The sequence below is a fragment of the Bradyrhizobium sp. DOA9 genome (assembly GCF_000617845.2).
GTDB lineage: Bacteria > Pseudomonadota > Alphaproteobacteria > Rhizobiales > Xanthobacteraceae > Bradyrhizobium.
This window is the reverse complement of sequence record NZ_DF820425.1, coordinates 1763358-1819763: the sequence shown is the minus strand read 5'-3', so window position 1 is coordinate 1819763 and position 56406 is coordinate 1763358. Positions and strand designations below refer to the sequence as shown.

Below are 56406 nucleotides of genomic sequence, written 5' to 3'. Positions count from 1 at the left end.
CTCCTCGCGAATCGCGGCGAGCGTCGCATCGGGCAGCACGAAGCGCCCGGACTGCTTCAAGGACTCCATCAAGCGGCGAACGCCGACGGCATCGCGCCGGCCGGCCTCGAACAGCAGCCGTTCGAAGTTCGAGGAGATCTGGATGTCCATTGACGGCGATGCCGTCGCGTGCACCTCGCGCACCTCGTAGATGCCGGTCTTCAGCGTGCGCGCCAGAATGTCGTTGACGTTGGCGGCGATGCGCAGGGTGCGCACCGGCAGCCCCATGCGCTTGGCGACGTAGCCGGCGAAGATATCGCCGAAATTGCCGGTCGGAACGACGAAATCGACCGCGCGCGCCGGCGCGCCGACCGCGACGGCGGAGGTGAAATAGTAGACCACCTGGGCGACGATGCGCGCCCAGTTGATCGAATTGACGCCGGAGAGCGAGGTCGCATCGCGGAAGCGGTGGTTGTTGAACATCCCCTTCACGAGCGCCTGGCAGTCGTCGAAGGTACCCTCGATGGCGAGCGCATGGACGTTGGCCGCGCCCGTCGTCGTCATCATCCGCCGCTGCACCTCGGAGATGCGGCCATGCGGAAACAGCACGATGAGATCGACGTTCTCGAGCCCCGCAAAAGCTTCGACCGCGGCACCGCCGGTATCGCCTGACGTCGCGACCACGATGGTGGTGCGCTGGCCGCGCTTTTCGAGCACATGGTCCATCAGCCGCGAGATCAGCTGCATCGCCACGTCCTTGAAGGCGAGCGTCGGACCGTGGAACAGCTCCAGCACGAACTGGTGCGGCGACATCTGGCGCAGCGGCACCACCGCAGGATGGCGGAAGGTGGCGTAGGCCTCGTTCGCCATGCGCCCGAGCTCGGCGTCGGAAATCTCGCCGCCGGCGAAGGGACGAATCACGTCGACCGCGACCTCCCAATAGGGGCGGCCGAAGAAGCCGGCGATCGTCTCGCTCGGAAGCTGTGGCCACACCGCCGGCACATACAGGCCGCCGTCGCGGGCGAGCCCGGTCAGCATCACGTCGCAAAAGCCGAGTTCGGGGGCTTCGCCCCGGGTCGAGATATAACGAGTCAAACTGCCCTCCAAAGGCCGGCCGGGCCGAAGCTCGATCCTTAAGCCTTTGATTTTACGTAATTACTTTCCAAGAGCCAGCGGCTTTGCGCCACCATAGAGTGTTTTGCGGCATCGGGAAACCGCTTCCGCCCTTCCCCTCATCCAATGAAAAAGGGCTGCGGCATTGCCGCAGCCCTTCTCTTGGAAGGCCTGTCGTTGTGTGCAGACCGGTTTGCTTCGTCGGGGTCGTCGCCCCTCAAAACTGTTCCGGCAAGCTTTCGTCGCCTGTCACGCAATCGTCAAGGCCAAAACCCGCAGGCCTGGAAAATGTTCCTGTTTTTCCCGGCCCGGCTCCGTCTCGGCCTGTGCGGCCACAGCAGCCTCGGCGATGAATTCCGCTTTTTCCCGATTGAACCGTGGGAACGAATACAGCCTCGGCCCATTGTGTCGGCGGATGGGTGCCAGCCTGTTGTCCATGCATTGCCCGGCCAACGGCGGCGCCGATCCGTCGGCCGAACCGCTGCATCCTGGAGCAGCCGGTTCGGTCGCTGGCGACGGTCAGGTCATCCCGATTTCCACGGCAATCCGGATCAGGTCGGAATGGTTCTTGGCGCCAAGCTTCTGCTTGAGCAGCGACGTGGTGTTGGCGACCGTCTTGTAAGAGATCCCGAGCGCCTCGGCGACCTCGACGATCTTGTCGCCGCGTCCGAGCAAGCGGAGAATCTCGAGCTCCCGGGGCGTCATCTGCGAAGCCGGGTTGGCCTTGATCGCCGCGCCCGAGAAGGTCACGGCTTCCGCAAGCTGCGGTGAGATGAAATTGTCGCCCGCGACCACCTTGCGCACGGCTTTCAGCAGGATCCTGGGGTCGTCGCCCTTGGAAACAAAGCCCTGCGCCCCAAGCTCGACCGCCCGCAGCACGAGGGCCGGGTCGTCGTTCATGCTGAACATGATGATCTTGGCGTCGGGATCGTCCTTGCGGATGCGTCGCATTAGCTCGAAGCCGGAGACGTCGGGCAGGATGATGTCGATGACGGTGACGTCGGGCCGCTTGCTGACAAAGGCACGATGCCCGGATTTGGCGTCGCTGGCCTCGTCAATGCGGATCGATTGGTCGGACGCGAACAGGGTGCGGCAGCCGGACAGCACCACGGGATGGTCGTCGACGATCAGGACCCTTGTCGCCAGCTTGGCGGTATCTTGCATTACGTACTCTCTTGTTTTTCGACCATAGTCCGGCGGGAATAAATGGAAAGAGCAAATTCCGTCCATGCGCGTTAGAATTGCCCCAATGTGGCACCGACTTTCGTTCCGAACGCAATTATTCCTTCCGCTCGGCGCCGGCTTTCTCGCGGCGCTGATCCTGGCTGGCATACTGCTCCAGGTTTTCGCGACGGGCAAATTGACGGAGGAGAACGAACCGCGAAGGCGTTCGATCGAAGCGGTCGCCGCCGCGCTCAACCACGCCTTGGGCGCGTCGGACAATCCACGACGGACCCTCGACGCCTTTGTCCGTTCGTTGGATACCTCCTCGGCCATCCAATTCCGCGCTGTGGAAGCAGGTCCCCCCTCGCCAGCGAAGGACGACCTGCGCAAGCCGCATGGCCTGACCCAAGGGTACATCGACCTTCTCGCCGGTCCCCACATGGACACGGCCTTTCCGGTGACGATCGACGGCAGACATGTCGGCGACATCGTGTTTCCGCAGGGCATGTCGGCCGATCCGTTCGAGAAATGGATTGGCCTTCTCGCGCTCGCCGGCCTGCTCGCCGCGCTCATGATTCTTATCGGCACGAGTGCCCACGCCTTGTCGGGATCTGTGCTGCGCCCCCTGCAGGATCTCGGCGAGGGCCTCGCGCGAATGAGGCGGGGCGACTACACCAGGCCTATACCGGTCAGGGGCCCGCCGGAAATCCGGCAAAGCTGCGAGGAGGCGAATGCGCTGGCTGCAACGCTGGCGCGTTTGAGCCAGGACAATCGCGATCTGATGCACCGCCTGGTGTCGCTCCAGGATGACGAGCGGCGCGATCTCGCCCGCGAACTGCATGACGAGCTCGGCCCGCTGCTGTTCAGTATCCGCGCCGGCACGATCGCGCTGAGCGAGGCCTCCCAGCCCATGGGACATCTCGGCAATTCGGCACAGGACCTGCTGAAATCGGTCGAGGCACTGCAGCAGACCAACCGCCGCATTCTCGATCAGCTGCGACCGCTCTATATCGAGGAAGTCGGCCTTTCGAGCAGCGTGCAGACGCTGCTCCGGAATTTTCGCAAGCAGGCCCCTCATATCGTCCTGACGGACGCGATCGATCCCGATCTCAGCGGGATCGGCGGGCCGCTGGCGCAGACCGTCTATCGGGTGATCCAGGAGGCACTGACCAACGTGCTGCGACATGCCAACGCCGGCAACGCCCATGTGCAGGCGACGGTCGCCGACAAGACGCTCGTCGTCGAGGTCTCCGATGACGGTGGCGGTTTTCCTGCGGACAATGTCTTCGGCCGGGGCCTGACCGGCATGCATGAGCGCGTGCGCGCGCTCAGCGGATCGCTATCGCTGTTGCGTGTGGACGAGCGAACCTACGTGCGCTGCCGCCTTCCGGCGGAGACGACGCGGGACGTTCCATCACCGGGCTAATTCAGCAGGCGCAGCCATCATGCGCATTCTGTAGCGCCGGCTCGCACAGCGTGGTGCGGATCTTGCCATCCGGGCTGAAGCCGAACGAGGCCTGAATGCGCAGCGCGCCGGCGACGGAATATTCGAGGTGGACGCCGTGGGGCGCGGGATGGATCTCTTCCAGCCCGAACCCTGCCAACGAAAAGGCGCTGAGCCGCGGCTGCCAATAGGCCTCGATCTCGCTCCGGCCGCGATAGCGCCGCGCGCCCTCGCACGTGCATTCGAGCTGCGCGTCGTCGGCATAGAGGTCGAGCAGGGCTGCGATGTCACCCTTACGGCAGGCATCCACCCAGTCGACGATAATTCCCATCTGATCGAAATCGCTCACGTCGCAATCCTGTCTGCCGCGGACAATACCGGCCGGCTTAGGACCACACTCGTGAATATCGGCTGAATAATAAACCCCGGGCGATACCGGGTTTCCTCGAGGGACCTCCAAAGCGCGATGCGTTCAGGATGAATCGTGATCGCGCTTTAGACTATTGTCTGAGCATGATCTTCGGAAAACCGCGACACCTTTTCCGGATCATGCCCCTCCGAGCTCAGCGCTGCCACCGGCCTCTTGCCCACACGACGAAGGCGATCAGCACGGCGCCTGCAAGCGTGAACCAGGTGATTGCATACTGCAGATGGTCGTCCTTGAGATTCACCACGAGCGGCCCTGGACGCGGAATGCCGTTCGCCGGCGCGGGCTGCTCGAGATCGACATAGAACGGCGCAACCGCACCCCAATGAAGCGCGCTTGCGATTGCCAGATGATCGCGCACGAACCAGAGCCGCTTGCCGCGATTCTCCGCCGGAGTCAGCCAGCTCGAGCCTTCTGGAAAGCGCAGATAGCCGGTGAACGACACCGGCTCGCCCGTGACCAGCTTCTTCACCGCGCGATCCTCGACGTCGCGGTCCTGCATCGTGTTCTCGACGAAGCCGGCGTCGATCACGAGCATCTCGCCGCCGGGAAGCCGTGCCGGCAGGAACGCCCAGGTGCCCGGGCCGGAGGCGTCCTTGCGAACCGCCGAGCCGGAGGAATAGACCATTGCATCGGGCAGGGCCGCGTAGGTCGCGGTGAAGCGGACGCGGCGGAATTCGTCGCGGGCAGGATTGAGCGCGGCCCATTGCGCAGGAGGCGGCAGCGCGACGGGCGCCGCGGCAAGCCGCTCGGTGAGCGCCGCGATCAGCGCGTGCTTGGCTGTGCGGCGCTGCAGCTGCCAGACACCGAGTGCGACGAACACGGCCGTCAGGAACAGCGTGAACAGCGCGAAGCCGGTCACGCGGGCCTTGCGTGCAGGCACGGTCATTTCGCGCGATCGACCAACCGGCCCGGCGCCGCCTTGTGGTGGAATTGCAGCGCGATTAGCAGCGACTTCATCGAGCGCAGCGGCAACAGCGTGGTGGCGAGGATCAGCGGCAGCCAGAGCACGGCATGCAGCCAATATGGCGGCTGGTACTTGACCTCGACGATGAGTGCGCACGCGACAACGATGCCGCCGGCCAGCATGATGATGAAGATCGCCGGGCCGTCGCCGCTATCGATGAAGGAATAGTCGAGCCCGCAATTGTCGCAGGCGGGCGCGAGCGTCAGAAAGCCCGCGTACAGCTTGCCCCGGCCACAGCGCGGACATCTGCAGGCCAGCCCGCGCAGCGCGCTTTGCAGGACGGTGGTTTCGGATTGGGGCGTGCCGGCACTGTCGTTCATGAGGGCGGACTCTATCACAGTTTCCGACGAAACCTCGGGCGGCCGGAAAACGAAAGGGCGGCCCCGCGGCCGCCCCTCCTGGTCGGTTCGATACGGCTCAGTGCGCGGCGCTGGCCATGGTCTCGGCGCCGCGTCCCCAGACGTAGATGCAGAGGAACAGGAACAGCCAGACCACGTCGACGAAGTGCCAGTACCAGGCGGCGAATTCGAAGCCGAGATGCTGCTTCGGCGTGAAGTGGCCGGCATAGGCGCGGACCAGGCAGACCAGCAGGAAGACGGTGCCGACCAGCACGTGGAAGCCGTGGAAGCCGGTCGCCATGAAGAACGTCGCGCCGTAGACGTTGCCGGCGAAGGAGAACGCCGCGTGGCTGTATTCATAGGCCTGCACGCAGGTGAACAGCGCGCCGAGCACGACAGTGAGGATCAGGCCGTATTTCAGGCCCTGGCGATCGTTCTCGAGCAGCGCATGGTGCGCCCAGGTCACCGTGGTGCCTGACGTCAGCAGGATCAGCGTGTTCAGCAGGGGCAGATGCCAGGGATCGAAGGTCTCGATGCCCTTCGGCGGCCAGGTGCCGGGGACCGCGCAGGCGCCGGCCTGCGTGCCGAGGCCGCAGCCGAACACGGCGTCACGGGTGGCGTGGACGGCATCGGCCGGGAACAGCGCCGCGTTGAAATAGGCCCAGAACCAGGCGACGAAGAACATCACCTCGGAGGCGATGAACAGGATCATGCCGTAGCGGTGATGCAGCTGCACGACGCGGGTATGGTCGCCCTTGTACTGGGCTTCCTTGATCACGTCGCCCCACCAGCTCGCCATGGTGTAGAGCACGCCCACGGTGCCGACGCCGAACACGATCGGCGCCGCGGAGAACATGTGGTGCATCCAGGCGATCGCGCCGACCGCCATGATGAAGGCCGAGAGCGAGCCGACCGCCGGCCAGGGAGAGGGATCGACCAGATGATAGTCGTGATGCTTGGTGTGCGCCGTGGCCATTTCCGTCTCTCTCCTCAATCCCGTGCCTGTCAGGCACTTATCCCCTTGTGTATGGCCGCTTGAGCGTGAGCCCTGCGGTCAAAGATTTCCCTTGCGCTTGTCCGCCTCGCCCGATGCCAGCGGTTTCACCACCGGATCCTTCACCGGATAGAACGTGTAGGACAGCGTGATCGTGTTCAGCCCGTCGTTCTCGCGGTCCTCGGCGATCGACGGATCGACGTAGAACACGACCGGCATCTCGCGCTTCTCACCGGGCGCCATGGTCTGCTCGGTGAAGCAGAAGCAGTTGATCTTCTGGAAATAGGCGCCGACCGTCAGGGGCGCGACGTTGTAGGCTGCCTGCCCCGCAGTGGCGCGCGCCGCCTGGTTGGTGACGGTGTAGAAGACCGTCACGACCTCGCCGATATTGACCTCGATCTCGCTTTGCTCCGGCTCGAACTTCCAGGGCAGGCCGGGCGCGACGTTGGAATCGAAGCGCACCGAGATCTTGCGCGCGATCGGCCCCGTGGCCGGCGCGGAGGTCGCCACTTGCGTCGTGCCGTTGAAGCCGGTGGCACGGCAGAACCAGTTGTAGAACGGCACCGCCGCGTAGGAGGCGCCGACCATCAGCGCGACCACAGCGCCGCAGATCGAGGCAACCACCACATCGCGACCCAGCCCGCGGGCTTTGCCCGGCTCGCGATGGCCCGGCCTGGCGCTGACGTCCTGCGATATGGTCGGCTCGTGGTTCATGTTTGCTACATCGGCCGCACTAGCACTGCCGGCCCTTTGACCAAGGTGACGGCGAAGAACAGCACGACGAGCACGCCGAGCGCCAGGGCGATGGCGACGGAGCGCTGACGACGGCTCTTCCGCTGCGCCTCGGTGAGGACGATTCCTTCTGGCTCGCGTTTGTCGGCCATCGCGGTGATCATGCGCCCCCGACCATCGGAGCAAGCGCCCGATACACGACCTCGGCCAGCAGGGTCGCAAACAGCGCGAACAGATACAGGATCGAGAAGGCGAACAGCTTGCGCGTCGCGCGCAGCGATTGGCTGCGCTCGCGGCGGAGATAGACGTTGATGGCGAGCACCAGCATGCCGGCACCGAGGATCAGCGAGACCACGCCGTAGACGGCATCGAAATAGCCGAGCGCCCAGGGCGCGGCGGCGACAGCGATCAGCACGATGGTGTAGAGCAGGATCTGCAGACGCGTCGCGTCGGGACCGGCGACGTTGGGCAGCATCGGGATGCCGGCGCGCGCATAGTCGTCGGAGCGGAACAGCGCCAGCGCCCAGAAATGCGGCGGAGTCCAGAAGAAGATGATGGCGAACAGCAGCAGCGGCTCGACGTCGACCGTGCCCGTGACGGCGGCCCAGGCCACCACCGGCGGCAGCGCGCCGGCGGCGCCGCCGATCACGATGTTCTGCGCGGTCCAGCGCTTCAGGCCCATCGTGTAGATCACGACGTAGAAGAAGATGGTGAAGGCGAGCAGCGCGCCCGCGACCCAGTTGACGAGGATGCCGAGCGTCATCACCGAGAAGAAGGCGAGCGTCATTCCGAACGCCGTCGCTTCAGGGCGGGTGATGCGGCCGCGCGGGATCGGCCGGTTCGCCGTGCGCGACATCTTGGAATCGATGTCGCCTTCGAGCGCCATGTTGAGCGCCCCGGAGGCGCCGGCGCCGACCGCGATGCAGAGCAGCGAGGTGATCGCCAGCACGGGGTGGAAATGCCCGGGCGCCATCGCCATCCCGACCAGCGCGGTGAAGATCACCAGCGACATGACGCGCGGCTTGAGCAGCGCGAGATAGTCGCCAACCTCCGCTTCGGAGATGCGGGGATTGATGTCGATGGCGTTGTGGTCGAGGACGGACACTTAGATTGACTCGCTTCGTTACAGCGCCGCGGCGCCCGTCACGGGCGCCGCGGAGGATTGCTTACTGCACGCGGGGCAGCACTTCGAACTGGTGGAAGGGCGGCGGCGAGGACAGCGTCCACTCCAGCGTGGTCGCGCCGGCGCCCCACGGATTGTCGCCCGCCGGCACCTTCTTCATGTACGCGTCGAGCACGCAGTACAGGAAGATCAGCACGCCGAAACCGGAGATGTAGGAGCCGAACGACGAGACAAGGTTCCAGCCCGCGAAGGCATCGGGATAGTCGATGTAGCGGCGCGGCATGCCCGACAGGCCGAGGAAGTGCTGCGGGAAGAACACCAGGTTGACGCCGACGAAGGTGACCCAGAAGTGCAGCTTGGCCAGCCACTCATTGTACATGTAGCCCGACATCTTCGGGAACCAGTAGTACCAGCCGGCGAAGATCGCGAACACCGCCCCGAGCGACAGCACGTAGTGGAAGTGCGCGACGACGTAGTAGGTCTCCTGGAGCACGCGATCGACGCCCGCGTTCGCCAGCACGACACCGGTGACGCCGCCGACCGTGAACAGGAAGATGAAGCCCACCGCCCAGATCATCGGGGCGCGGAACTCGATCGAGCCGCCCCACATGGTCGCGATCCACGAGAAGATCTTCACGCCGGTCGGAACCGCGATGACCATCGTCGCGGCGACGAAATAGGCCTGCGTCGCCGACGACATGCCGACCGTGTACATGTGGTGCGCCCACACCACGAAGCCGATGCCGCCGATCGCGACCATCGCGTAGGCCATGCCGAGATAGCCGAACACCGGCTTGCGCGAGAAGGTCGAGACGATCTGGCTGATCATGCCGAAGCCGGGCAGGATCAGGATGTAGACCTCGGGGTGGCCGAAGAACCAGAACAGATGCTGGAACAGCACGGGGTCGCCGCCGCCGTCGGGCGCGAAGAAGGTCGTGCCGAAATTGCGGTCGGTGAGCAGCATGGTGATCGCACCGGCGAGCACAGGCAGCGACAGCAGCAGCAGGAACACCGTCACCAGGATCGACCACACGAACAACGGCATCTTGTGCAGGGTCATGCCGGGCGCGCGCATGTTGAAGATCGTGGTGATGAAGTTGATGGCGCCGAGGATCGACGAGGCGCCCGCCAGATGCAGCGACAGGATCGCGAAGTCGACGGCCGGCCCCGGATGTCCGGAGGTCGACAACGGCGCGTAGATGGTCCAACCCGCACCGACGCCGTTGGAGCCCGGTTCGCCCTCGACGAAGGTCGACATCAAGAGCAGCGCGAAGGAGGCCGGCAGCAACCAGAACGAGATGTTGTTCATGCGCGGGAACGCCATGTCGGGCGCGCCGATCATCAGCGGCACGAACCAGTTGCCGAACCCGCCGATCATCGCGGGCATGACCATGAAGAAGATCATGATCAGGCCGTGCGAGGTCACGAAGACGTTGTAGGTGTGCGCCTCGTGGAAGACCTGCACGCCCGGATACATCAGCTCGGCCCGGATCGCGATCGACATTGCCGCACCGATGATGCCGGCAATGACTGCGAAGACCAGGTACATCGTGCCGATGTCCTTGTGGTTGGTCGAATAGACGTAGCGCCGCCATCCGGTCGGATGGGCGTGCTCGTCATGTCCGTGGGCTTGCGCGTGATCGCCGTGTGCCGCTGCGCTCGTTGCCATTTTCAAATCCTGCCTTGCGTCCCGTTCGGACCTTTGGAGGTCCCGCCCTTTATCGCTTTCAGTTCCTCAGGCCGTCACCCGGCGCTTACTGCGTCGGGCCGGCCGCGGAGGCGTAGGTGCTGGTGCCGCCGCTCGCAAACTTCTTCTTCGCCGTCTCGACCCAGGAGGCGAACTCCTGGTCGCTCACCACGCGAATCGCGATCGGCATGAAGGCGTGGTCCTTGCCGCACAGCTCCGAGCACTGACCGTAGTACATGCCGGTCTTGGTGGCCTTGAACCAGGTCTCGTTCAGGCGGCCGGGAATGGCATCGATCTTGACGCCGAAAGCCGGCAGCGCGAACGCATGGATGACGTCCGCGCCCGTGGTCTGGACGCGAATCACCTTGTTGACCGGCACCACCATTTCGTTGTCGACGCCGAGCAGGCGAGGCTGCTTGTCCTGCGCCATCAGCGAATCGAACTCGAACTTGCCGTTATCCGGATAGGCATAGGACCAGTACCACTGCTTGCCGGTCGCCTTCACGGTGAGGTCCGCCTTCGGAATGTCGAGCTCCAGGAACAGAAGCCGGAACGAGGGCACCGAGATGCCGACCAGGATCAGCACCGGAACGAGCGTCCAAGCCACCTCGATCAGCGTGTTGTGAGTGGTCCGCGACGGCACCGGATTGGCCTTCGCGTTGAATTTGACGACCACGATCACGAGCAGCGCCAGGACGAACAGCGTGATCAGGGTGATCAGCACGAACAGGAAGTTGTGGAACCAGACGATGTTGTCCATCACCGGGGAACCGGACTGCTGGAGCGTCCACTCCCACGGCGCCGGCTGCCCGAGCTCGGCCAATGCCGCACCACCCGTCGCCAGCGTGATCCCAGCCGCCACCAAGGCGATGGTGGCCAATCCCAGCAACTGCCGGCCCACCCGACCCATCGACATCCTCATGTCGTTCGCGCTCCCCATCCGAAATCACCCCAAGTGCATTCCCCTGTTTCCGGGAAACGCTTATTCGATCCGCCAGTCCGACAAACCGCCACGCAAGAATACCTCTAAGAGGATTGGGGCCAGATCGCTAGAACGCGAAATCAAGCCTCTCAAACCATAATTCTTGATCTATCGCAATGCAGTCTTGAGCCCCGTCTGTCAGCGATCACCGGCAAGATATTTCCCAGCAAGATCAGACAAAAATACCGTTTCCCGCACCGCTGCGGCTTGACAGCGGAATTGCCCGCGGTAGGCACTGGCAGACAGCCGCGCAAGAACCTGATTCGTGCGGGCCATGGCGGCGTGGGCGGCGCGGAATTTGCTTGGGAATCGCCTTCAAGACGCCGTCATTTCCGTATCAGTCCGCCAGATCCGTCCGCCAAGCGCGAGCAACCCAGGCGAGCAGAGGGACCGACCCGATGGGGCTTTCGAGATCGATGGCAAGGCCGGCGAACGGCGTTCCGGCGCTCGGCGCCCTCGTGGCTGCGATCGTCCTCATGGCACTTCCGGGGCTCGCCCATGCGCAGGGCGCGGTGCGCTCCGTCCATGGCGACTGGCAGATCCGCTGCGACACCCCGCCCGGCGCCCAGACCGAGCAATGCGCCCTGATCCAGAGCGTGGTGGCGGAAGACCGCTCCAATGCCGGCCTGACCGTGATCGTGCTCAAGACCGCCGACCAGAAGAGCCGCCTGATGCGCGTGGTCGCCCCGCTCGGGGTCCTGTTGCCCTCCGGCCTCGGGCTCAAGCTCGACAACCAGGACGTCGGCCGCGCCGGCTTCGTCCGCTGCCTGCCCAACGGCTGCGTCGCCGAGGTCGTCCTGGAGGACAAGCTGCTCGGCCAGCTCCGCAGCGCCAAGACCGCGACCTTCATCATCTTCGAGACGCCGGAAGAGGGCATCGGCTTCCCGCTCAGCCTGAACGGGCTGGGTGAGGGGTACGACAAGCTGCCGTAGGCGCGGCTAGCGTTGCCAATCCTTTTGTTTCCGTAATGTGAGGCCTCGCGCCCTCGCGGAACCGGCCCGAAACCATTATCTTGCCCCACATCTTCCGCTAATGGACGGACGCATGACCAATCCTGCCACGACCTCCCTGCTCGACCGTGCCAATCTCGACCGCGACCAGGTTCGCAGCGAGGTCGCGCGCGGGCTTTCCGGCGCTGACGACGGCGAACTGTTCCTGGAATACAGCCAGACCGAAGCGCTGATGTTCGACAATGGGCGGCTGAAGCAGGCGACCTACGACACCTCGCAGGGCTTTGGCCTGCGCGCGGTCAAGGACGATGCGGTCGGCTATGCGCATTCCTCCGACGTGTCGCTGCCGGCGCTGATTCGCGCCGCCGATGCCGTGGCCGCCGTGCGCGGCGGCTATTCCGGCAGCTTTGCCGCCCCGCCGCCGCACACCAATGTCCGCCTCTATGGCGACGACAATCCGCTGGATGCGCCGGGCTTCGAGACCAAAGTCAAACTGCTCGCCGAGATCGACGCCTATCTGCGCGACAAGGATCCGCGGGTGCGGCAGGTCAGCGTCAGCCTTGGCGCGACCTGGCAGGTCGTCGAGATCCTGCGGCCCGACGGCGAGAGCTATCGCGACATCCGCCCGCTGGTACGCGTCAACATCTCCGTCGTCGCCGGCCAGGGCGACCGCCAGGAGAGCGGCAGCAAGGGCTATGGCGGCCGCGCCGGCTATGCCGAATTCATCGAAAGCAAGAACTGGCGCGATGCCGCCGACGGCGCGTTGCGCGAGGCGCTGGTCAATCTGGAATCGATCCCCGCCCCCGCCGGCGAAATGGACGTCGTGCTCGGGGCCGGGTGGCCCGGCGTGATGCTGCATGAAGCGGTCGGCCATGGCCTCGAGGGCGACTTCAACCGCAAAAAGACGTCGGCGTTCGCGGGCCTGATGGGCCAGCAGGTCGCGGCCAAGGGCGTCAACGTGGTCGACGACGGCACGATCGCCTCAAGGCGTGGCTCGCTATCGATCGACGACGAGGGCACGCCGACCAACCGCACCGTGCTGATCGAAGACGGCATCCTGGTCGGCTACATGCAGGACCGCCAGAACGCACGGCTGATGAACATGAAGCCGACCGGCAATGGCCGCCGCCAGGGTTATGCCCATGTGCCGATGCCGCGCATGACCAACACCTACATGCTCGCGGGCTACCGCGATCCGGCCGAAATCCTCGCCTCGGTGAAGAACGGCGTGTTCGCCGCGAATTTCGGCGGCGGCCAGGTCGACATCACCTCGGGCAAATACGTGTTCCAGTGCACCGAGGCCTACAAGATCGAGAACGGCAAGATCGGGGCGCCGCTGAAGGGCGCCATGCTGATCGGCAACGGGCCGACCGACCTGCACCGCATCCGCATGATCGGCAACGACCTCGCGCTCGATACCGGTATCGGCACTTGCGGCAAGAACGGCCAGGGCGTGCCTGTCGGCGTCGGCCAGCCGTCGCTGCTGATGGAGCGCATCACGGTGGGTGGAACGGGCGCATGAGCGTGGAAGACAAGATCACCGCCCCCCCCAAGCGCAAAAGCAGCGGCTGGGGTGGCCAGCTCGTGCAGCTCGCCGGCATCGTCGCCGCCGTCTTCATCGCCAAGGGCGCGCTCGCCGAGCCGTTCTACGTGCCGTCGGGATCGATGGAGCCGACGCTATTGATCGGCGATGCGCTGCTCGCCTCGAAGTTCCCCTATGGCTACGGCACCTCGTCGCTGCCGATTCAGATCAGCCTGCCCGAGAGCGGCCGTGTCTTCGCGGAGACGCCGAAGCTCGGCGACGTCGTCGTGTTCCGCTGGCCCGGCGATCGCTCGCAGGCCTGGGTCAAGCGCGTCGTGGGCCTGCCCGGCGACCGCATCCAGATGCGGCAGGGCCAGCTCTTCATCAACGACCGCCCCGCCGAGCTGAAGCCCGATGGCGTCGGCGCCGCCGAGGACGACCATGGCGGCAGCGAGCCCGCCTATCGCTATGTCGAGACGCTGCCGAACGGCGTCTCGCATCTGATCTTCAAGATGCGCGACAGCGGTCCGCTCGACAACACGCCGGAGGTGACGGTGCCGGCCGGGCATCTGTTCGTGCTCGGCGACAACCGCGACAATTCCGCCGACAGCCGCGTGCCGCTGCGCTCCGGCGGCGTCGGCCTGTTGCCGATCGACAATCTGATCGGCCGTGCAGACGCAGTGGTCGGCTCCTGGGATCTCGGCATGCGCAGCCAGCCGGTGTGGACCTGGCTGTCCGGCTTCAGGCTGGCGCGGTTCTTCACCGCCGTGCATTGATTGACCGCAGGGTGAGCAAGGAGGAATTCCTCGCGCTCGCCTTGCGCAATCCCGTCAACGCCGCGATCCTCGACGAGCTGCACCGGCTTGCGCTGCCGGATGCCTGGCTGGTGTCGGGATGCCTGGTGCAGACGGTGTGGAACGTGCTCACGGGACGTCCGATCGACCACGGCATCGCCGACTACGACGTGTTCTATTTCGATCCCGACACATCGTGGGAGGCCGAGGACGCGGTGATCCGGAATGTCTCTGCCCGGCTCGGTCATCTCGGCGTCAAGATCGAGACCCGCAATCAGGCGCGCGTGCATCTGTGGTATCCCGCCAAGCACGGCCTGCCTTATCCGCCCCTGACATGCTCGACCGGCGGCATCGACCGCTTCCTCACGCAGAACACGCAAATCGGCGTGAGATGCGCAAACAATGGCTACGAGGTCTACGCACCGCATGGCTTCGATGATTTCGGAGGGCTGATTGCGCGGCCCAATCCGGGACCGAATTTTTCGACGGCGAGTTATGCGGCAAAGGCGGCACGATGGAAGGCGCTGTGGCCGGAGATCATGGTGATTGCGGCCGAATGAGATGCCGCGTCACCCGCTTCGTCATTGCGAGCGCAGCGAAGCAATCCAGACTGTTTCCGCGGAGGGATTCTGGATTGCTTCGCTGCGCTCGCAATGACGGTGGACAGAGCTGTGCCTACCGCACCACGCCCGACGTGAACCCTGCCTTCCTGCGCGGCGGCTTGATTTCCTTCTTCAGGAAGCAGCGCGCCTCGCGCCCGGTATAGCCGGGGCGGGCATAGGTGAAGGCACGGCATTTGTTGTCGGCGGTGCAGGCGGCCTTGCAGGCCTCGACGCTTTCGCCGTCCTTGAGCTCGAAATTGCGCAAGTCGCCGCCGGGGCGGTCGATCGAGGTCTCGACGCCTTCGACGCGCGGCTCGATCACGCCGGCGCCGCGCACCCCCGAGATACAGCAACTGCCCGGCACGCGCGCCGGCACGGTGTTCTTCAGCCAGCACACCGCCGAGCCGCCTTCGACGTCGGGATAGTTGAAGCTCCAGGAGCGGCAGCGGCGATCGCGCTCGCACAGCAGCGCGCAATCCTCGGGATCGCCCGAGGTGACGGGCGTGCTGAAATAGTCGCCGCCGGGCCGGTCGAAGGCGGTCTGGGCAGCCGCCGGCACGCTCGCACATGCAAGCGAAAGCAGCGTGACACATGCCGCGGTGGCCATGACGGCCCCGGACAGGCGGCCCTTCCCCATCGGAACAGCTTTCGGGTTGTTGACGACGCTCAGTTTTTTTCAGCCGATCATTTGATCGCCGCAAACCTGTATGGGCGATGAACGGCTGAATCCCGGATGCCCGGCTTCAGAGGTCTAGAAAGCGTATTCCGCGTAGGCTGGTTCCACCGAGCCCTTCCAGGGACCGTTGAATTTATCCAGCATTTCCTCGGCCGGCGTCCGGCCGGCATCGATGATGCGATCGAGCGGCTCGAGATGCCGCGTTTCGTCGCGGCCGAGCTGGTCGATCCGGCCGCGCCGGCGCAGGCCGGCATGGGCCAGTACGAGGCATTCCTTGGCGATCTCGAACAAATAGCGGTCCTTGATCCGCGCCTTGAAGCCCATGCGCGGCACGTCGTCGCGCAGGGCCTGACGTTCGTGCGCGCTCCAGTGCTTGACGATCTCCCAGGCAGCATCGAGCGAGGCATCGTCGTAGAGCAGCCCGACCCAGAACGCCGGCAGCGCCGGCAAGCGGCCCCATGGACCGCCGTCGGAGCCGCGCATCTCGAGATAGCGCTTGAGCCGCACTTCCGGGAAGATTGTCGAGAGGTGGTTGGCCCAGTCCGACAAGGTCGGACGCTCGCCGGGAAGGTTGTTGTTGCGGCCGTCGAAGAAGGCGCGGAACGAGGAGCCCGAGACGTCGATATATTCCTCGCCGCGCTTGACGAAATACATGGGCACGTCCAGCGCGTAATCGACATAGCGCTCGAACCCCATGCCGTCCTCGAACGCCCACGGCATCATGCCCGAACGGGCATTGTCGGTATCGCGCCAGATTTCGGAGCGGAAGGAGAGGAAGCCGTTCGGCCGGCCCTCGGTGAACGGCGAATTGGCGAACAGCGCGGTCGCGACCGGCTGAAGCGCGAGCGAGACGCGCAGCTTCTTCACCATGTCGGCTTCGGAGGAGAAGTCGAGATTGGTCTGCACCGTGCAGGTCCGGTACATCATGTCGAGGCCGTATTGGCCGACCTTCGGCATGTAATTGGTCATGATCTTGTAGCGGCCTTTGGGCATCACCGGGATGTCGGCGCGCGACCAGGACGGCGTCATGCCGAGGCCGAGGAAGCCGATGCCGAGCGGCGTTGCGATCTCGCGCACCTGCGCCAGGTGCGCCATCAGCTCGCTCTGGGTCTGGTGCACGTTCTCGACCGGCGCGCCGGACAGCTCGAACTGGCCGCCGGGCTCGAGCGAGATCGCGCCGCCGCCGGTGACGTCGTAGAGGCCGATGATGTTGCCCTGCTCCATGATCGGCTCCCAGCCGAGCAGGAGCTTCATGCCTTCGAGCAGCGCGCCGATGCCGCGCGCGCCCTCGTACGGCACCGGACGATGGCCTTCGAGCGTGAACGGCGTCTTCTCGTGCTCGGTGCCCATGCGGAACTCGGACGGGTCCTTGCAGCCTGCCTCGAACCACGCGACGAGCTCGTCGCGTGATTGCAGCGGCGTCATGTCGATCTGGTCTCGCGCCATATCAAACTCTAATCAAAAGCGCTTCGACCGAACGCGCGCGGGTGACAGGGACGGCCCGCGAACCCACCGGTTGCACGGGCGAGCGGATTTGCCGCGCGATCATCGCGTCGGCATGCTTTCGTTGGCGGCCACGGGCGGCAGTTTCATCTCGCCGCAGGAGCAGCCCAGGCGGTCGAGCAGATTGCTGAGCTTGACGGCGTCGGCGTCCGACAATTTCGAACCGACATATTTCTCGATCGCGGCCGAATAGGCGCCCCACATCCGCTTCTGCAGCTCGCGGCCGGCTTCGGTGATCTCGACGAACTGGCCGCGCTTGTCGATCTTGCATTCGCGCCGCGAGGCGAGGCCCTCGTCGACCAGGCGGTCGATCAGCCGCGAGGTGGAATATTGCGGGATCAGCATCTGCCGCTCGAGCTCGACCGGCCGCAACTCGCCCGAGGGCGCCCGCGACAGTTCAAGCAGCGCGTCATACCAGGCCAGCGGTGGAAAGCCCGCTTTCTTCAAGTCCTGCTCGACGCAATCGAGCACGCGGCTCTGCACCCGCATCAGGCGGATCCAGGCGGCGGTTGCCTCGGTCGATGGTTTGCGTTTCATGATCCCGCTCAAGCTCGTCGCTCGTCTCTTACCCCATTCGATGCACCTGCATCAATCTTGACTATTTCAAGCAGGTGCATGTAGTCGTTCTTTCGGCCGAACCAAGCGTCAAGGGAAGGAAATTCCTCGAAAACCGGACGGTTGCTCGGTGCGCCTCCGAAGCGCGCTCCTGAAGGCGGGGCCCGCCCGTATGGCCTGGTCGAGGTCGGTATCGGCGGCGCCAAGAAGCCCGAAAATGGTGAGGAATATCTGAAGCTGAGCCCAAGGCCCTGCGCTGGGCCTCCACGGCGGCGAGATCGTGACGGAAGCCCCGGAGATTGTCCAGATCATCGCCGCTCAGGCCTTGGCCGAGGCGCCAGCTGCGCAGTCTTGGAACATCAATGGCCATCGAAGCGATGATCCGGCCCCTTGGGGGTTGTGAACCACTTGTTCAGCGCCGACGTCGAAGGAACATCCCCAGGAGACACTACCTCCATGAACATGATCGTCCTCATGACCGCCGCCGGCGCGCCGCTCGCGATGCTCGGGCTCTCGACGCCGGTCGCGCGGGAGCGCAATTGCATCTTCATGATCCATCCGCAGATCACCTCTTCCGTGTTCGAGAGCAAGGAAGGCAAGATCGTCTTTCCGGACCGGCCGACCGAATATCCCTGCCGCTACGCCAAGACAAAAAGCGGCGCGGACATCGCCTTCACCAATCAGAACGGCTGGCGTTTCGAGGTGCGCATCGGCCGCGGCGACGAAGGCAGCTGGAAGGCCAGCCTCGTTGACGAGGCGGTAGCGGGACGCGCCTTCTCGCCGTTCGGCGACCGCAAATAAAAAGGCCGGATCGACGATCCGGCCTTTCGTTTCTGCGAAGTCCCGACGCTTCCGTCAGGCTGCCGCCTTCTTCGGCGCGAAGCGGCCGTAGAAGGTCTCACCCTTCGCCGCCATCTCCTCCAGCAGCTTCGGCGGGGTGAAGCGCGAGCCGTACTTCGCCTCCAGCTTGTGACAGAGCTCGACGAACTTCTTCGTGCCCATGAAGTCGATGTAGGACAGCGTGCCGCCGGTGAACGGTGCGAAGCCGAAGCCGAGGATCGAGCCGACATCGGCCTCGCGCGGATCGGTGATGACGTGGTCCTCGACGGTGCGCGCGGCTTCCACCGCCTGCACCACCAGGAAGCGCTGCTTCAGCTCCTCGATATCGAGCGTGTCGGGATCGAGCTGCTTCGGCTGCAACGCGGAGAGGCCCGGCCACAGGCTCTTCTGGCCCTTACCCTTCTCGGGGTAGTCGTAAAAGCCCTTGCTGTTCTTGCGCCCCAGCCGGCCCTGCTTTTCGACCATCTCCACCATCAGCTTCTTCTGCTCGGGATTGATGGCGTTGGGGCCGAGATCGGCTTCGGTCGCCTTCATGATCTTCAGGCCGAGGTCGAGCGCGACCTCGTCCGACAGTGAGAGCGGGCCGACCGGCATGCCGGCCATCTTGGCGCAGTTCTCGATCATCGCCGGCGGCACGCCCTCCAGGAACATCTCGTTGCCCTCGGCGACGTAGCGGCCGACGCAGCGATTGGCGAAGAAGCCTCTGGAGTCGTTGACCACGATCGGCGTCTTGCCGATCTGGCGGACGTAGTCGAGCGCCGTCGCGAGCGCGACGTCGCCGGTGTTCTTGCCGAGGATGATCTCGACCAGCATCATCTTCTCGACCGGCGAGAAGAAGTGGATGCCGATGAACTTGCCCTGGTCCTTGAAGCTCTCGGCCAGCGAAGTAATCGGCAGCGTCGAGGTGTTGGAGGCGAAGATTACGTCGGGCTTCAGATATTCCTGCGCCTTGGCAAACGTCTCCGCCTTGACCTTGCGGTCCTCGAACACGGCCTCGATGACGAGGTCGACGTCCTTCAGCGCCGCGTAGTCCGCGGTCGGCGTGATGCGCGCGAGCAGCGCTTCGGCGTCGCCGGGCTTGGCGCGGCCCTTCTTGATCTGCTCCTCGATCACCTTCTGCGCATGTGCCTTGCCCTTGTCGGCACTCTCCTGGTCGCGGTCGATCAGGACGACGTCGAGGCCGGCGCGGGCCGAGACGTAGCCGACGCTGGCGCCCATGAAACCGGCGCCGATCACGGCGATCTTCTTCACCTTCGTTGGAGCTACGTCCTTCGGACGGCGCGCACCCTTGTTGAGCTCCTGCATCGACAGGAACAGGCTGCGGATCATTGCCGCCGCCTCCTTCGAGCGCAGCACCGAGGTGAAGTAGCGCGACTCCACGCGGAGCGCGGCATCGATCGGCAGCTGCAGGCCTTCATAGACGCAGCTCATGATCGCGCGCGCGGCCGGGTAATTGTCGTAGGTCTCGCGACGATAGATCGCGTTGCCGGCCGGGAACATCATCATGCCGGCCTTGGAGAACACCGGGCCGCCCGGGAGCTTGAAGCCCTTCTCGTCCCACGGCGCGATCGCCTTGCCGCCGCCCTTGATCCAGTCCTTCGCCGCCTTGATGAGATCGGCGGCGGGCACGATGGCGTGGATCAGGTTCAGCGCCTTGGCCTTGTCGACCGTGACGGGATCGCCCTTGAGCAGGATCGTCATGGCGTCCTGCGGCGGCACCAGGCGCGGCACGCGCTGCGTGCCGCCGGCGCCCGGGAACAGGCCGACCTTCACCTCGGGCAGGCCGAGCCGAGTCTTCGAGTTCTCCGACGCGACGCGGTAGTGGCAGCACAACGTGATCTCGAAGCCGCCGCCGAGCGCGAGACCGTTGATCGCGGCCGCCCACGGCTTGCCTGAGGTCTCGATACCGCGCAGCACCTGCGAGAAGCGGCGGCTCTGGTCGAACAGCATCTGGTTGGCCGCGGTCTCGCCCTGCTCCTTGAAAACCTTGGCATAGGCCTGATTCATGCCTTCGAGCATGGACAGATCGGCGCCGGCGCAGAACGCTTCCTTGGCCGAAGTGATGACGACGCCCTTCACCGCGGCATCAGCCGTGGTCGCCTTGACGATCGCCTCGAGCTCGTTGGTCGAGGTCTCGTCGAGCACGTTCATGGAGCGGCCCGGGATGTCCCAGGTGACGAGCGCGATGCCGTCTGCGTCGGTCTCAACCTTGAAGTTCTTGTACGACATGTTGGTTGCTCCCTACCCTTACACGCGCTCGATGATGGTCGCGGTGCCCATGCCGCCGCCGATGCACAGCGTGACGAGAGCCGTGGACTTGTTGGTGCGCTCGAGCTCGTCGAGCACGGTGCCGAGGATCATCGCGCCGGTCGCCCCGAGCGGGTGGCCGAGCGCGATGGCGCCGCCGTTGACGTTGATCTTGGCATTGTCGATGTCGAAGGCCTGAATGTAGCGCAGCACGACCGAGGCGAAGGCCTCGTTCAGCTCGAACAGGTCGATGTCCGACTTCTTCATGCCCGAGCGCGCAAACAGCTTCTCGGTGACGTCGACCGGCCCGGTCAGCATCATCGCCGGCTCCGAGCCGATGTTGGCGAACGCCCGGATTTTTGCGCGCGGCTTCAGGCCGTATTTCGCGCCCGCCTCCTTGCTGCCAAGCAGCACGGCGCCGGCGCCGTCGACGATGCCCGAGGAATTGCCGGCGTGGTGCACGTAGTTGACGCGCTCGATCTCCGGATGGGACTGGATCGCAACGCCGTCGAAGCCGCCCATCTGCGCCATCATCGTGAACGACGGCTGCAGCTGCGCCAGCGACTGCATCGTCGTCGAAGGGCGCATGTGCTCGTCCTTGGCGAGGATGGTGAGGCCGTTGATGTCCTTGACCGGCACCACGGATTTGTTGAAGCGGCCTTCGTCCCAGGCCTTGGCCGCGCGCTGCTGGCTCTGCACGGCATAGGCGTCGACGTCGTCGCGCGAGAAACCGTACTTTGTCGCGATCAGGTCGGCCGACACGCCCTGCGGCATGAAATAGGCCGGCACCGCCATCGAGGGGTCCATCGGCCAGGCGCCGCCGGAGGCGCCGATGCCGACGCGGCTCATCGATTCGGCGCCGCCGCCGATCACCAATTCGTGCTGGCCACTCATGATCTGCGCGGCGGCGAAGTTCACGGCATCGAGGCCGGAAGCGCAGAAGCGGCTGATCTGCACGCCGGGAACGGCCTCGCCGAGGCCGGCCTTCAGCGCGGCGAAGCGCGCGATGTCGGAGCCGGCTTCGCCGACCGGATCGACCACGCCGAGCACGACGTCGTCAACCGAATCCTCGGGCAGGTTGTTGCGGTCCTTCAGCGCCTTCAGCGGCACGGTCGCGAGCGCGAGCGCGGTGACTTCGTGCAGCGCGCCGTCCGCCTTGCCGCGGCCGCGCGGGGTGCGAACGTGGTCGTAGATGAATGCCTCAGGCATGACGCCCTCCTGATGTGATTTTCCAGACGATTGGGAGCAGGCAGCGGAAACGGGCTCAGAACGCTTCCGCCGGCAATTCCATGATGGTGGCGCAGCCGGCCTGGATGCGCGCGAGGTTGGCGGCGGTCTCCGGCAGCATCCGCTCCATGAAGAAACGGCCGGTGACGAGCTTGGTCGAGAGATAGGGCGTCGCCCCGCTCTCGGCAATCTTGGCATTCGTCACCTTCGCCATCTTCGCCCACATGTAGCCGAGCGCGACGAAGCCGAACAGATGCAGGTAATCGGTCGCTGCGGCACCGGCATTGTCGGGCTTTGCCATCGCGTTCTGCATCAGCCAGGTCGTGGCCTGCTGCAGGTGACCCAGCGAGGTCGACAGCGGGGTGATGAAGGGTTTTAGCGCCTCGTCGCCGCCGTTCTCCTTGGCGAAGGCCATGACCTCGCCGAAGAAGGCCATGATGGCGCGGCCGCCGTCGCGCGGCAGCTTGCGGCCGACGAGGTCGAGCGCCTGGATGCCGTTGGCGCCCTCATAGATCATGGCAATGCGGGCATCGCGCACGAACTGCTCCATGCCCTGCTCGGCGATGTAGCCGTGGCCGCCATACATCTGCTGCGCCTGCACCGCGTTGGCGAAGCCGTAATCGGTGAGGAAGCCCTTCAGCACCGGCGTCATCAGGCCCATGTGGTCGTCGGCGGCCTGGCGGTCCTTCGGGTCCTCGGAGCGGTGGGCGACGTCGCTCTTCAGCGCGGTCCACATCACGAACGCGCGCGCGGCCTCGTTGAAGGCGCGGATCGAGAGCAACGTGCGGCGCACGTCCGGATGCACGATGATCGGGTCGGCCGGCTTGTCCGGCGCCTTGGCACCGGTGAGCGCGCGGCCCTGGATGCGCTCGCGGGCATAGGCCACCGCGTTCTGATAGGCGACCTCGGACTGCGCGAGGCCCTGCACGGCGACGCCGAGCCTGGCTTCGTTCATCATCACGAACATGCCCTGCATGCCCTTGTTCTCTTCGCCGATCAGCCAGCCGGTGGCGTTGTCGTAGTTCATCACGCAGGTCGAATTGCCGTGGATGCCCATCTTGTGCTCGATCGAGCCGCAGACGACGCCGTTGCGCTGCCCCACCGAACCGTCGGCATTGACGAGGAACTTCGGCACCACGAACAACGACACGCCCTTGATGCCGGCCGGCGCGCCCTCGATGCGGGCGAGCACGAGGTGGATGATGTTGGAGGCGAGATCGTGCTCGCCGGCCGAGATGAAGATCTTGGTGCCCGTGATCTTGAAGCTGCCGTCGGCCTGGCGCACCGCCTTGGTGCGGAGCATGCCGAGGTCGGTGCCGCAATGCGGCTCGGTGAGGTTCATGGTGCCGGTCCATTCGCCGGCCACCATCTTCGGCACGTAGGTCTTCTTCTGCTCGGGCGTGCCGTGCACCAGCAGCGCCGCGGTCGCGCCCATGGTGAGGCCGCCATACATCGAGAACGCCATGTTGGCGGAGATCTGGAATTCGTTGACGGCTTGCGAGAGCGTCACCGGCAGGCCCTGGCCGCCATATTCGGTCGGCGCCGACAGGCCGAGCCAACCGCCCTCGACGACCTGCTTGAACGCCTCCTTGAAACCCTTCGGCGTGGTGACGCTGCCGTCATCCGCGCGCTTGCAGCCTTCGAGATCGCCGACGCGATTGAGCGGCTGCAGCACCTCTTCGGCGAGCTTGGCGGCTTCGCCGAGGATGGCTTCGCGCACGTCGCTGGACGCATCGGAAAAGCCGGCGAGGTTGTCGTAGCGGTCGATCTGGAAGACGTCGTTGAGCAGGAAGTTCACGTCTTCGACGGGGGCTTTGTAGATCGGCATGGGGGTCTCCCGGCGCGGCTTGAAGGGATGATGTTGGGCTTATGATTGGGCGGCGGCAAGCTGCTCCGCCATCAGGCGGTGCAGCATGTTGATCGCCTTGAGCGGACGCACCATCACCTTGAAGTGAGTGATGCGTCCCTCGCTATCGAAGCTGATGATGTCGACACCGTTGATCTCGATGCCGTCGATGACATTCTTGAATTCGAGCACGGCACCCTTGTCGCTGCGCCATTCACCGACATAGGTGAAGCCGGGGCCGCCGAGCACCTTTTCGGCGCTGGAAAGGTATTTGAAAGTGATGTCGCGCCCGGCTTGCGGCGTGTGCACGACCGGGCTTTCGAACACGGCGTCGGGGTGCAGGAGGTCCCAGAGCGCGGCGCGGTCGTGAGACTTCATGTAGGCGTACCAGGAATCGAGGCCGGTCATTCTCGGGTGCCTCCCTCAAGGCCAAGGCAAAAAGTTTCGAAAACAACCCCATGCACAGTAGCGAGGAGATTGATTTCACTTGATTATCCAGTCGGGCCTCGGGCCCGCCTGCACGCTGCCTCATATGCACATTGACGCATATGCGCCGATGCGCATAAAGTCAAGCAACTTGGTCAAACCTTACAGGGAGGCCGGTCATGGCACTCGGCGACGCAATCCTCGCATGCCTGACGGAACGCCCGATGACGGGCTACGAGCTCGCCAAGACGTTCGATTCCTCGATCGGCTTCTTCTGGAAGGCCGACCATCAGCAGATCTACCGCGAGCTCTCCAAGCTGCGCGACCGCGGCTACATCCAGGGCCGCGAGGTCGTACAGTCGGGCAAGCCCAATAAATTGATCTATACGCTGACTCCCGAGGGCCGAACAGCGCTGCGGCACTGGGCCGCGCGGCCAAGCACGCCGCCCTCGATCAAGGACGACCTCCTGGTGCGGCTGCACGCGCTCGACAGCATCGACATCGAGCCGATGCGCACCGACCTGATGGCCCGCCTGGAGCACCACCGCGACCGCCACGCCAATTACGAGCGCATCCTGAAGAAGCGCTTTCCCGACGGCACGGCGGAAGGCCGGCTCGATCTCGGCAATCTGCTCCTGCTGCAGCTCGGCGCCCGCCACGAGCAGATGGTGGCCGATTTCTGCGAGGAGGCGCTGGAAGCGCTGTCGGCCATGAGCGGCAAGGCCACGGTCGTGCCGCTGGAGGAGAGCAAGCGGGAGGGGAAGGGGTAGATCGGCATCGGCGGTGTTGCTCACCTCTCCCGCTTGCTTGCGGGAGAGGTCGGCGCGTCCGGGCGATGCGAAGCATCGTCCCGCGCGCCGGGTGAGGGCTTTCTCCTCCAGGGGACTGTCCCATCGCAGAAGCACCCTCTCCCCAACCCTCCCCCGCGCGCGGGGGAGGGAGCGCACCGGTTACTTGGCGACCAAGTTCGCCCTCAGTTCCCGCCGCCCAACTTTAAGACAGCCGCGCCGCATTCCTTAACCCGTTATTTACCGTAACAGGAAAAAGTCGGTTTTCGAGGCAGACGACCCGCGCCAAATTCGATTGTCTTTGCAACCGGCACGCGTGGGGAAGCTGGAGGCGCCGGGTGGGGTGCCGAAGTCGGAACCGGACAGAGTCATGAATTCGCGCGTATCGTGGAGTGTCGACGGCATCGATCCATCCGTCCGGGAGCGGGCCGAGGCTGCTGCGCGTCGTGCCGGCATGTCGCTCAACGATTGGCTGAACTCAACGCTCGGCGAAACTGCCCCGCCCAACTTTCGCGGACCTTACGATCAGAGTCCGCAGCACGTGCCGAGCCAGGAGAGCCGCGAAGTCGCCGACATCCACCAGCGGCTCGACGCGATTACCCAGCAGATCGAGCGGATCTCAAAACCCGCCCCGCGCCAAGACTCCACGAGACAAGACTCCTCGAGACAAGACTCATCGAGACCCGACGTCGCGCGCGAGCAGGGCGTCGCGCGCCAGCTCAACGATGCGATCTCGCGGCTCGATGCCCGCCTGTCGCAGATCTCCCGCCCACAGCGGCAACCGCCGCAGCCGCAGGCCCCTCGCCCCACCCCGACCGAGACGCGCCAGCGCCAGGCCGATGCCGTCGAGCGCGCAGCCGCGCAGGTCTATCGCGCTTCACCACCCCTGAGCCCGGCCTCGTTCGACGTCGCGGTCGCCGAGATCACCGCGCGCCAGAGCGAACTCGACGGCTTTGCGCCGCGGCAGATGCCGCCGCGCGCCGCGCCGCCGCCGGCGCCGCCGGCTCCTTACGCACCGCCAATGGCGCCGCCCGCCCCTGCCTATGCGCCGCCACCGCAGCCGGGACCGGATTTTTCCTCGCTCGAGCGTCATCTGCTCAAGATCACGAGCCAGATCGAATCGCTGCAGCGGCCCGACAATACCGAGCAGGCCATCAACGGCTTCCGCAGCGAGCTGGCGGAAATCCGCGCCGCCATCACCGAGGCGATGCCGCGGCGCGCGATCGAATCGATCGAGAACGAGATCCGCTCGCTGCATCGCCGGATCGACGAGACCCGCTCCAACGGCACCGACGGGCAGGTTCTCGCCGGCATTGAGCGCGCGCTGTCCGACATCAAGCAGGTGCTGCGCACGCTGACGCCGGCCGAGCAGCTCACCGGCTATGACGAGGCGATCCGCAATCTCGGCGCCAAGCTCGACCTGATCCTGCGCGCCAATGACGATCCCTCGACCGTGCAGCAGCTCGAGAGCGCGATCTCCGCGCTGCGCGCCATCGTCTCCAACGTCGCCTCCAACGAGGCGCTGGCACGGCTGTCCGAAGACGTGCAGCTGCTGTCGTCCAAGGTCGACCAGATCACCCGCGCTTCCGGCCAAAGCGACAGCTTTGCGGTGCTCGAGCAGCGCATCGCGGCGCTCACGGCGGCGCTGGAAACCCGCGAACGGCCGCAGCCGTCCGAGAGCACCGAGCATCTCGAAGCTGCGATCCGCGCGCTGTCGGACCGCTTCGACCGCATGCAGGTCGGCAACGATTCCGCCTCGACCTTCGCCCATCTCGAGCAGCGCGTGTCCTATCTCCTGGAGCGGATCGAGGCCGCCGCCGATCCGCGCAACGGCAATTTGAGCCGGGTCGAGGACGGGTTGCACGACATCCTCAGGCACCTGGAACGGCAGCAGGCGACCTATGCCGCGCTGGCCGAGAGCCGCAGCTCCGCAGCCCCGCCGGATTCCGGCATGGTCGACCTCGTCAAGCGCGAGCTCTCCGACATCCGCTTCAGCCAGGCTGAAACCAATCGCAGCACCCAGGACTCGCTCGACGCGGTCCACAGCGCGCTCGGCCATGTCGTCGATCGCCTCTCGATGATCGAGGGCGACCTGCGCGCGGTGCGCACCGCGCCGCCTCCCCCCGCCCCACAGCCGATGCCGATGCCGGCGGCGGCGATGGAGCCTGCGCCGGTGGCGCGCGAGCCGCGGCAGCAAGCCCAAGCACAGCCGCAAGCACAGCCGCAAGCACAGCCGCCGAAATACGATCCGAAGCCCGAGCTGCCCAATCCGGCGGCCGCCCAGGCAGCGCCGCCCGCCTTCGTCGCCGCGCCGCGCGAATTCCACGCCGCCGCTCCCGCCGCGCCGCCGCCCGTGCCGGCGGCTCCGCCGGTTCCCCCGCGCGCGATCAGCGAAATCCTTGAGCCGCACACCGCCCGCACTGCACTCGCGCCGGAACTGCCGCCGGATCACCCGCTCGAGCCGGGCACCCGTCCGGGCGGACGGCTCGCCACGCCGTCGGAGCGCATTGCCGCCTCCGAAAGCGCGATCAGCGGAATTGCCGCCGCGCCGAAGGAGCCGGTGTCGTCGTCGAGCTTCATCGCGGCCGCGCGCCGCGCCGCGCAAGCGGCCGCCGCACAGCCGCCCGAGAAGCCGGCCCGCGGCGCCAAGGCCGCGATCGCCCGCGCCAAGGAGAAGGGCCAGGAAGGCGGCTCGACCATCACCTCGAAGATCCGCTCGCTGCTGGTCGGCGCGAGCGTGGTCGTGATCGTGCTGGGCACCTTCAAGATGGCGATGGACCTGCTCGACGGCGGCAACCCGTCACCGACGCCGCAGGCGATGCAAAACATCCCGAGCGAGCCGGCGCCGCAGCCCGCACCGCCGCCGGTCGAGACCAAGCCGGCCGCGCCGGAACAGATCACCCCGTCGATGACGTCGCCGACACCGATCGGGCGGCAGTCGCAGAACAACGCCGCGCCGGCGCCCATTCCGGGTTCCGGCAGCGCGGCCTCGGTTGAAATCCCGCAAGCGCCTGCCGCTGCGGTGCCGCCGCCCGCCGCCAGCGACGTCACCGGCGCGCTGTCGGGCACCAGCCGCGCCAGGCTCGGCGTGGTCCAGGTGCCGCCGAGCGAGAAGCTGCCTGACGGCATCGGCGGCCCGGCCCTGCGCAATGCCGCGATGAAGGGCGATGCCACCGCGGCCTACGAGATCGGCGTGCGCTTTGCCGAAGGCAAGGGCGTCGCCACCAATTACGACGAAGCGGCGAAGTGGTACGACCGCGCGGCGCAGGCCGGGGTCGTCCCCGCAACCTTCCGTCTCGGCACGCTCTACGAAAAGGGCTTGGGGGTGAAGAAGGACGCCGACATCGCGCGCCGCTACTACACCCAGGCCGCCGAGCGCGGCAACGCCAAGGCGATGCACAATCTGGCGGTGCTCGATGCCGATGGCGGCGGTCGCGGCGCCAATTACAAGAGCGCGGCGCAGTGGTTCCGCAAAGCGGCCGATCGCGGCGTCGCCGACAGCCAGTTCAATCTCGGCATCCTCTATGCCCGCGGCATCGGCGTCGAGCAGAACCTCGCCGAATCCTACAAATGGTTCAGCCTGGCTGCCGCCCAGGGCGACGCGGATGCCGCCGGCAAGCGCGACGACGTCGCCAAGCGCCTCGACCCGCAATCGCTCGCCGCCGCCAAGCTCGCGATCCAGACCTTCAGCGCCGAGCCCCAGCCAGACGATGCCGTCAACGTCGCGGCCCCGAACGGCGGCTGGGACAGCGCACCGCAAGCCAGTGCAAAGCCTGCCCCGAAGCCAGTCGCGGCCAAGCGCTCGGCGTCAGCGGCGCATTGAGCCGCATCACATTCGATCCACCTGCCGGCCGACGCGATGCATCGTCCCGCGCGGCTGGGCTCTCGCATATTGATTTCACGAGGACTGTCTGCGGGCTTGCTTAGCCTCTCCCGCTTGCGAGAGCTTTGCGTAATGAGTTGTGCTGGAGTGAAGTTCGATATGGGGCTTTTTTTGAACGGCCTCGCGTAGCCCCAGAGGGGTGGGGCGTCTGTCTTTCGTGGCCGCGGGGTAGCGGCGGGTGGTGGTCACGCTGCGGCTCCTATCGGGCACAGCACCGCCCATCGCTTGAGGTTCATGGCGAGGCAGATCAGGCGCAGATGTGTCTGATTGCGCGCCAAACCCAGATAGCGAGCGCGCGCCCAGCGATAGCTGCCCTTGAGGCGCGCGAAGACCTGCTCGACCGGTGCGCGGCGCTTTCCCACGGCATCGTTGAAGCGCTTCTGCCGCTCGGTGAGCGGATGATGCTTGTTGGGCCGGAACATCAGCCTCGGCTTGATTCCCCGCGCGGCGAGCCCGCTGCGGCGCTCGTGCTTGTCATAGGCTTGATCGGCATAGACCGCCTTCTCATCACCACAGACCAGTTCGTCGGCGGGCACTGTGTCGTTGACCGCAGCGTCGGTCAGCTTGCTGCGGCGGACGATGGCCGAACTCTGATCCATGCCGATATGGGCTTTGTAGCCGAAGTACCGCTTGCCGCCCTTCTTGGTCCAGCGTGCATCTGGATCGCGCTTGCTGTTGACCAGCTTGCTCGGTTCACGGCCGTCCGGGCCGGGCGGCTGCGGGTCCTCTGGCGGCTTCGGCGGCTTTACTGCTGCCGAGATCAGGCTCGCATCGATCAATGTGCCCCGGCGCAGCACCAGCCCGCGTGCGTCGATCTGATGCAGGATCTCGGCGAACAGCTTCTCGTCCAGACCGGCTCGCTGCAAAGCCTCGCGGAATCGCCAGATCGTCGTGTGGTCAGGCGTCTCGTCGCTCAGCACAAAGCCGCAGAAGGCTCGGAACGAGGCCCGGTCGTCGAGCGCTTCCTCGAGCGCCGGATCGGAAAGCCCATACCATTGCTGCAGCAGCAGCGCCTTGAACAGCACCAGTCGCGGATAGGGCGGAGGGCCACGCTCCGGCTCCGGAAGACCACCCAGCACTCTTTCCACAGCCGCCCAGTCGACCAGTTCGCCAATCCGCTTCAGCACCGCGTTACCCTTCCCTCGCCGCGATACCAGCGCGTCCGCGAAGCTCGGTTGCCCAACCTCTCGATATGCCATCCGAATCCGCCTCCACCACAGGCCCTAGAGAATCGCAAATCCTCCTCTTATGCAAAGCTCTCGCTTGCGGGAGAGGCCGACGCGCTCGCAGAGCGCGGCGGGTGAGGGCTCTCGCCACGCAGGGACATACTCCGCAAATTCTCGACAACCCCAACGTGGAGACACCCTCTCCCCAACCCTCCCCCGCATGCGGGGGAGGGAGCCCAGCGCCGATGCCGCCTCATCCGTGCACACCCTATCAGAATAGCCCTCCCTGGAAGTGGGAGACGGCTGGGGGTATTAGCTCGCAACTTTTGCATTCTGCGGGGAAATCGCTATTTTCCGCGGCCCGGAGGCCCCTGATGTCCGTTATTGATCTCACCGCGAACCCGAGCGAGTTGCGTGCGCTCGCCGAACAATCCAACGCCTGGCCGTTCGAGCAGGCGAAGGCCATTGTCGCGCGGCTGAAGAAAAGCCCGAAGGACGAGGTGCTGTTCGAGACCGGCTATGGTCCATCCGGCCTGCCGCATATCGGCACGTTCGGCGAGGTGGCGCGCACCTCGATGGTGCGCCACGCCTTCCGCGTGCTCACCGAGGACAAGATCAAGACGCGCCTCCTGGCGTTCTCCGACGACATGGACGGGCTGCGCAAGGTGCCGGACAACGTGAAGAACCGGGCACCCCTGGAAGCCAATCTCGGCAAGCCGCTGACGCGCGTACCCGACCCCTTTGGCACGCATGACAGCTTTGGCGCGCACAACAATGCGCGGCTGCGCGCCTTCCTCGATCATTTCGGCTTCGACTACGAGTTCGCGAGTTCGACCGACTATTACACGTCCGGCCGCTTCGACGCGACGCTGCTGAAGATGCTCGCCGCCTACGACAAGATCATGGACATCATCCTGCCGACGCTGGGGCCGGACCGCCGCGCCACCTATTCGCCGTTCCTGCCCATCAGCAAGACCACCGGCGTGGTGCTCCAGGTGCCGATGATCCGTCGCGACGTCGCCGCCGGCACCGTGACCTATGTCGATCCCGACACCAACCAGGAGGTCGAGACATCAGTCACCGGCGGAAATGTAAAATGCCAGTGGAAGGCCGACTGGGCGATGCGCTGGGTCGCGCTCGGCGTCGACTACGAGATGGCCGGCAAGGATTTGATCGATTCCGTGAAGCTGTCCGGCGCGATCGCGAAGGCGCTCGGCGCCACGCCGCCGGAAGGCTTCAACTACGAGCTCTTCCTCGACGAGAAGGGCCAGAAGATCTCGAAGTCGAAGGGCAACGGCCTCACCATCGACGAATGGCTGCGCTACGCCTCGCCGGAATCGCTGTCGCTGTTCATGTATCGCGAGCCGAAGGCGGCCAAGCGGCTGTATTTCGACGTCATCCCGCGCAACGTCGACGACTACCAGCAATTCCTCGACGGCTTTGCCAAGCAGGACGGCAAGCAGCAGCTCGGCAATCCGGTCTGGCACATCCACAACGGCAAGCCGCCGCTGGGCGACATGCCCGTCACCTTCCAGCTGCTGCTGACGCTGGTGTCGTCGTCGAACGCGGAGAACGCCGAAACGTTGTGGGGCTTCATCGGCCGCTATCGGCCCGGCGTGAGCCCGCAGACGCATCCGAAGCTCGACGCGATGGTCGGCTACGCCATCAACTATTATCGCGACTTCGTCGCGCCGACGAAGCAGTTCCGCGTGCCCAGCGACAGCGAACGCGCTGCGCTGCAGGACCTTCGCGATGCGCTGTCGCAGCTCGCGCCGGACGCTTCCGCCGAGGACATCCAGAACGTCGTCTACGAGATCGGCCGCCGCGAGCCGTTCCTCGACCAGGTCAAGAAGGGCAAGGACGGCCGTCCCGGCGTGACACTGGACTGGTTCAACATGCTCTACCAGGTGCTGCTCGGCCAGGAGAAGGGCCCGCGCTTCGGCTCCTTCGTCGCGGTCTACGGCGTGCAGAACGCGGTGAACATGATCGACGGGGCGCTGGCAAGGAGTGCGTGAATGCACTTGCACGGTCATCGCCCGCGAAGGCGGGCGATCCAGTATCCCAGAGCGCTTGTGATTACGCCGAGAGGCCGCGGCGTACTGGATTCCCCGCCTGCGCGGGGAATGACAGCGAGTAACTTAGCGAAGCGGCGGAGTGCCCCCGCTCAAATCGATCGCAGCACGTAGCGCCTGTTGTCCTTCTGCACCGGGCGCGCATTCATCGGGTACAGCTTTGCGAACGCGGCGACATCGCTTGCCGCCACCTGGATCGGGGTGGTCAGCAGCAGCCATTCGACCACTTCCGAGCAGGGCGGCGTCGTCAGCGAGCCGGGATAGCGGTAATAGCTGAGCTTGGGCGGCAGCATGGCGTGGGGATCGATGCTCGCATCCGCCTTCACCGCGGGTCCTTCCGCCGCCGGCATGGTCTTGACGATCTTGCCGAACGCCGCGTTCGGCCTGCCCTCGGTCATGAGCACGCCGACCACGGCGAGCCCGCCGGAATCGTTGCGATGGACGAAATGCGCCTCCATCGGAAAATTCTTGCCGCCGATCTGGTGCTCGCTCGGCCGGTGGAAGTGCACCTGGAGCAGCTTGTACTTGACGTCGCCGAGCATCAGCGTGCTGCCTTCGGCGAAGTTGAGCTGGATGGTGTGCCCGTTGTTGACGATGGTGTCGGCGCTCTTGCCCCAGCTCAGCTTCAGAACCGGCAATTGCGACTTGATCGTCGCCTCGATGTCGATCGGCGATTGCTGCAGGCCGACCGCGCAAACCTTGTTGGCCGCGTCGAGATCGCCCCATTTGGCCGGGCCGCCGGCGCCCTCATAGCTCCAATGCGCGCCTTCGGCGGCGAAGGTGGGCTTGCACAGCGGACAAAGTGCGAGACCCGCCAGGGCCTTCAATGCGTGACGGCGATTCATCGTAGTCCCCCTCGAAATGAACTTGATCGGCAACAGGTGCGCAACCTATGCGAGAGGCGTGGTGAGTCGCAATGGCGATCGCAGCGCGAACGGTGTCATGGTTCGCAATCACTGGCTGGCCCACAGGATCCGCGCAATCCACGCCACATCACCCGCCGCCATCGTGCATTCGGCCCGCGTCGCATCGAGCGGCTGCAGCTCGAGCGCCTTGGCCGTTCGGCGCTTCAGCGTTGCGACCATCATCTCGCCCGCCTTGCTCCGCACCACCACGCGATCGCCTTTGCGAATCGGCGCACCGGGCGAGACCAGGACGATGTCGCCGTCGCGATAGACGGGCGCGAGCGCATCGCCGGACATCTCCAGCGCAAAGGCATGGCTGTCCTCGGTGGCGGGCAGCGCGATCTCGGTCCAGCCCTTGCCGGATGGAAGGCCGGCCTCGTCGAAAGCGCCGCTCGTCGTCGCCTGCGCGAAACCGAGCAGCGGCATCGAGCGGCCATCGCCCATGCCGTCGTCGTCGATCAATTTGGCAAAGCTGTCGATCGAGGCGTCGGCCGCGGCCAGCGCTTTTGCGATCGATTCGGTCGAGGGCCAGCGCTCGCGGCCGTCGGCGGTGACGCGCTTGGACCTGTTGAAGGTGGTGGGATCGAGCCCGGCGCGCTTGGCAAGGCCGGACGGCGATAATCCGGCGCGCGCCGCCAGCCGGTCCAACGCGGCCCAGATCTGGTCGTGAGTCAGCATCCTCTGCGCTTTGGCCTGTCTGACCATGGAAGGTCCAGCCCGTCGCAACTCAGGAAAACTGTCCTCAAATCAACCGGTTTTCCGTTTTTCGCGCAAGAGGCGACGAAGAGCGGCGGATACCCGTTGTGTCGGAAAATGGCCAAAAGAGGAATTTGGAGCCGCTCCGATTTCATCGGCGCGGAAAAGGCTCTAAGTCTTGAGTTCGGAAGGGACGGCCTTTACGGTCGCGCCCGGGTTTCGAGGACCCGCGAAAGACGAAAAAACCCAGAAGACTCAAAGAACAAACAAGGCTGCGGTAGCGGTGGTCAAGATCTACAAAATCTGTCCGGCCTCGGCCTGGCGCGAGGCGGAACGGCAGGGTGTCTACCGGGGCAGCGCAGATGATTCGCGCGACGGGTTCATTCATTTCTCGACCGCTTCCCAGGTTCCCGAGACCCTGCGCAAGCACTATTTCGGGCAGCGCGCGCTGTTCCTGGTCGAGGTCGACGGCGATGCGCTGGGGAGCGAATTGCGCTGGGAACGCTCGCGCAATGACGAGCTCTTCCCCCATCTCTATGGCGAGCTCGATCTCGGCGCCGTGATCGCGGTGACGAACCTCAACACGCGCTCCGACGGCGGTCACGACGTTCCGGAGCTGTTGCCGTGATCCGCGCATTCGACGCCTTTTCGCTGCCGGTGCTGCGCTGGCTCGATCCCGAGGACGCGCATCGTCTTGCGATCCAGGGCCTGCGCTTCCTGCCGCCGGTCAAGCCGCGTGCCGACGATCCCAAGCTCGCGGTGCGCGCCTTCGGGCTGAACTTTCCCAATCCGATCGGCATGGCCGCGGGCTTCGACAAGAGCGCCGAGGTGCCGGACGCGCTGCTGCGGCTCGGCTTCGGCTTCGTCGAGATCGGCTCGGTGACGCCGAAGCCGCAGGCCGGCAATCCGCGGCCGCGGCTGTTCCGGCTGGAGCGCGACGAGGCGATCATCAACCGCATGGGCTTCAACAATGACGGCGCCGAAGTCGCGTTGCGCCGGCTCGCCGCGCGCGCGCAGCACGGCGGCATCGTCGGCGTCAATGTCGGCGCCAACAAGGATTCAGCCGATCGTGTCGGCGACTACGTCAAGCTGATCGAGACCTTCGCGCCGGTGGCGAGCTATTTCACCGTCAACGTCTCATCGCCGAACACGCCGGGCCTGCGCAACCTTCAGGAAGGCGCGCTGCTCGACGATCTCCTCGCGCGCGTGATCGAGGCCCGCGAGCAGGTCAGGCAGAAGGCCGGCGACACGCCGGTGCTGCTCAAGATCGCGCCGGATTTGAGCCTTGCCCAGCTCGACGACGTCGTGCAGGTCGCGCGCTCGCGCCGGGTCGACGGCATGATCGTGTCGAACACCACGATCGCGCGGCCGAGCACGCTGCGCGAAGCGACGCGGGCGAAGGAGCAAGGCGGCCTGTCCGGCCGGCCGCTGTTCCGCCTGTCGACGCGCATGGTCGCGGAAACCTATGTGCGGGTCGAGGGCGCATTCCCGCTGATCGGCGTCGGCGGCGTGGATTCGGGCGGCGCCGCGCTGACCAAGATCCGCGCCGGGGCCAGCCTGATCCAGCTCTATTCGTCGCTGGTCTACAAGGGCCTCGGCCTCGTCGACGAGATCAAGCGCGACCTGACCTCGACGCTGCTGCGAACGGGGCGGGATTCGCTCTCCGAGATCGTCGGCGCCGATGCGGCGACGCTGACGGCGGAAGACTGGCCGGGGATGTAGGCAGGTCTCGTCGCCCGGATGGGAGCGCAGCGCAATCCGGGAAGCTATCCGCATAGGCAAAGCCCCGGATTACGCTGCGCTCCACCCGGGCTACGGTTCTTCTACGGTTTCGCGAACGTCGCCCGATACAGCGCCGGATACCTCGCGCCCTGCAAGCCGCCGCGCGCGACGTAGAACGCGATCAGCGCGCTCCACAGGCCGGCATTGCCGAACGATTGCAGCGCCAGCCAAACGGCGAAGAAGATCGCGAGCGAGAGCAGCATCAGATTGCGCATCTCCCGCGCCCAGGTCGCGCCGACATAGATGCCGTCGAAGCCGAAGGCGAACACGCCGGGGATCGGCGCCAGCACGATGAAGGGCAGGAACTCGCGCGCGGCGCGGCGGACGTCCTCGCTCGCCGTCATGACGTTGATGATGGCAGGGCCGAGCGCTGCGAACAGCACGGCGACGACGATGGCAAAGCCGAGCCCCCACGCCAGCACCAGCCTGGTCGAATCCGCAAACCCCTTGGCGTCGCGCCCGCCAAAGGCGCGGCCGCAGAGCTGCTGCGCCGCGTTGGCGAGGCCGTCGAGGAAGAAGGCGCTGACCAGGAGGAAATTGTTGAGCACGGAGTTCGCCGCCAGCGTGACGTCGCCGGCGCGCGCGCCCTTGGCGGTGAAGAACAGGAACACGGCGATCAGCGCCGCGGTACGGATCAGGATGTCGGTGTTGACCGCCAGGAGCCGCATCAGCTTGGCGCGATCGAACAGCGTTGCGCGAGGCACGGCAAAACCGCCCACCGCATGGCGCCGGCACACGATCACGCCGAGCATGAAGCCGATCGTCTCGGACAGAAGCGCGGCGATCGCCGCGCCGGCGATGCCGGTGTGGTAGACCAGCACCAAGAGGATCGTCGCCACCATGTTGATGAGGTTGATCACGACCTGGAGCCCAAGCGCCGGATTGGCGCGGGCCTGCCCTACCAGCCAGCCGAGGATGACGTAATTGGCGAAGGCGAAGGGCGAGGACCAGATCCGGATCATGAAATAGGTCTTCGCGGCGCGCGTCACGCCCTCGCTGCCGCCCATCAGGTCGAACAGTGCGCCTGCCAGCGGCAGCTGCAGCACGATCAGCGCCGCGCCGATCAGGCCGGCGACGATGAAGCCGCGCACCAGGATCACGGTCTGCTCGCGCGTCTCGCCAGCGCCGAGCGCCTGCGCCGTAAAGGCCAGCGTGCTCATGCGCAGGAAGCCGAACAGCCAGAACAGGCAGTCGAAGATGACGGAGGCCATCGCGACGCCGCCGAGCAGCGCGGCATCGTCGAGCCGCCCGATCGCGGTGGTCGAGACCACGCCGATCAGCGGCGTCGTGAGGTTCGCGACCATCGCGGGACCTGCGATGGCGAAGACCTGCCGGCTACCGACGCGGTGATGAACGGGCGCGTGCATCTTTCAGAACACGAGCACCATGCCGTCTTCGGCGGCAAGGTGCTCGACGTCACCGAGACGCGACAGCATGTCGTCGCTCATATGGGTGAGGACGAGCCGCTTGGCGCCGATGTCGGGCAGATGCTGTTCCAAGGTCTTCAGGCTGAGATGGTTCTTGACCACCTTCTCGTACATATAGGCTTCGACGATGAAAAGGTCCGCGCCATGCGCCAGCGGAATGAGCGTCTCCGTCCATTCGGTATCGGCGCTGTAGGCGAGCGTGCGGCCCTCGGCTGTGACGCGATAGGCGAGGAACGGCCCGCCGGATTCGCCGTGCACCACCGGATAGGGCGTCACCTTCACCGCGCCGAAGCTCCGGCTCTGTTCCGGCGCGAGCTCGACGACGTTGAGCTCGAAGCGCTGTTTTGTCTTCGAGGAATGCTCGAACAGCGCCTCCATCACCTTGCGCAGCCGCCGCTCGATGCCTTGCGGGCCGGCGATCGTCAGCGGCCGCGTTCGCCGCGAGAATTGCGCGTCGAGCAGCAAGAACGGCAGGCCGGCAAAATGGTCGCCGTGGAAATGGGTGATCAGGATCAGGTCGATCTCGCCCCGATCGATCTCGAGCCGCTTCAGGGCCGGCAGCGCCGACGCGCCGCAATCGATCAGGAAATTGGCTTCGCGCCCGGAGACGTGGAAGCAGGTGTTGAGCCTGCCGCCGGAGCCGAAGGCGTCACCGCAGCCGACGAAACGCAGTTGCATCGGCTGCGCACTCCCGCTCAGATCCTTACCGGCCGCGCGGCGCGCCGAACACGCGCGACAGCAGCCAGATCGGGATCACGATGACCGCGCCGAGCAGGAAGTAGCGCCACAGCCAGTTGATGGTGTCGAAGCCGAGATCCCACAGCCGCTGGAACAACAGGCGGATGCTGTGGATGATGTTCCAGGGATCGAAGCCGATCGCCGCCAGCACGACGCCGACCAGGATCGAGAGCAGCACCAGACGGAACGCGACGGTCAGCGGCGAGCCGCCGAGAAAGCGGTGCAGGCCGTCGCTGCGGCCGGCCGGCAAATCTCTGACGTCTTGGACCATCGCAAACTCCTGAAGCGGATTCGCGCCCATTATAGGCACGGCGGGGGAGATGGGGAACCCGGAGCAGGGCGTCAATCGGGTTACGGGAGTTTAATTCGGGCAAACCGGCAGAGGTTTGATTGTGGCGCGCTGCTGGCCGCGGGCTCCTTAACCTCTCCCGCAAGCGAGAGCTTTGCACAAGAGGAGGATTTGCGATTCTCTAGGGCCTGTGGTGGAGGCGGATTCGGATGGCATATCGAGAGGTTGGGCAACTGAGCTTCGCGGATGCGCTGGTATCGCGGCGAGGGAAGGGTAGCCCGGTGCTGAAGCGGATTGGCGAACTGGTCGACTGGGCGGCAGTGGAGAGAGTGCTGAATGGTCTTCCGGAGCCGGAGCGCGGCCCTCCGCCCTATCCGCGACTGGTGCTGTTCAAGGCGCTGCTGCTGCAGCAATGGTATGGGCTTTCCGATCCGGCGCTCGAGGAAGCGCTCGACGACCGGGCCTCGTTCCGCGCCTTCTGCGGCTTTGTGCTGAGCGACGAGACGCCTGATCACACGACGATCTGGCGATTCCGCGAGGCTTTGCAGCGAGCCGGTCTGGACGAGAAGCTGTTCGCCGAGATCCTGCATCAGATCGACGCACGCGGGCTGGTGCTGCGCCGGGGCACATTGATCGATGCGAGCCTGATCTCGGCAGCAGTAAAGCCGCCGAAGCCGCCAAAGGACCCGCAGCCGCCCGGCCCGGACGGCCGTGAACCGAGCAAGCTGGTCAACAGCAAGCGCGATCCAGATGCACGCTGGACCAAGAAGGGCGGCAAGCGGTACTTCGGCTACAAAGCCCATATCGGCATGGATCAGAGTTCGGCCATCGTCCGCCGCAGCAAGCTGACCGACGCTGCGGTCAACGACACGGTGCCCGCCGACGAGTTGGTCTGTGGTGATGAGAAGGCGGTCTATGCCGACCAAGCCTATGACAAGCACGAGCGCCGCAGCGGGCTCGCCGCGCGAGGAATCAAGCCGAGGCTGATGTTCCGGCCGAACAAGCATCATCCGCTCACCGAGCGGCAGAAGCGCTTCAACAATGCCGTGGGAAAGCGCCGCGCACCGGTCGAGCAGGTCTTCGCGCGCCTCAAGGGCAGCTACCGCTGGGCGCGCGCTCGCTATCTGGGTTTGGCGCGCAATCAGACGCATCTGCGCCTGATCTGCCTCGCCATGAACCTCAAACGATGGGCGGTGCTGTGCCCGATAGGAGCCGCAGCGTGACCACCACCCGCCGCTACCCCGCGGCCACGAAAAACAGACGCCCCACCCCTCTGGGGCTACGCGAGGCCGTTCAAAAAAAGCCCCATATCGAACTTCACTCCAGCACAACTCATTACGCAAAGCTCTCGCTTGCGGGAGAGGTCGGCGCGGAGCGCCGGGTGAGGGCTTTCTCCTCTAGGGGATTCTCTTGATAATCCCATTGCGGAGGCAGCCCTCTCCCCGACCCTCTCCCGCAAGCGGGAGAGGGAGCGCACCACCTTCGTGGCAACAGTTCACACCTCGATCTCCGCCGCCTCTTCCTTCAGCATCTTCTCCAGCGTTTCCAGCCTATCCGCCTCGCGCGGCGGCTTGTCCCAGCGCAGGCGGCTGATGCGGGGAAAGCGCATGGCGACGCCGGATTTGTGCCTGGGCGAGCGCTGCAGACCCTCGAAGGCGACCTCCAGCACCAGCCCCTTGTCGGCTTCGTGCACGACATGGCGCACGGGCCCGAATTTTTCCGTGGTGTTGCGGCGGACGAAGCGGTCGATCTGCAAAAGCTCCTCGTCGGTGAAGCCGAAATAGGCTTTTCCGACCGGCACCAGCTCGTCGCCGCCATCGCCTGCCGTCCAGACGCCAAAGGTGTAATCGGAATAATAGGACGAGCGCTTGCCGTGACCGCGCTGCGCATACATCAGCACGGCGTCGATGATGTGCGGGTCGCGCTTCCACTTCCACCACTGGCCCTTCGGCCGCCCCGGCAGATAGGGCGCATCCCGCCGCTTCAGCATGACGCCTTCGACCGCGTCCGCATCCTCGCCGGCGCCGGCGCTCGCGGGATCGGCGCGTGCGGCGGTGAGTGCCTCCCAGCTGCCGAAGGGCACGGTGGGCGAGAGATCGATGCGGGGATCGTCGAGCTTTGCGATGAACCGCTCCAGCCGTTCGCGCCGCTCGGCGAAGGGCAGCTCGCGCAGATCGTTCTCGTCGTCGCCGAGCAGATCGTAGGCGCGCAAGTGAATCGGAAACTCCTTGATCAGCTTCGGCGAGACGACCTTGCGGTTGAGGCGCTGCTGCAGAACGTTGAAGCTCTGGACGCGGCCTTCGCGCAGGATCAAAAGCTCGCCGTCGATCGCGCCCGGCAGGCGCAGCGACGGCACGAGATCGGGAAAGCTTCCCGTGATGTCCTCGCCGGTGCGGGAATAGAGCCGCGCATTGATATGGCCGCGCTCGTCGCGGCCGGCGACCGCCTGCACGCGGATGCCGTCCCATTTCCATTCGGCGATGTAATCGGCGGGATCGAGCGCAGCGAAATCCGCATCCTCGATCGCATGCGCCAGCATCACCGGGCGGAACGGCGCGGGATCGCGGTTGACGGGCTTGTCGCCGCGTCCTTCCAGCCAGGCGAACAGGTCGAGATAGGGCGGGACGAGCCCCGGCCAGATCAGCTCGACCTCGTGCGGGTCCTTGTCGCCGAGCGCTGCGGCGGCAGTCTTGGCAAGGCGCGCGGAGATGCCGATCCGAAGGGCGCCCGTGACGAGCTTCAGCAGCGCCCAGCGGCCGGTCTCGTCCAGCTCGTCGAGCCAGCGCTCGAGCTGCCTGGGCAGCTCGGTCTTGCCGAGCGTGCGCAGCGTGGTGACGACCTCGGTGAGGCTCGGCGGTGGCGGGTTGTTATGGGCGGCGAGCGCGGCCTTCGGCCACATCAGCGCCACCGTCTCGGAGAGATCGCCGACATAGTCGTAGCTCAAGCCGAACAGCACCTCGTCCGTGCGCGACGCGATGAGATCGCGGATCAGCGCGGGCTTGGCGTGCTTGAAGCTGAGTGCGCCGGTCAGCGCCGCCAGCGCATAGCCGCGGTCGGGATCGCCGACCTCGCGGAAATAGCCGGTGATCAGCCGCAGCTTGTTGTTGCGGCCGGGCTCGTAGGCGAGGCGATCGAGCAGCTCGGCGAAGCGGTTCATGCCTCAGTCTCGCCTTGAATGGGCGTCTCGCTCTCCTCCTCGTCGCCATAGCCGACGAGATCGAGCGGCTGCGCCTTCAGGCCCTTGCTCCGGCACCAATGCACCAGCGCATCTTCCTGGCCGTGGGTGACCCAGATCTCGCCGGCGCCGGTCGCCGCGATGGTCGCGGTGAGGCCGTCCCAGTCGGCGTGGTCGGAAATCACCAGCGGCAGCTCGACGCCGCGCTGCCGCGCCCGGGCGCGCACGCGCATCCAGCCCGAGGCGAAGGCGGTGACGGGATCCGGAAAGCGCCGCGTCCAGAGATCAGATGTCGCCGATGGCGGCGCCAAGGTGATGGTGCCGGCCAGCGCCGCCTTCTTCATGCCCTTCACCGGCCTGAGCTCGCCGAGGTCGATGCCGCGGCTCTGGTAGTAATGCGTGATCGTCTCCATCGCGCCATGCAGATAGATCGGCGCGTCATAGCCGGCTTGACGCAGCAGCTTGATCACGCGCTGCGCCTTGCCGAGCGAATAGGCACCGACGAGATGCGCGCGCTCCGGAAACAGCGCGACGGACGCGAGCAGCTTCCTGACCTCGTCGCCGGCATCGCCATGCCGGAACACCGGGAGCCCGAACGTCGCCTCGGTGATGAAGACGTCGCAGGGCACCAGCTCGAACGGCGTGCAGGTCGGGTCCGGCGCGTCCTTGTAGTCGCCGGAAGCGACGATGCACGTGTCCTTGCACGAGACCGCGATTTGCGCCGAGCCCAGCACATGGCCGGCGGGGTGAAACTTGACCTTGACGTCGCCGAGCCGGATCTCCTCGCCATAGCGGATCGCCTGGGTCGAGCCGGCAAAGTCCTCGCCATAGCGCAGCCGCATCATGTCGAGCGTTTCCTGCGTCGCCAGCACCGCGCCATGGCCGGCACGGGCATGGTCGGAATGACCGTGGGTGATCACGGCCCGCTCCACGGGCCTGATAGGGTCGATATGGAAGCCGCCGGGCTTGCAGCACAGGCCGGCAGCATTTGGCAGCAGGATGTCTTGCGGGCGCATGGTGGTGATATAGGAAGTGGGCGCTTCAAATTAAGCTGTCATGCGCGGGCTTGACCCGCGCATCCATCCCCCTAAAGAGTTCTGTTTTTGATGGATTGCCGGGCCTACGCCGCGCCGGAGGGGCTTCGGCCCCGCAGGCGGGTCAAGCCCGGCAATGACGAGTAGTTCCATGCCGCTCCGCCTGTTCCTGACCTCCGGCGATCTCATGGCCGACCGCCGTTTCGAGTTCGCGCGCGACCTCCAGCTCAAGGGCGATCTGCCCGCCGCCGCGGACCTCGTCGAACAGGCGCTCGAGCTCGCGCCTGATTTCACCTCGGCCTGGTTCACGCTCGGCGAGATCCGCCGTCAGCTCGGCGAGCGCGACAAGGCCATCGCCGCGTTCCGGGAAGCGCTGCGGTGCGATCCGCAGGACCAGCACGGCGCCGGCCTGCACCTGACGCGGCTGGGCGATGCGCAGATTGCGGAGATGCCGAAGGCCTATGTGCAGGCGCTGTTCGACCAGTACGCGCCGCGCTTCGAACATACGCTGATCAACGATCTCGGCTATCGCGCGCCCAACCTGATCTTCAAGGCGGTGCTGGCCGCGCGGGTCGCCGCCAAGAAGCCCGCCTACTTCAAGCGCACCATCGATCTCGGTTGCGGCACCGGGCTCGCAGCGGCGGCTTTCGCCAAGCAGGTCGATCATTTCACCGGCATCGACCTGTCGCCCGGCATGATCAAGGAGGCGCGGGCGACGAACCTCTATGCCGAGCTCGAAGTCGCCGACATGATCGAGGGCCTGCGCGGCAAGGCCGAGACAAGCGCAAACCTCATCGTGGCCGCGGATGCGTTCGTCTATCTCTCCGATCTCGCACCGGTGCTGAGCGAAGCAAGGCGCGTGCTCGTGTCAGGCGGCGTGCTCGCCTTCACGCTGGAAACGCATGCGGGCGATGGCATCGTGCTCGGCGCCGGCCTGCGCTATGCCCATTCGACGGAATATGTGCGCGGCGCCATCGCGAAGGCCGGGCTCAAGCTTCTCACGCTTGAGCCGGCCTCGCCGCGCAACGAGAACAACGAGCCGGTGCGCGGCCTCGTCGTCGTGGCCGAGAAAACTTGAGTCTAGGCGCTGCATCTGCGGCGATTTCGCGTCATTGCGTCGCAAAGCTGCGACTTCCCACTTGCGAGCCGAGCTGCGATGTCAGCACAATGCGCGCACCAGGGAGAAAACAATAATGACCAAGAATCCATCGCGGCGCGATTTCAGCGCTGCTGCGCTCGCCACCATCGCCGCATCCACCTTGCCCGCGCCGTATGTCTGGGCGGCGGAGAAGAAATACGATGCGGGCGCCAGCGACACCGAGATCAAGATCGGCCAGACCGTGCCGCATTCCGGCCCCGGCTCGCTCTACGGCGTGCTCGGCCGCGTCGGCGAAGCCTATTTCCAGATGCTGAACGAGAAGGGCGGCATCAACGGCCGCAAGGTCAAGTTCCTCACCATGGACGACGCCTACAGCGCGCCGAAATGCGTCGAGGCGACGCGGCGGCTGGTCGAGCAGGAAGAGGTGCTCGCGCTGTACGGTTCGCTCGGCACCGCGCCGCAGACCGCCGTGCACAAATACCTGAACTCCAAGGGCGTGCCGCAGCTCCTGCTCAACACCGGCGCGTCGAAGTGGAATAATCCGAAAGAGTTCAAATGGACGATGGCGGGCCTGCCGCTCTACCCGACCGAGGCGCGCATCCTGGCGCGGCACGTCGTCAGCGTGAAGCCGAACGCCAAGGTCGGCATCCTCTACCAGAACGACGATTTCGGCCGCGACTTTCTCGGTCCGTTCAAGAAAGTGCTGGCGGATGCCGGCGGCACCGCACAGGTGATCATGGAGCAGACCTACGATCTCACCGAGCCGACAGTCGATTCCCAGCTCATCAATCTCTCGAAGTCCGGCGCCGACGTCTTCTACAACATCTCCACCGGCAAGGCCTCGTCGCAGTCGATCCGGAAAGTGGCCGAGCTCGGCTGGAAGCCGCTGCAGCTGCTGTCCGCCGGCTCCACCGGCCGCTCGATCCTCAATGCCGCAGGCCTCGAGAACGCCGCCGGCATCGTCGCGATCCGCTACAACAAGGAGGTCGGCCTGCCCAAATGGGAGAAGGACCCTGACGTGATGGCGTTCGAGGAGCTGCGCAAGAAGTACACGCCGGCGATCGACCCCGACAACACCATCGCCTTCGCCGGTTACGGCCAGGCCGCGACCATGGCCGAGATCCTGCGCCGCTGCGGCGACGAGCTCACCCGCGCCAACGTGCTGAAGCAGGCGTCGAACCTCAACGGCTTCCACTCGCCGTATTTCCTCGACGGCGTCAGCTACAGCTACACGCCCGAAGACTACACGCCGATGAAGACGCTGTTCATCTCCACCTTCACAGGCAAAGACTGGGACATCTCGGACAAGCCGATGTCGGAGTAGAGCGAGGCGCGAGACGCGCCGCCACTCTTCCTTCTACCCTTGTGGGAGAAGGTGGCGCGAAGCGCCGGATGAGGGGTTGCTTCAGCAAGCTCAAGTGCGAGAGATGTGCCCGCGGAGAGAACCCCTCACCCGTCTCGCCGCTATCGCGGCGAGCCACCCTCTCCCACAAGGGGAGAGGGTAAGAGCGTGCATCCACTGCAATTAAACCAACCGATACGCCTGCGCTGCATTCGCGCCAAACGCCTTGTCCCGCACGCGCGGGCCGAGCTTCGCCAAACACGCCTCCAGCGCGGTCTTGATCTCGCCGTAGCTTCCCGCAAGCAGGCAGACCGGCCAGTCCGATCCGAAGATCAGCCGGTCCTCGCCGAAACATGTTGCGGCGCGCTCCACGAACGGAAACAGCCGTTCCGCATCCCAGTCGTCCCAGACCGCCTCGGTCGCCAGCCCCGAGATCTTGCACCAGACATTGCCGCAGGCAGCAAGCGCTGCGATGCGCTCGGCCCATTCCTCGCTCCCGCCGGCGGCAATCGGCGGCTTGGCGGCGTGATCGAGCACGAAACGCGCATGCGGAAAGGCCTGCGCGGTTGCGATCGCGGCAGGCAGCTCGCGGCTGCGAACGAGGAAATCGTAGGCGAGATCGCGGGCGAATACCGCCGAGAGGCCGCGCTGGACGTCTTCGCGCAGCAGCCAATCCGCATCAAGCTCGTCGTGGACCTGGTGGCGGATGCCGACCAGCTTGGCACCGCCAGGCAGAGCGCGCAGCCGGTCGAGCGTTTCACCAAGGTCGCCATCAGTCAGATCGACCCAGCCGACCACGCCGACGACTGACGTCGTCGCATGCGCGATCCGCAAGAACTCCTCCGTTTCTTCCAGCGCGGAACGGCACTGCACGACGATGCTGGCGTCGATGCCATTCGCCTTCATCAGCGGCGCGAGATCGGTCGGACCGAAGGCACGGCGGATCGGTGCCAGCTCGTCCGCTTCCATCCAGGGATAATCGGCGCGCGCCGGATCCCAGAAATGCTGATGGGAATCGACGATCATACCTTAAGCTCCGCCGGGAAGCGGCGCGCGCGCATCGACCAGCTTCCGCGCACGCAGCTCCTGCCAAAATGCCGGCGGCACCGCCTTCTCCGACATCGCGACGTTGTCGGCGACCTCGGCGGCATTGCGCGCGCCCATCACGGCGACCGTCACCGCCGGGTGGGCCATGCAGAATTGCAGCGCGGCGGCCTTCAGCTCGGTGTCGTGCCTGCGGCAGAGTTCGTCGAGCTCCAGCGCACGTGCCACCAGCGCCGCATCGGCATCCTGATAGTTGAATTTCGCGCTCGTCCTGGGATTGGCCAGGATGCCGCTGTTGTAGATGCCGCCGAGCAGGATGCCGATGCCCCTCGCCTGGCAGAGCGGGAACAGCGCATCCAGCGCGCCCTGGTCCAGCAGCGTGTAACGGCCGGCGAGCAGGAAGCAGTCGACCGGCACGGCCTCGGCGAAGCGAGCCAGCATCTCGGACTGGTTCATGCCGGCGCCGATCGCCTTGACCGTGCCGTCCTCGCGCAGGCGCTGGAGCGCACGGAAGGCGCCGTTGACCGCATCGTCATAGTGGTCGTCGGGATCGTGCACGAGCAGGACGTCGACGCGATCGAGGCCGAGGCGCCGCAGGCTCTCCTCGACCGACCGCATCACGCCGTCATAGCTGAAATCGAATACCGGCCGCTCGCGCGGCGTGCCCTTGTAGTGCTCGTCCTCGGGGGCAGCACCATCGGGTGCGCGCAGCAGGCGCCCGACCTTGGTCGAGATGACGTAGGAATCGCGCTGCTGCTGCCGCAGGAAGGCGCCCAACCGCCGCTCCGCGAGCCCGAAGCCGTAGAGCGGGGCGGTGTCGAAGAATCGAACGCCGAGCGACCACGCGCGTTCGATCGCCGCTTGCGCATCGGCATCGCTGACGGGCGAGAACAATCCGCCGAGCGGGGCGGAACCGAGGCCGAGCGAAGTGACATCGAGAGCGCCGAGCCGCGACCTTTTCATTCCCATGGCCTTCCAGCGATCGTCTTCCATTCCAAATCATCTCTCCCGCTTGCGGAAACCGCAAGCGGGAGAGGCATGCAGGAGCGCGGGGCTGGGCAGCGCTCCTACTTCAACATCTGCGCGACGTTGTCCTTGGTAACGAGATCGAGGCCGGTGTAGACGATCTCCGGCACCTTCTCGCCCTTCTTGATGGCGAGCAGCGTGTCCATCGCCTTCTCGCCCATCTCGAACGGACGCTGGCCGACCAGCGCGTTGGCATAGCCGTCACGCAGCAGCTCGAGCTGCATCTTCAGCGTATCGGCGACGACCAGCGTGAACTTGCCGGAATCGATGTCCTTCTTGTTCTTGCTGGCGAAGGCCTTGAAGCCTTCGGGCGCGAACATCGGCCAGCCGCCGATCGGGACGATGGCGGCGAGATCCGGCGTTGCAGTGCGCATGTCCGTCATCTGCTGCACCGCGAGCGCAGGATCGTCGTTGCAGAAGCTCGGCGAGCCCGCGACCTCGGTCCACTTCGAGCCCTTCAGCGCCTCGCGCACGCCGTCGACGCGCTCGGCGAGGTTCTTGGCGCCGGGGCCGCCGGAGACCATCGCGTATTTGCCGCCGTCCGGCCGCATTTTCAGCAATTGCTTGCCGAGCGCGACACCGAACTCCTTGTTGTTGGTGCCGATATAGGCGATGCGCTTGGAGCCCGGCGCGTCCGCATCGAAGGTGATGACGGGAATGCCGGCAGCGGTCGCCGCCTCGATCGACTTGGTCATGGCCGCGACGTCCGCGACCGAGATGGCGAGACCATCGACCTTCTGCGTGACGAAGTCCTGGATGATCTGGGCCTGGGTCGCCGGCTCATGCTCGACCGGGCCCTTGTAGATGCACTCGATGTTGCCGAGCTCCTTGGCGCGCTTCAGGCAGCCGTCGCGCGAAAAGTCGAAGAACGGGTTGTTCATCGCCTTCGGCACGATGACGAAGCGGTAGTTCGCAGCAAATGCCGGCGTCGCCATCATCGCAACGGCGATACCGGCTAAAAGCAGTTTCCTCATTGTCTCCTCCACTCTTGTTGGTGCCTATCCCCTCGAAAGCCCCCGGGAAGCGGATAGGCGGCGTTTTCCTTGCCTTCCCGAGATGTCGTCATGTCAGGTCATCCGCGAGCGGACGCGGTCGACCAGAACAGCCAGAATGATGATCACGCCGACCAGCGTCTGCTGCCAGTACGAGGAGACCTGGGCCAGCACGAGCCCGTTGCGGATCACCTCCAAAAGCACGCAGCCGACGATGGCCCCGAGCGGGCCGCCGATGCCGCCGGCGAGATTGGCACCGCCGATCACGGCCGCCGCGATCACGTTGAGTTCGTAGGAGGTCGCCATGTTGGCCGGCGCCGATCCGAGCCAGCCCGAGACGATGATGCCCTGCAGGCCCGCGGCGAGCGCGCAGATCACGTACACCTCGATCTTCACCCGCACCACCGGAATGCCGGTGAGCTCGGCCGCCTTCTCGTTGCCGCCGAGCGCGAAGACGTGGCGGCCGAACGACGTGTGGTGCAGCACCACGGCCATGGCCAGCGCCAGGATCATCAGATAGATGAACGGCGACGGCACGCCGAGCACGTCACCGGACGTGAGCGCATAGAAATAATCGGCGTCCGGCCCGCCCGGGAAGCTGCCGCGTCCGTTGGAGACGACGTAGCCGAGTCCGCGCACGATCGAGAGCATGCCGAGCGTGGTGACGAAGGGCGACAGGCCGAGTACGGCGATGCAGAAGCCGTTGACGAGGCCGGCAATCAGCGCGACGCCGAGGCCGGCGAGGATCGAGATGAGCAGGATCAGCCCCGGAACATTGGCGAGCACGGTCTTGCCGTCGGCCGCCATGTGCACCAGCGGCGAGCCCGGCGCCGACAGCTCGGTCATCACCATCGAGGTGATCATGGCGGAAAAACACATCATCGATCCCACCGACAGGTCGATGCCGCCGGTGATGATCACGAAGGTGATGCCGAGCGTCGCAATGGCGATGAAGGAAAAGTTCTTCGCCACGTTCTGCATGTTGCCTTGGCTGAAGAAGTACGGGCTGGCGAAGTGCATGATCACCAGCAGCACCGCCAGCGCGAGCAGGACGTAGCCGGTCTGCGAGGCGAAGATGCCGCGCTGCCACCATCTGATCTTGCCGACATTGGTGAAGCTGATCGGGGATTCCAAGGGCATGGCCATCACGCCGCCTCCTTCGCACCGGTGATGAGGGCGGTAACCTCCTCTGGGGAGGTCTGGTGAATCGACTTGTCGGCGCGCTTCTCGCCGCGCCGCATGACGACGACGCGGTCGCATACGGCGAACACGTCGGGCATGCGGTGCGAGATCAGCATCACGGCGACGCCCTGCTCCTTCAGCCGGTGGATCAGGCCGAGCACCTGCTCGACCTGGCGCACCGAGATCGCGGCGGTCGGCTCGTCCATCATCACCAGCCGCGCATTGGAAAGCCGGGTGCGCGCGATCGCGACCGCCTGGCGCTGGCCGCCCGACATCTGCCTGACGAGATCGTCGGGGCGCGTCTCCGAGCGCAGCTCGCCGAACAGCTCGAGCGCGCGCGAGGCCATCGCCTTGTGGTCGAGCAAGGCAATCGGTCCGAACCTGCGCTTCAGCTCGCGGCCGAGAAAGACGTTGGCGGCGGCCGTCAAATTGTCAGCGAGCGCGAGGTCCTGATAGACGACCTCGATGCCGACGGCGCGGGCATCGACCGGCCGGTTGAAATGCACCTCGCTGCCGGCAAAGCGCATCTCGCCATGGGTGGGCCGGAAATTGCCGGCGATGATCTTCACCAACGTCGACTTGCCGGCGCCGTTGTCGCCCATCAGCCCGACCACCTCGCCGGGCCAGACCTGCAGGTCGACGTCGTGCAGCGCGCGGATCGCGCCGAACTCCTTGCCGATGCCGGTGAGCTCGAGCACCGGTGTCGCGTCAGCTTTCGTCATCAGCGGCGTTTCCTCAGACATAGCGGTTGACCAGGGATTCCAGATATTCCTGCCGGCCCGAGCGCGGCTGCGGATCGAAGCCGGGCGACATCGCACGGTCGGCGAGATCGGCGAGCGAGCGCTGGCCGGCGAGAATGGCGCGGCCCTCCGGACCGGCCCAGCCCTCGTAGCGCTTTGCCAGCGGCGCGCTCAGCGTGCCGGCATCGAGCATGTCGGCGGCGGCGAGGAAGGCCCGCGCGCAGGCATCCATCGAGCCGACATGGGCATGGATGAGATCATCGGGGTCGATCGACTGGCGGCGGATCTTGGCATCGAAGTTGAGCCCGCCCGTGGTGAAGCCGCCGCGGTTCAGGATCTCGTGGAACACCAGCGCCAGCTCCGGCACGTTCATCGCGAACTGGTCGGTGTCCCAGCCGAGCAGATCGTCGCCGCGGTTGATGTCGAGCGAGCCGAACACGCCGAGCGCCTCGGCCAGCGCGACCTCGTGATGGAAGGAGTGGCCGGCGAGGATGGCGTGGTTCTGCTCGATGTTGAGCTTGACGTCCTTGAGCAGGTCGTAGCGTTCGAGGAAGCCGTAGCAGGTGGCGACGTCGAAATCATATTGGTGCTTGGTCGGCTCCTTGGGCTTCGGCTCGATCAGGAGCGGGCCCTTGAAGCCGATCTTGTGCTTGTGCTCGACGACCAGCGAGACGAAGCGGCCGAGCTGGTCGAGCTCGCGCTTGAGATCGGTGTTGAGCAGCGTCTCGTAGCCCTCGCGTCCGCCCCACAGCACGTAGTTCTGCCCGCCGAGCCGGTGCGTCACCTCAAGCGCGGCGCGGACCTGGCCGGCGGCATAAGTGAAGATCTCGGGGTCCGGATTGGTCGCCGCGCCCGCCATGTAGCGGCGGTGCGTGAACAGGTTCGCAGTGCCCCAGAGCAGGCGGACCTTGCTCGATGCCATCTTCTGCTCGAACAGATCGGCGATGGCGTTGAGGTTGGCGACGGACTCGGCGAGGGAAGCGCCTTCCGGCGCCGCATCGACGTCATGGAAGGTGAAGAAGGGCACGTCCAGCAGGCGGAACAGCTCGAAGGCGACATCGGCCTTGGCGCGGGCCAGTGCCATCGCGTCGGTGCCGTGGTGCCACGGCCGCAGGAAGGTCTCGCCGCCGAAGGGATCGCCGCCCGGCCAGCAGAACGAGTGCCAATAGCAGACCGCAAAGCGCAAATGATCCTCGAGCCGGCGGCCATGCACCAGGCGGTCTTTGTCGTACCAGCGGAAGGCGGGCGCGCCTTCGGCCTCCTTGCCGCCGAAGGCGACGGGTGCACTTGCATCGAAGAATTTGGCTGGCGCGTTCACTTAAGTCTCCTTCAATGCGGGATAGAGCGCGCGCCATCGCCGATAGGCCTCTTCATAGGCCGCGGCGACGGACGGGCGGGGTGTGAAGCTTGCGAGCCGCCGCGGGCGCGTGCAGACGTCCGCGGGGTTCTCGCCTGTTACGGCGAGCCGGCCGAGCCTGGCAGCACCGAGCGCGGCGCCGACCTCGCCTTCCTCGACGCGGTGGACGGGCATGCCGAGCACGTCGGCGCAGATCTGCGCCCATAGCGGCGAGCGCGAGCCGCCGCCGACGAGATCGACCTCGGCGATCGGCCCGCTGGCTGTGCTCAGCGCCGACAGATTGTCGCGCGCGGCAAAGGCGACGCCTTCGAGCACGGCCTGCACGATCTGCGAACGCCCGGTCGCGCCGCGCAGGCCGACGAAGGCGCCGCTGGCGGCGGCATCGTTGTGCGGCGTGCGCTCGCCGTCGAGATAGGGCAGGAACTGGACCGGGCCTGGTGCATCGACGCGCTCGCCGAGCGGCGCCAGCAGCGCTGCGGCCGGCGTCTCCATCACGTCGGCGAGCCAGGCGAGCGAGGCGGCGGCCGACAGCATCACACCCATCTGGTGCCAGAGGCCGGGCAGCGCGTGGCAGAACGCATGCACGGCCGAAGCCGGCGCTGGAGCGAAGCGGTCCGTGATGCGGAACAGGACGCCCGACGTTCCCAGCGACAGGAAGGCATCGCCGGGCGCGATGGCGCCGAGCCCGATCGCACTCGCCGCATTGTCGCCGGCGCCGCCCGCGACCACGACATTTTTCGCCATGCCCCAGCGCTGCGCGTATTCGGGTGCGAGCACCGCGCTCGCCGCACTGCCCTCGACGAGACGGGGCATGTGGTGCAGATCGAGCCCGGTGGCATGCAGCAGCAGCGCGGACCAGCGGCGCAGGCCGACGTCGAGCCACAGCGTGCCGGCGGCATCCGACATGTCCTCGACCATCTCGCCGGTGAGGCGATAGCGCACATAGGCCTTCGGCAGCAGCACCTTCGCCACGCGGTCGAAGATCTTCGGCTCGTTCCGTGCCACCCAGAGCAGTTTTGGCGCGGTGAAACCCGGCATCGCCAGATTGCCGGCGATCGCGTGCAGGGAGGGACAGCGCCGCTCCAGCGCTGCGCATTCGGCCTGCGAGCGGCCGTCGTTCCAGAGGATGGCCGGACGCAGCGGGCGGCCGTCCTCGCCAAGCAGCGTCGCGCCATGCATCTGACCCGACAGTCCGATGCCGCGCACCTGCGCGACGTCGCGCGGATGGCGCGCGGCGAGATCGTCGACGGCGCCGACCGCCGCCTCGACCCAGGCATCGGGATCCTGCTCGGACCACAGCGGCGCCGGGTGCGACAGCGCAAGCTCGCGCGCGGCCGTCGCGGTCACCGCGCCGGCTTCGCTCACGAGCACCGCTTTCACACCGGACGTGCCGATGTCGATCCCGAGAAACAATTCGTCCTCCCTTTCGGCCTGCCGCGGTGGAGCGATCTTGCGTCGCTTCCTCGCCCGCTGGCGGTCCGTTTCCAAATCCAGTTGCCGCTAGGGCAGATTGTCCCGCATCACGATGTCGATCCTGATCTTCTCCTGTTCGCTCAAGATCGGCTCGCCGCGGGCGAGCGCGAGCAGCACGCGGACGGCCGCGCGCGCTTCATGCCCGGGGTTCTGCGAGATCGCGGCATCCATCACGCCCTGCAGCAGCAAGCGGCGCGTCAGCGCGGTGACGTCGTGCCCGACGAACACCACCTGCTTGTCGCGCCCGGCCGCGCCAGAGGTCTTTTCGTTCAGCGCCTTGTCGTTCAGCGCTTTGGCGACGCCCTGCGTGCCGGCGCCGACGTTGTAGAGGCCGACGATGTCGGGATGCTTGCCGAGCAGCCGCGCCAGCAGCTGCTCCGAGCGGCCGTCATCGTCGCGCCCTTCCAGCACCGGCAGCACGCTGAGATCGGGGAATTCGGATCCCATCACCTGGTTGAAGCCGAAGATGCGTTCGGCATGGTCGCGCAGGCCCTGCGAGCCCGCGACGATTGCGACCTTGCCGGATCTCTGGCCGACCAGCCGCCCGACCAGCGCGCCGGCGGTGCGGCCCGCGGCGATGTTGTCGATGCCGACATAATGGTGGCGGCGCGAGGACGGCACGTCCGAGACCAGCGTCACCACCTTGGTGCCGGCATCGACGAGGTCGTTGATGGCGGCGCGGACGCTCGGATGGTCCAGCGCCACCACGGCGAGGCCGTCATAGTCGCCCGACAGCGCCTCGAGCGAGGCCGCGAGCGCTGCGGGCTCGAACACGTCGGTTGCGATCATCTCGACATTGAGGCGGCGGGCCGACAGCCAGGCCGCCATCTCGCCGAGATAGGCCTCGATCTGCTGCATGAACGGGTTCGGGCCCGACGGCATCACGAAGGCGAAGCGGCGGGCGCGGCCGCGCGCGAGCTCGGCGGCGGCCACATGCGGCTGGAACGAATTGCGCGCGATGGCGTCCTTGACGCGCCGGACCGTGTCCGGGCGGACCCCCGGCCTGTTGTGCAGCACGCGATCGACCGTGGCGAGGCTGACACCGGCCTCACGGGCGATGTCCTTCAGCGTCAGCGCAGTCGGGGCGAGGGTCTCGGCCATGGCTGAAGGCTAGCAGAGGTGTTTTGAGGTACGCAACTCATTTCATGAGGGGATCGATCTTTTTGCGCCGCGCTCGTGAGCTATCGGTGCGCCGGTGCCGACAGGTCCAGCGCCAGGAACAGGCTGTTGGGATCCTCGGCATAACCCTCGAACGGGCCGCAGGCGACGAAGCCGTGTGCCAGATAGAGCGCGTGCGCCGGCTTGAAATAATCCCACGCGCCGGTCTCGAGGCTGAGCCGCGTCAGGCCGCGCGCGCGGGCTTCCGCGATGATGTGGCGCAGCATCTGGCCGCCATAGCCGCGCCGCCGCGCGGTCTGCAGCGTATGCATCGACTTGACCTCGCCATGTTCAGGCGAAAACGTCTTCAACGCGCCGGTCGCAACCAGCGTCTCGCCGTCCCAGCCGGTCCAGAACGCGACCTCCGGTGCACGCAGGCCCGCGAGATCGAGCGCATGGGCGCTGCCCCGCGCCGTCTGCGCCCGCGCTGTCGTGACGTGATGATCGAGCAGCGCGACGACGCGCGGATCATAGGTGTCGCCGGTGCGGATCTGCATCGTGCTCGTCTGCATCCCTGCCCTCACATCTTGCCGTAGGACGCGCCGCGCCGCGTGATGATCACGTAGCGCGCGTCCTGCCGGGTTTCGTTCTCGAAGATCACGGCGCGCATCACGTCGAAATCCAGACAATCGCCCGCGCGCAGCCGCACCGCCTTGGCATCGATATGCACGGCGACCGCGCCCTCCAGCATCAGCAGCTGCTGGGTGAAGGCGTTGCGGCCCCAAGGGCTGTAGGAGACGCGCGCGCCGGCCGGAAGGTCGACCACGATGATCTCGATGCCGCTGGCTGCATCCGGCGGCGAGGCGTGCCGGCGGCGATAGCCGCTGTCGGGATCGCGCCAGAGCGGCTGGTCCGCCAGCCGCACCAGGCGCTCCGGCGGCTTCTCGGCGAGCGCGACGACATCGCTGAGCGTGACGTCGAGCGCCGCGCAGAGCTTGTTCAGCAGCGCCGCCGTCGCACTGCTCTGCGCCCGCTCCACCCGCCCGATCATGGCCCGGCTGACGCCGGAGCGGCCTGCAAGCTCGTTCAACGTCATCCCCGCCTGCGTCCGCAGCGTCTTCAGCCGCCGGCCGATCGCGCGATCGAGTTTTTGCTGGTCCATTGTTGTTGGCCTTGGCCTTCATCGAGCTCAACCCGTCACCAGGACCGTATCCGCCGGGTGACAGAAGCTTAGGGCGGGGAAGCGATCCGTGCCGGAAGTGAGAGGCTAATATATTGGAATCTTTATGCGGTGCGCGAGCGCGCAATCTGCTCAAACCGGAATGGCGATCGGGGAAAACTTGGAGCGGGCGAAGGGAATCGAACCCTCGTATGCAGCTTGGGAAGCTGCCGTTCTACCATTGAACTACGCCCGCGAGATGCGCGCCTCGCGCCCCTCCTGATTAGCCGAGACGGCGCCGGCCGCCAAGCGGTTTGGCGTGGCCGGCCGGACGCTTGTTAACGTCCTGGAAAGATTCCAGGTGCGCCGGATTGTGGCGGTGTTATGATCGTTTTTCCGGGGAGAAACGTGCACTGAGTGGGGCGTGTGCATGGTGGGGCGGGCTTACGCGATATTCGACACGGCGATCGGCCGTTGCGGCATCATCTGGAGCGGCACCGGCGTGGTCGCCGTGCAATTGCCGGAGGCGCGGGAGATCGACACCCGCCGCCGGATTTTCCAGGTCCATCCCGAGGCGCGGGAGCAGCGCCCGTCCGAGAACGCCGAGCTTGCGATCGAGGGCATCATTGGCCTGCTGCAAGGTCACGATCCCGATTTTTCCGAGGTCAGCCTGGACGCCGGCGGCGTGCCCGGATTCAACCGGCGCGTCTACGAATACGCCTGCAGCATTCCGCGCGGGGAGACCCGCACCTATCAGGAGGTCGCCCGGGCGCTGGGCGCCTCCGGCGCATCCTATTCCGTGGCGCAGGCGATCGCGAAAAATCCCTTCATGCTGATCGTGCCCTGCCACCGGGTGCTGGAGGCTGGCAATTACACCGACCGGCTCTCTCCTTACGGCGGCGTGATCTCCAAGCGACGGCTGCTGGCGCTGGAAGGCGCCCATCCCATCGCCAGCAAGACGTTGTTCGAGGTGCTGCTGCCCGTTGCCCCGCCGAGACCCTCCACCTAGATAAGGCGGCATGCACGCCACCACGCTGCTGACGACGCCCTCGATCACGGCTTCCGAGTTTCGCTGCGATGCGGGACCGGACGATGCGCCGTTCGCGGAATGCCGCACCGGCCATTCCATCGCCTATGTGCGTTCCGGCAGCTTCGGCTGCCGTTGCCGCGCCGGCTTCTTCGAGCTGGTGGCGGGCTCGATGCTGATCGGCGCCCCCGGCGAGGAATACACCTGCACGCACGAGCACGTGTCCGGCGACGTCTGCCTCGGCTTCTTCTTCAGCGAGGATCTGGTCGACGCCCTCGGCGGGCGGCGCGAGATCTGGCAGATCGGCGCAACGCCACCGCTGCCCGAGCTGATGGTGCTGGGCGAGCTGGCCCAGACGGCAGCAGATGGCAACAGCGATCTCGGCCTCGACGAAATCGGCCAGATCCTGGCCGGCCGTTTTGTCGACGCCGTCTCGGGCAAGGCGCGCAAGCCGGCCACCCCGACCGCGCGCGATCGCCGCCGCGCGGTGGAGGCCGCGCTGTGGATCGACGGCAATTCGCATGCCGAGCTCGACCTCGAACAATCAGCAAAGCAGGCGGGCCTGAGCCCGTTCCATTTCCTGCGGCTGTTCTCGGCCGTGCTCGGCGTCACCCCGCATCAATATCTGGTGCGCTCGCGGCTGCGGCACGCCGCGCGGCTGCTGACAGATGATGACATCGCGGTCACCGACATCGCCTATGACGTCGGCTTCGGCGATCTCTCCAACTTCGTCCGCACCTTCCATCGCGCCGCCGGAATGTCACCGACCAAGTT

General features: G+C 65.9%; 53 protein-coding genes and 1 tRNA gene (2 of these 54 running past the window's edge). 16 read left to right on the top strand and 38 right to left on the bottom strand.

All coding sequences use genetic code 11. The annotated features are described in order from the left end of the window. The 3 genes from thrC to BDOA9_RS08355 all read right to left on the bottom strand — a co-directional run. Positions 1–1074 carry the 5' portion of a threonine synthase gene (gene thrC, locus BDOA9_RS08365; RefSeq protein WP_025033492.1) on the bottom strand. The gene continues 345 nt to the left of window position 1, outside the view, so only the first 1074 of its 1419 coding nucleotides appear in the window; the start codon lies at positions 1072–1074; the stop codon falls past the left edge of the window. A 267-nt stretch (positions 1075–1341) separates the two neighbouring features. Next, positions 1342–1530 (bottom strand): hypothetical protein, encoded by a 189-nt coding sequence (locus BDOA9_RS08360; protein WP_025033491.1) that lies wholly within the window; start codon positions 1528–1530, stop codon positions 1342–1344. Positions 1531–1611: 81 nt separating this feature from the next. After that, positions 1612–2256: a response regulator transcription factor gene (locus BDOA9_RS08355; protein WP_025033490.1), complete on the bottom strand. Its 645-nt coding sequence runs from the start codon at positions 2254–2256 to the stop codon at positions 1612–1614. Between the two features lie 85 nt (positions 2257–2341). Here BDOA9_RS08355 and BDOA9_RS08350 point away from each other — a divergent pair, with 85 nt between their 5' ends. Continuing rightward, positions 2342–3682 carry an ATP-binding protein gene (locus tag BDOA9_RS08350; protein WP_025033489.1) on the top strand — a complete coding sequence of 447 codons (1341 nt, stop codon included), beginning with the start codon at positions 2342–2344 and terminating at the stop codon, positions 3680–3682. A gap of 1 nt (position 3683) precedes the next feature. Here BDOA9_RS08350 and BDOA9_RS08345 read toward each other — a convergent pair whose 3' ends face one another. The 9 genes from BDOA9_RS08345 to coxB form a co-directional block, all read right to left on the bottom strand. Next, positions 3684–4049, bottom strand: coding sequence for a nuclear transport factor 2 family protein (locus BDOA9_RS08345; protein WP_025033488.1), 366 nt, complete (start codon positions 4047–4049; stop codon positions 3684–3686). Positions 4050–4263: 214 nt separating this feature from the next. Continuing rightward, positions 4264–5016: an SURF1 family protein gene (locus BDOA9_RS08340; protein ID WP_025033487.1), complete on the bottom strand. Its 753-nt coding sequence runs from the start codon at positions 5014–5016 to the stop codon at positions 4264–4266. After that, positions 5013–5414 carry a DUF983 domain-containing protein gene (locus BDOA9_RS08335; protein WP_025033486.1) on the bottom strand — a complete coding sequence of 134 codons (402 nt, stop codon included), beginning with the start codon at positions 5412–5414 and terminating at the stop codon, positions 5013–5015. The genes BDOA9_RS08340 and BDOA9_RS08335 overlap by 4 nt, the downstream gene beginning before the upstream one ends. A 97-nt stretch (positions 5415–5511) precedes the next feature. Beyond that, a complete protein-coding gene (locus BDOA9_RS08330; protein WP_025033485.1) occupies positions 5512–6408 on the bottom strand; it encodes a cytochrome c oxidase subunit 3 in 897 nt (298 codons plus the stop codon). A gap of 78 nt (positions 6409–6486) precedes the next feature. Further along, positions 6487–7140: a cytochrome c oxidase assembly protein gene (locus BDOA9_RS08325; protein ID WP_025033484.1), complete on the bottom strand. Its 654-nt coding sequence runs from the start codon at positions 7138–7140 to the stop codon at positions 6487–6489. Between the two features lie 5 nt (positions 7141–7145). Beyond that, entirely contained in the window at positions 7146–7322 is a 177-nt protein-coding gene (locus BDOA9_RS08320) for a hypothetical protein (RefSeq protein ID WP_025033483.1), read from the bottom strand. Further along, entirely contained in the window at positions 7319–8263 is a 945-nt protein-coding gene (locus BDOA9_RS08315) for a heme o synthase (protein WP_025033482.1), read from the bottom strand. Before BDOA9_RS08315 ends, BDOA9_RS08320 begins: the two co-directional genes overlap by 4 nt. Before the next feature lie 61 nt (positions 8264–8324). Continuing rightward, a complete protein-coding gene (ctaD, locus tag BDOA9_RS08310; protein WP_025033481.1) occupies positions 8325–9950 on the bottom strand; it encodes a cytochrome c oxidase subunit I in 1626 nt (541 codons plus the stop codon). A gap of 85 nt (positions 9951–10035) precedes the next feature. Further along, positions 10036–10890: a cytochrome c oxidase subunit II gene (gene coxB, locus BDOA9_RS08305; protein ID WP_025033480.1), complete on the bottom strand. Its 855-nt coding sequence runs from the start codon at positions 10888–10890 to the stop codon at positions 10036–10038. Positions 10891–11348: 458 nt separating this feature from the next. On the opposite strand from coxB, the gene BDOA9_RS08300 reads away from it, so the two are divergent. From BDOA9_RS08300 to BDOA9_RS08285, 4 genes are all read left to right on the top strand, one after another. After that, the gene (locus BDOA9_RS08300; protein ID WP_025033479.1) at positions 11349–11882 is read left to right on the top strand and encodes an invasion associated locus B family protein; all 534 of its coding nucleotides are present in this window, start codon (positions 11349–11351) and stop codon (positions 11880–11882) included. 112 nt (positions 11883–11994) lie between these two features. After that, complete coding sequence (tldD, locus tag BDOA9_RS08295; RefSeq protein ID WP_025033478.1) at positions 11995–13422, top strand: metalloprotease TldD; 1428 nt, start codon at positions 11995–11997, stop codon at positions 13420–13422. Then, entirely contained in the window at positions 13419–14198 is a 780-nt protein-coding gene (gene lepB, locus BDOA9_RS08290; protein WP_025033477.1) for a signal peptidase I, read from the top strand. The genes tldD and lepB overlap by 4 nt, the downstream gene beginning before the upstream one ends. A gap of 11 nt (positions 14199–14209) precedes the next feature. After that, positions 14210–14776, top strand: a complete 567-nt coding sequence (locus BDOA9_RS08285; RefSeq protein ID WP_025033476.1) for a nucleotidyltransferase family protein — start codon at positions 14210–14212, stop codon at positions 14774–14776. A 115-nt stretch (positions 14777–14891) separates the two neighbouring features. Here BDOA9_RS08285 and BDOA9_RS08280 read toward each other — a convergent pair whose 3' ends face one another. The 3 genes from BDOA9_RS08280 to BDOA9_RS08270 form a co-directional block, all read right to left on the bottom strand. Further along, on the bottom strand, positions 14892–15455 hold the full coding sequence (locus tag BDOA9_RS08280) for a PAN domain-containing protein (RefSeq protein ID WP_025033475.1): 564 nt from the start codon (positions 15453–15455) through the stop codon (positions 14892–14894). 114 nt (positions 15456–15569) lie between these two features. After that, positions 15570–16940, bottom strand: a complete 1371-nt coding sequence (locus BDOA9_RS08275) for a glutamate--cysteine ligase (RefSeq protein WP_025033474.1) — start codon at positions 16938–16940, stop codon at positions 15570–15572. Positions 16941–17039: 99 nt separating this feature from the next. Next, positions 17040–17534 carry a MarR family winged helix-turn-helix transcriptional regulator gene (locus tag BDOA9_RS08270; protein ID WP_025033473.1) on the bottom strand — a complete coding sequence of 165 codons (495 nt, stop codon included), beginning with the start codon at positions 17532–17534 and terminating at the stop codon, positions 17040–17042. Positions 17535–18008: 474 nt separating this feature from the next. Between BDOA9_RS08270 and BDOA9_RS08265 the strand changes: the two genes are divergently transcribed. Continuing rightward, the gene (locus BDOA9_RS08265) at positions 18009–18353 is read left to right on the top strand and encodes a hypothetical protein (RefSeq protein WP_025033472.1); all 345 of its coding nucleotides are present in this window, start codon (positions 18009–18011) and stop codon (positions 18351–18353) included. Positions 18354–18407: 54 nt separating this feature from the next. Here the strand turns inward: BDOA9_RS08265 and BDOA9_RS08260 are convergent, their stop codons facing one another. The 4 genes from BDOA9_RS08260 to BDOA9_RS08245 are packed head-to-tail and all read right to left on the bottom strand — an operon-like array spanning position 18408 to position 24120. Further along, entirely contained in the window at positions 18408–20621 is a 2214-nt protein-coding gene (locus tag BDOA9_RS08260; RefSeq protein ID WP_025033471.1) for an FAD-dependent oxidoreductase, read from the bottom strand. 18 nt (positions 20622–20639) lie between these two features. Continuing rightward, positions 20640–21848: an acetyl-CoA C-acetyltransferase gene (locus BDOA9_RS08255; RefSeq protein ID WP_025033470.1), complete on the bottom strand. Its 1209-nt coding sequence runs from the start codon at positions 21846–21848 to the stop codon at positions 20640–20642. A gap of 55 nt (positions 21849–21903) precedes the next feature. Beyond that, a complete protein-coding gene (locus BDOA9_RS08250) occupies positions 21904–23694 on the bottom strand; it encodes an acyl-CoA dehydrogenase C-terminal domain-containing protein (protein ID WP_025033469.1) in 1791 nt (596 codons plus the stop codon). Between the two features lie 39 nt (positions 23695–23733). Continuing rightward, entirely contained in the window at positions 23734–24120 is a 387-nt protein-coding gene (locus BDOA9_RS08245) for a nuclear transport factor 2 family protein (protein WP_025033468.1), read from the bottom strand. Positions 24121–24317: 197 nt separating this feature from the next. On the opposite strand from BDOA9_RS08245, the gene BDOA9_RS08240 reads away from it, so the two are divergent. Both BDOA9_RS08240 and BDOA9_RS08235 read left to right on the top strand, forming a co-directional pair. Further along, a complete protein-coding gene (locus BDOA9_RS08240) occupies positions 24318–24908 on the top strand; it encodes a PadR family transcriptional regulator (RefSeq protein ID WP_025033467.1) in 591 nt (196 codons plus the stop codon). 388 nt (positions 24909–25296) lie between these two features. Beyond that, complete coding sequence (locus BDOA9_RS08235) at positions 25297–28749, top strand: tetratricopeptide repeat protein (RefSeq protein ID WP_025033466.1); 3453 nt, start codon at positions 25297–25299, stop codon at positions 28747–28749. Positions 28750–28994: 245 nt separating this feature from the next. On the opposite strand, the gene BDOA9_RS08230 is transcribed toward BDOA9_RS08235, so the two are convergent. Next, positions 28995–30008 (bottom strand): IS5 family transposase, encoded by a 1014-nt coding sequence (locus BDOA9_RS08230; RefSeq protein ID WP_025033211.1) that lies wholly within the window; start codon positions 30006–30008, stop codon positions 28995–28997. A gap of 341 nt (positions 30009–30349) precedes the next feature. Between BDOA9_RS08230 and BDOA9_RS08225 the strand changes: the two genes are divergently transcribed. Further along, complete coding sequence (locus BDOA9_RS08225; RefSeq protein ID WP_025033465.1) at positions 30350–31990, top strand: lysine--tRNA ligase; 1641 nt, start codon at positions 30350–30352, stop codon at positions 31988–31990. Between the two features lie 149 nt (positions 31991–32139). Here BDOA9_RS08225 and BDOA9_RS08220 read toward each other — a convergent pair whose 3' ends face one another. Together BDOA9_RS08220 and BDOA9_RS08215 are read right to left on the bottom strand one after the other, a co-directional pair. Further along, on the bottom strand, positions 32140–32892 hold the full coding sequence (locus BDOA9_RS08220; RefSeq protein ID WP_025033464.1) for a carbonic anhydrase: 753 nt from the start codon (positions 32890–32892) through the stop codon (positions 32140–32142). A 108-nt stretch (positions 32893–33000) separates the two neighbouring features. Further along, positions 33001–33657: a S24 family peptidase gene (locus BDOA9_RS08215; RefSeq protein ID WP_025033463.1), complete on the bottom strand. Its 657-nt coding sequence runs from the start codon at positions 33655–33657 to the stop codon at positions 33001–33003. Positions 33658–33931: 274 nt separating this feature from the next. Between BDOA9_RS08215 and BDOA9_RS08210 the strand changes: the two genes are divergently transcribed. After that, the gene (locus tag BDOA9_RS08210) at positions 33932–34276 is read left to right on the top strand and encodes a DUF952 domain-containing protein (protein WP_025033462.1); all 345 of its coding nucleotides are present in this window, start codon (positions 33932–33934) and stop codon (positions 34274–34276) included. Next, complete coding sequence (locus BDOA9_RS08205; RefSeq protein ID WP_025033461.1) at positions 34273–35370, top strand: quinone-dependent dihydroorotate dehydrogenase; 1098 nt, start codon at positions 34273–34275, stop codon at positions 35368–35370. Before BDOA9_RS08210 ends, BDOA9_RS08205 begins: the two co-directional genes overlap by 4 nt. Before the next feature lie 101 nt (positions 35371–35471). Here BDOA9_RS08205 and BDOA9_RS08200 read toward each other — a convergent pair whose 3' ends face one another. The 3 genes from BDOA9_RS08200 to BDOA9_RS08190 are packed head-to-tail and all read right to left on the bottom strand — an operon-like array spanning position 35472 to position 37866. Beyond that, positions 35472–36797 (bottom strand): MATE family efflux transporter, encoded by a 1326-nt coding sequence (locus BDOA9_RS08200; RefSeq protein ID WP_025033460.1) that lies wholly within the window; start codon positions 36795–36797, stop codon positions 35472–35474. A 3-nt stretch (positions 36798–36800) separates the two neighbouring features. Next, positions 36801–37535: an MBL fold metallo-hydrolase gene (locus BDOA9_RS08195; RefSeq protein WP_025033459.1), complete on the bottom strand. Its 735-nt coding sequence runs from the start codon at positions 37533–37535 to the stop codon at positions 36801–36803. 25 nt (positions 37536–37560) lie between these two features. Beyond that, positions 37561–37866, bottom strand: a complete 306-nt coding sequence (locus BDOA9_RS08190) for a DUF6460 domain-containing protein (protein ID WP_025033458.1) — start codon at positions 37864–37866, stop codon at positions 37561–37563. A gap of 227 nt (positions 37867–38093) precedes the next feature. On the opposite strand from BDOA9_RS08190, the gene BDOA9_RS08185 reads away from it, so the two are divergent. Then, positions 38094–39107, top strand: coding sequence for an IS5 family transposase (locus tag BDOA9_RS08185; RefSeq protein WP_025033457.1), 1014 nt, complete (start codon positions 38094–38096; stop codon positions 39105–39107). A 272-nt stretch (positions 39108–39379) separates the two neighbouring features. On the opposite strand, the gene BDOA9_RS08180 is transcribed toward BDOA9_RS08185, so the two are convergent. After that, positions 39380–41041, bottom strand: coding sequence for an ATP-dependent DNA ligase (locus BDOA9_RS08180; protein ID WP_025033456.1), 1662 nt, complete (start codon positions 41039–41041; stop codon positions 39380–39382). After that, positions 41038–42075, bottom strand: coding sequence for a ligase-associated DNA damage response exonuclease (locus tag BDOA9_RS08175; RefSeq protein ID WP_025033455.1), 1038 nt, complete (start codon positions 42073–42075; stop codon positions 41038–41040). Before BDOA9_RS08175 ends, BDOA9_RS08180 begins: the two co-directional genes overlap by 4 nt. 169 nt (positions 42076–42244) lie before the next feature. Here BDOA9_RS08175 and BDOA9_RS08170 point away from each other — a divergent pair, with 169 nt between their 5' ends. Together BDOA9_RS08170 and BDOA9_RS08165 are read left to right on the top strand one after the other, a co-directional pair. Then, a complete protein-coding gene (locus tag BDOA9_RS08170) occupies positions 42245–43171 on the top strand; it encodes a class I SAM-dependent DNA methyltransferase (protein ID WP_025033454.1) in 927 nt (308 codons plus the stop codon). 115 nt (positions 43172–43286) lie between these two features. Then, on the top strand, positions 43287–44516 hold the full coding sequence (locus BDOA9_RS08165) for an ABC transporter substrate-binding protein (RefSeq protein WP_025033453.1): 1230 nt from the start codon (positions 43287–43289) through the stop codon (positions 44514–44516). 201 nt (positions 44517–44717) lie between these two features. Here BDOA9_RS08165 and BDOA9_RS08160 read toward each other — a convergent pair whose 3' ends face one another. From BDOA9_RS08160 to BDOA9_RS08110, 11 genes are all read right to left on the bottom strand, one after another. Further along, the gene (locus tag BDOA9_RS08160; RefSeq protein WP_025033452.1) at positions 44718–45560 is read right to left on the bottom strand and encodes an amidohydrolase family protein; all 843 of its coding nucleotides are present in this window, start codon (positions 45558–45560) and stop codon (positions 44718–44720) included. Positions 45561–45563: 3 nt separating this feature from the next. Beyond that, positions 45564–46541, bottom strand: a complete 978-nt coding sequence (locus BDOA9_RS08155; RefSeq protein ID WP_025033451.1) for an aldo/keto reductase — start codon at positions 46539–46541, stop codon at positions 45564–45566. A 104-nt stretch (positions 46542–46645) separates the two neighbouring features. Then, positions 46646–47578, bottom strand: a complete 933-nt coding sequence (locus BDOA9_RS08150) for a sugar-binding protein (protein ID WP_025033450.1) — start codon at positions 47576–47578, stop codon at positions 46646–46648. 93 nt (positions 47579–47671) lie between these two features. Further along, the gene (locus BDOA9_RS08145) at positions 47672–48742 is read right to left on the bottom strand and encodes an ABC transporter permease (protein ID WP_025033449.1); all 1071 of its coding nucleotides are present in this window, start codon (positions 48740–48742) and stop codon (positions 47672–47674) included. Next, the gene (locus tag BDOA9_RS08140; RefSeq protein WP_025033448.1) at positions 48742–49500 is read right to left on the bottom strand and encodes an ATP-binding cassette domain-containing protein; all 759 of its coding nucleotides are present in this window, start codon (positions 49498–49500) and stop codon (positions 48742–48744) included. The genes BDOA9_RS08145 and BDOA9_RS08140 overlap by 1 nt, the downstream gene beginning before the upstream one ends. Before the next feature lie 13 nt (positions 49501–49513). Beyond that, positions 49514–50836, bottom strand: a complete 1323-nt coding sequence (gene xylA / locus BDOA9_RS08135) for a xylose isomerase (protein WP_025033447.1) — start codon at positions 50834–50836, stop codon at positions 49514–49516. Continuing rightward, a complete protein-coding gene (xylB, locus tag BDOA9_RS08130; protein ID WP_025033446.1) occupies positions 50837–52288 on the bottom strand; it encodes a xylulokinase in 1452 nt (483 codons plus the stop codon). 87 nt (positions 52289–52375) lie between these two features. Beyond that, positions 52376–53449, bottom strand: a complete 1074-nt coding sequence (locus tag BDOA9_RS08125) for a LacI family DNA-binding transcriptional regulator (protein WP_025033445.1) — start codon at positions 53447–53449, stop codon at positions 52376–52378. An 80-nt stretch (positions 53450–53529) separates the two neighbouring features. Beyond that, entirely contained in the window at positions 53530–54003 is a 474-nt protein-coding gene (locus tag BDOA9_RS08120; RefSeq protein ID WP_025033444.1) for a GNAT family N-acetyltransferase, read from the bottom strand. A gap of 23 nt (positions 54004–54026) precedes the next feature. Further along, positions 54027–54608 carry a helix-turn-helix domain-containing protein gene (locus BDOA9_RS08115; RefSeq protein ID WP_025033443.1) on the bottom strand — a complete coding sequence of 194 codons (582 nt, stop codon included), beginning with the start codon at positions 54606–54608 and terminating at the stop codon, positions 54027–54029. A 179-nt stretch (positions 54609–54787) separates the two neighbouring features. Next, a tRNA-Gly gene (locus BDOA9_RS08110) sits at positions 54788–54861 on the bottom strand. A 174-nt stretch (positions 54862–55035) separates the two neighbouring features. Between BDOA9_RS08110 and BDOA9_RS08105 the strand changes: the two genes are divergently transcribed. Together BDOA9_RS08105 and BDOA9_RS08100 are read left to right on the top strand one after the other, a co-directional pair. Beyond that, on the top strand, positions 55036–55614 hold the full coding sequence (locus BDOA9_RS08105; RefSeq protein WP_025033442.1) for a methylated-DNA--[protein]-cysteine S-methyltransferase: 579 nt from the start codon (positions 55036–55038) through the stop codon (positions 55612–55614). A 10-nt stretch (positions 55615–55624) separates the two neighbouring features. Further along, positions 55625–56406: the 5' portion of a helix-turn-helix domain-containing protein gene (locus BDOA9_RS08100; protein ID WP_025033441.1), read on the top strand. 58 nt of this gene lie beyond the right edge of the window; only the first 782 of its 840 coding nucleotides appear in the window; it begins with the start codon at positions 55625–55627; its stop codon lies off the right edge, out of view.

Coding starts and splice junctions, on each gene's coding strand:
- BDOA9_RS08360 (WP_025033491.1), bottom strand. CDS start 1,530: ATGGACAACAGGCTGGCACCCATCCGCCGACACAATGGGCCGAGGCTG.
- BDOA9_RS08355 (WP_025033490.1), bottom strand. CDS start 2,256: ATGCAAGATACCGCCAAGCTGGCGACAAGGGTCCTGATCGTCGACGAC.
- BDOA9_RS08350 (WP_025033489.1), top strand. CDS start 2,342: ATGTGGCACCGACTTTCGTTCCGAACGCAATTATTCCTTCCGCTCGGC.
- BDOA9_RS08340 (WP_025033487.1), bottom strand. CDS start 5,016: ATGACCGTGCCTGCACGCAAGGCCCGCGTGACCGGCTTCGCGCTGTTC.
- BDOA9_RS08335 (WP_025033486.1), bottom strand. CDS start 5,414: ATGAACGACAGTGCCGGCACGCCCCAATCCGAAACCACCGTCCTGCAA.
- BDOA9_RS08330 (WP_025033485.1), bottom strand. CDS start 6,408: ATGGCCACGGCGCACACCAAGCATCACGACTATCATCTGGTCGATCCC.
- BDOA9_RS08325 (WP_025033484.1), bottom strand. CDS start 7,140: ATGAACCACGAGCCGACCATATCGCAGGACGTCAGCGCCAGGCCGGGC.
- BDOA9_RS08320 (WP_025033483.1), bottom strand. CDS start 7,322: ATGATCACCGCGATGGCCGACAAACGCGAGCCAGAAGGAATCGTCCTC.
- ctaD (WP_025033481.1), bottom strand. CDS start 9,950: ATGGCAACGAGCGCAGCGGCACACGGCGATCACGCGCAAGCCCACGGA.
- coxB (WP_025033480.1), bottom strand. CDS start 10,890: ATGAGGATGTCGATGGGTCGGGTGGGCCGGCAGTTGCTGGGATTGGCC.
- BDOA9_RS08300 (WP_025033479.1), top strand. CDS start 11,349: ATGGGGCTTTCGAGATCGATGGCAAGGCCGGCGAACGGCGTTCCGGCG.
- tldD (WP_025033478.1), top strand. CDS start 11,995: ATGACCAATCCTGCCACGACCTCCCTGCTCGACCGTGCCAATCTCGAC.
- lepB (WP_025033477.1), top strand. CDS start 13,419: ATGAGCGTGGAAGACAAGATCACCGCCCCCCCCAAGCGCAAAAGCAGC.
- BDOA9_RS08280 (WP_025033475.1), bottom strand. CDS start 15,455: ATGGGGAAGGGCCGCCTGTCCGGGGCCGTCATGGCCACCGCGGCATGT.
- BDOA9_RS08275 (WP_025033474.1), bottom strand. CDS start 16,940: ATGGCGCGAGACCAGATCGACATGACGCCGCTGCAATCACGCGACGAG.
- BDOA9_RS08270 (WP_025033473.1), bottom strand. CDS start 17,534: ATGAAACGCAAACCATCGACCGAGGCAACCGCCGCCTGGATCCGCCTG.
- BDOA9_RS08265 (WP_025033472.1), top strand. CDS start 18,009: ATGAACATGATCGTCCTCATGACCGCCGCCGGCGCGCCGCTCGCGATG.
- BDOA9_RS08260 (WP_025033471.1), bottom strand. CDS start 20,621: ATGTCGTACAAGAACTTCAAGGTTGAGACCGACGCAGACGGCATCGCG.
- BDOA9_RS08255 (WP_025033470.1), bottom strand. CDS start 21,848: ATGCCTGAGGCATTCATCTACGACCACGTTCGCACCCCGCGCGGCCGC.
- BDOA9_RS08250 (WP_025033469.1), bottom strand. CDS start 23,694: ATGCCGATCTACAAAGCCCCCGTCGAAGACGTGAACTTCCTGCTCAAC.
- BDOA9_RS08245 (WP_025033468.1), bottom strand. CDS start 24,120: ATGACCGGCCTCGATTCCTGGTACGCCTACATGAAGTCTCACGACCGC.
- BDOA9_RS08240 (WP_025033467.1), top strand. CDS start 24,318: ATGGCACTCGGCGACGCAATCCTCGCATGCCTGACGGAACGCCCGATG.
- BDOA9_RS08235 (WP_025033466.1), top strand. CDS start 25,297: ATGAATTCGCGCGTATCGTGGAGTGTCGACGGCATCGATCCATCCGTC.
- BDOA9_RS08230 (WP_025033211.1), bottom strand. CDS start 30,008: ATGGCATATCGAGAGGTTGGGCAACCGAGCTTCGCGGACGCGCTGGTA.
- BDOA9_RS08225 (WP_025033465.1), top strand. CDS start 30,350: ATGTCCGTTATTGATCTCACCGCGAACCCGAGCGAGTTGCGTGCGCTC.
- BDOA9_RS08220 (WP_025033464.1), bottom strand. CDS start 32,892: ATGAATCGCCGTCACGCATTGAAGGCCCTGGCGGGTCTCGCACTTTGT.
- BDOA9_RS08215 (WP_025033463.1), bottom strand. CDS start 33,657: ATGGTCAGACAGGCCAAAGCGCAGAGGATGCTGACTCACGACCAGATC.
- BDOA9_RS08200 (WP_025033460.1), bottom strand. CDS start 36,797: ATGCACGCGCCCGTTCATCACCGCGTCGGTAGCCGGCAGGTCTTCGCC.
- BDOA9_RS08195 (WP_025033459.1), bottom strand. CDS start 37,535: ATGCAACTGCGTTTCGTCGGCTGCGGTGACGCCTTCGGCTCCGGCGGC.
- BDOA9_RS08190 (WP_025033458.1), bottom strand. CDS start 37,866: ATGGTCCAAGACGTCAGAGATTTGCCGGCCGGCCGCAGCGACGGCCTG.
- BDOA9_RS08185 (WP_025033457.1), top strand. CDS start 38,094: ATGGCATATCGAGAGGTTGGGCAACTGAGCTTCGCGGATGCGCTGGTA.
- BDOA9_RS08180 (WP_025033456.1), bottom strand. CDS start 41,041: ATGAACCGCTTCGCCGAGCTGCTCGATCGCCTCGCCTACGAGCCCGGC.
- BDOA9_RS08175 (WP_025033455.1), bottom strand. CDS start 42,075: ATGCGCCCGCAAGACATCCTGCTGCCAAATGCTGCCGGCCTGTGCTGC.
- BDOA9_RS08170 (WP_025033454.1), top strand. CDS start 42,245: ATGCCGCTCCGCCTGTTCCTGACCTCCGGCGATCTCATGGCCGACCGC.
- BDOA9_RS08165 (WP_025033453.1), top strand. CDS start 43,287: ATGACCAAGAATCCATCGCGGCGCGATTTCAGCGCTGCTGCGCTCGCC.
- BDOA9_RS08160 (WP_025033452.1), bottom strand. CDS start 45,560: ATGATCGTCGATTCCCATCAGCATTTCTGGGATCCGGCGCGCGCCGAT.
- BDOA9_RS08155 (WP_025033451.1), bottom strand. CDS start 46,541: ATGAAAAGGTCGCGGCTCGGCGCTCTCGATGTCACTTCGCTCGGCCTC.
- BDOA9_RS08150 (WP_025033450.1), bottom strand. CDS start 47,578: ATGAGGAAACTGCTTTTAGCCGGTATCGCCGTTGCGATGATGGCGACG.
- BDOA9_RS08145 (WP_025033449.1), bottom strand. CDS start 48,742: ATGGCCATGCCCTTGGAATCCCCGATCAGCTTCACCAATGTCGGCAAG.
- BDOA9_RS08140 (WP_025033448.1), bottom strand. CDS start 49,500: ATGACGAAAGCTGACGCGACACCGGTGCTCGAGCTCACCGGCATCGGC.
- BDOA9_RS08125 (WP_025033445.1), bottom strand. CDS start 53,449: ATGGCCGAGACCCTCGCCCCGACTGCGCTGACGCTGAAGGACATCGCC.
- BDOA9_RS08120 (WP_025033444.1), bottom strand. CDS start 54,003: ATGCAGATCCGCACCGGCGACACCTATGATCCGCGCGTCGTCGCGCTG.
- BDOA9_RS08115 (WP_025033443.1), bottom strand. CDS start 54,608: ATGGACCAGCAAAAACTCGATCGCGCGATCGGCCGGCGGCTGAAGACG.
- BDOA9_RS08105 (WP_025033442.1), top strand. CDS start 55,036: ATGGTGGGGCGGGCTTACGCGATATTCGACACGGCGATCGGCCGTTGC.